The sequence below is a fragment of the Acinetobacter sp. A22 genome (assembly GCF_030913345.1).
In the GTDB taxonomy this organism is placed as follows: domain Bacteria; phylum Pseudomonadota; class Gammaproteobacteria; order Pseudomonadales; family Moraxellaceae; genus Acinetobacter; species Acinetobacter junii.
This window is the reverse complement of the sequence record NZ_CP133162.1, coordinates 922,388-979,393: the sequence shown is the minus strand read 5'-3', so window position 1 is coordinate 979,393 and position 57,006 is coordinate 922,388. Positions and strand designations below refer to the sequence as shown.

Annotated in this window: 64 protein-coding genes (2 of these 64 only partly in view); 25 read left to right on the top strand and 39 right to left on the bottom strand. The window is 36.5% G+C overall.

All coding sequences use genetic code 11. The features are described 5' to 3' along the window. Nucleotides 1-696, bottom strand: partial view of a DUF6776 family protein gene (locus Q9Q86_RS04955; RefSeq protein WP_004911333.1) — the 5' portion only. Its footprint begins 54 nt before the window's first position; the window shows 696 of its 750 coding nt (coding positions 1-696); it begins with the start codon at nt 694-696; the stop codon falls past the left edge of the window. A gap of 81 nt (nt 697-777) precedes the next feature. Further along, complete coding sequence (argC, locus tag Q9Q86_RS04950; RefSeq protein ID WP_171133436.1) at nt 778-1,833, bottom strand: N-acetyl-gamma-glutamyl-phosphate reductase; 1,056 nt, start codon at nt 1,831-1,833, stop codon at nt 778-780. 297 nt (nt 1,834-2,130) lie between these two features. Here argC and Q9Q86_RS04945 point away from each other — a divergent pair, with 297 nt between their 5' ends. Continuing rightward, nucleotides 2,131-3,648, top strand: a complete 1,518-nt coding sequence (locus Q9Q86_RS04945) for a hypothetical protein (RefSeq protein WP_112986398.1) — start codon at nt 2,131-2,133, stop codon at nt 3,646-3,648. Here the strand turns inward: Q9Q86_RS04945 and Q9Q86_RS04940 are convergent. Next, nucleotides 3,641-4,333, bottom strand: coding sequence for a M48 family metallopeptidase (locus Q9Q86_RS04940; RefSeq protein ID WP_112986399.1), 693 nt, complete (start codon nt 4,331-4,333; stop codon nt 3,641-3,643). The two genes, Q9Q86_RS04945 and Q9Q86_RS04940, sit on opposite strands and share 8 nt — an antisense overlap. A 2-nt stretch (nt 4,334-4,335) precedes the next feature. Next, a complete protein-coding gene (rpiA, locus tag Q9Q86_RS04935; RefSeq protein WP_112986400.1) occupies nt 4,336-5,007 on the bottom strand; it encodes a ribose-5-phosphate isomerase RpiA in 672 nt (223 codons plus the stop codon). 98 nt (nt 5,008-5,105) lie between these two features. On the opposite strand from rpiA, the gene ilvA reads away from it, so the two are divergent. The 3 genes from ilvA (at nt 5,106) to Q9Q86_RS04920 (ending at nt 8,801) form a co-directional block, all read left to right on the top strand. Continuing rightward, entirely contained in the window at nt 5,106-6,650 is a 1,545-nt protein-coding gene (gene ilvA / locus Q9Q86_RS04930; protein ID WP_171265899.1) for a threonine ammonia-lyase, biosynthetic, read from the top strand. 162 nt (nt 6,651-6,812) lie between these two features. Beyond that, complete coding sequence (locus Q9Q86_RS04925) at nt 6,813-7,463, top strand: TrkA family potassium uptake protein (protein WP_004911349.1); 651 nt, start codon at nt 6,813-6,815, stop codon at nt 7,461-7,463. After that, entirely contained in the window at nt 7,464-8,801 is a 1,338-nt protein-coding gene (locus tag Q9Q86_RS04920; protein ID WP_075696535.1) for a TrkH family potassium uptake protein, read from the top strand. On the opposite strand, the gene Q9Q86_RS04915 is transcribed toward Q9Q86_RS04920, so the two are convergent. The 3 genes from Q9Q86_RS04915 to Q9Q86_RS04905 are packed head-to-tail and all read right to left on the bottom strand — an operon-like array spanning nt 8,789 to nt 13,440. Beyond that, nucleotides 8,789-9,316 (bottom strand): cysteine peptidase family C39 domain-containing protein, encoded by a 528-nt coding sequence (locus tag Q9Q86_RS04915; RefSeq protein ID WP_112986401.1) that lies wholly within the window; start codon nt 9,314-9,316, stop codon nt 8,789-8,791. The two genes, Q9Q86_RS04920 and Q9Q86_RS04915, sit on opposite strands and share 13 nt — an antisense overlap. After that, nucleotides 9,317-10,480: a phospholipase A gene (locus Q9Q86_RS04910; protein ID WP_112986402.1), complete on the bottom strand. Its 1,164-nt coding sequence runs from the start codon at nt 10,478-10,480 to the stop codon at nt 9,317-9,319. A 20-nt stretch (nt 10,481-10,500) separates the two neighbouring features. Beyond that, nucleotides 10,501-13,440 (bottom strand): insulinase family protein, encoded by a 2,940-nt coding sequence (locus Q9Q86_RS04905; protein WP_112986403.1) that lies wholly within the window; start codon nt 13,438-13,440, stop codon nt 10,501-10,503. Between the two features lie 278 nt (nt 13,441-13,718). Between Q9Q86_RS04905 and Q9Q86_RS04900 the strand changes: the two genes are divergently transcribed. The 8 genes from Q9Q86_RS04900 (at nt 13,719) to Q9Q86_RS04865 (ending at nt 19,558) form a co-directional block, all read left to right on the top strand. Continuing rightward, complete coding sequence (locus Q9Q86_RS04900; protein WP_112986404.1) at nt 13,719-14,732, top strand: adenosine kinase; 1,014 nt, start codon at nt 13,719-13,721, stop codon at nt 14,730-14,732. Nucleotides 14,733-14,748: 16 nt separating this feature from the next. Beyond that, nucleotides 14,749-15,054, top strand: coding sequence for a Rieske (2Fe-2S) protein (locus Q9Q86_RS04895; protein ID WP_017397586.1), 306 nt, complete (start codon nt 14,749-14,751; stop codon nt 15,052-15,054). 20 nt (nt 15,055-15,074) lie between these two features. Next, nucleotides 15,075-15,686, top strand: coding sequence for an OB-fold-containig protein (locus tag Q9Q86_RS04890; protein WP_112986405.1), 612 nt, complete (start codon nt 15,075-15,077; stop codon nt 15,684-15,686). A gap of 544 nt (nt 15,687-16,230) precedes the next feature. After that, a complete protein-coding gene (gene cydP, locus Q9Q86_RS04885) occupies nt 16,231-16,422 on the top strand; it encodes a cytochrome oxidase putative small subunit CydP (protein ID WP_004911375.1) in 192 nt (63 codons plus the stop codon). Then, nucleotides 16,422-17,999 carry a cytochrome ubiquinol oxidase subunit I gene (locus Q9Q86_RS04880; RefSeq protein ID WP_004962109.1) on the top strand — a complete coding sequence of 526 codons (1,578 nt, stop codon included), beginning with the start codon at nt 16,422-16,424 and terminating at the stop codon, nt 17,997-17,999. The genes cydP and Q9Q86_RS04880 overlap by 1 nt, the downstream gene beginning before the upstream one ends. Next, complete coding sequence (cydB, locus tag Q9Q86_RS04875; RefSeq protein ID WP_075696540.1) at nt 17,996-19,141, top strand: cytochrome d ubiquinol oxidase subunit II; 1,146 nt, start codon at nt 17,996-17,998, stop codon at nt 19,139-19,141. The genes Q9Q86_RS04880 and cydB overlap by 4 nt, the downstream gene beginning before the upstream one ends. Before the next feature lie 14 nt (nt 19,142-19,155). After that, nucleotides 19,156-19,257, top strand: a complete 102-nt coding sequence (gene cydX, locus Q9Q86_RS04870; RefSeq protein ID WP_004653762.1) for a cytochrome bd-I oxidase subunit CydX — start codon at nt 19,156-19,158, stop codon at nt 19,255-19,257. A gap of 4 nt (nt 19,258-19,261) precedes the next feature. Continuing rightward, entirely contained in the window at nt 19,262-19,558 is a 297-nt protein-coding gene (locus Q9Q86_RS04865; RefSeq protein WP_004911382.1) for a cyd operon YbgE family protein, read from the top strand. An 87-nt stretch (nt 19,559-19,645) separates the two neighbouring features. Here Q9Q86_RS04865 and Q9Q86_RS04860 read toward each other — a convergent pair whose 3' ends face one another. From Q9Q86_RS04860 to Q9Q86_RS04835, 6 genes are all read right to left on the bottom strand, one after another. Further along, nucleotides 19,646-20,176: a GNAT family N-acetyltransferase gene (locus Q9Q86_RS04860; RefSeq protein ID WP_112986406.1), complete on the bottom strand. Its 531-nt coding sequence runs from the start codon at nt 20,174-20,176 to the stop codon at nt 19,646-19,648. Nucleotides 20,177-20,229: 53 nt separating this feature from the next. Further along, complete coding sequence (locus Q9Q86_RS04855; protein WP_112986407.1) at nt 20,230-20,907, bottom strand: DUF2057 family protein; 678 nt, start codon at nt 20,905-20,907, stop codon at nt 20,230-20,232. A 219-nt stretch (nt 20,908-21,126) separates the two neighbouring features. Continuing rightward, nucleotides 21,127-21,723 carry a nitroreductase family protein gene (locus Q9Q86_RS04850; protein ID WP_112986408.1) on the bottom strand — a complete coding sequence of 199 codons (597 nt, stop codon included), beginning with the start codon at nt 21,721-21,723 and terminating at the stop codon, nt 21,127-21,129. A 246-nt stretch (nt 21,724-21,969) separates the two neighbouring features. Then, the gene (gene ftsY, locus Q9Q86_RS04845) at nt 21,970-23,109 is read right to left on the bottom strand and encodes a signal recognition particle-docking protein FtsY (RefSeq protein WP_004954150.1); all 1,140 of its coding nucleotides are present in this window, start codon (nt 23,107-23,109) and stop codon (nt 21,970-21,972) included. A 118-nt stretch (nt 23,110-23,227) separates the two neighbouring features. Further along, nucleotides 23,228-23,557 (bottom strand): hypothetical protein, encoded by a 330-nt coding sequence (locus Q9Q86_RS04840; RefSeq protein WP_112986409.1) that lies wholly within the window; start codon nt 23,555-23,557, stop codon nt 23,228-23,230. A 106-nt stretch (nt 23,558-23,663) separates the two neighbouring features. Then, on the bottom strand, nt 23,664-24,023 hold the full coding sequence (locus Q9Q86_RS04835; protein ID WP_004954146.1) for a hypothetical protein: 360 nt from the start codon (nt 24,021-24,023) through the stop codon (nt 23,664-23,666). 226 nt (nt 24,024-24,249) lie between these two features. On the opposite strand from Q9Q86_RS04835, the gene Q9Q86_RS04830 reads away from it, so the two are divergent. The 3 genes from Q9Q86_RS04830 to Q9Q86_RS04820 all read left to right on the top strand — a co-directional run bounded on the left by Q9Q86_RS04830 (nt 24,250) and on the right by Q9Q86_RS04820 (nt 25,686). Further along, entirely contained in the window at nt 24,250-24,483 is a 234-nt protein-coding gene (locus tag Q9Q86_RS04830) for a hypothetical protein (protein ID WP_004911406.1), read from the top strand. A gap of 257 nt (nt 24,484-24,740) precedes the next feature. After that, entirely contained in the window at nt 24,741-25,121 is a 381-nt protein-coding gene (locus Q9Q86_RS04825; RefSeq protein WP_004911409.1) for a DUF2750 domain-containing protein, read from the top strand. 133 nt (nt 25,122-25,254) lie between these two features. Further along, entirely contained in the window at nt 25,255-25,686 is a 432-nt protein-coding gene (locus Q9Q86_RS04820) for a CBS domain-containing protein (RefSeq protein ID WP_004911413.1), read from the top strand. A gap of 53 nt (nt 25,687-25,739) precedes the next feature. Here the strand turns inward: Q9Q86_RS04820 and Q9Q86_RS04815 are convergent, their stop codons facing one another. Beyond that, nucleotides 25,740-26,954, bottom strand: a complete 1,215-nt coding sequence (locus Q9Q86_RS04815; RefSeq protein WP_005402559.1) for an aspartate aminotransferase family protein — start codon at nt 26,952-26,954, stop codon at nt 25,740-25,742. A gap of 163 nt (nt 26,955-27,117) precedes the next feature. Here Q9Q86_RS04815 and grxD point away from each other — a divergent pair, with 163 nt between their 5' ends. Then, nucleotides 27,118-27,459: a Grx4 family monothiol glutaredoxin gene (gene grxD / locus Q9Q86_RS04810; protein WP_004772459.1), complete on the top strand. Its 342-nt coding sequence runs from the start codon at nt 27,118-27,120 to the stop codon at nt 27,457-27,459. A 34-nt stretch (nt 27,460-27,493) separates the two neighbouring features. On the opposite strand, the gene Q9Q86_RS04805 is transcribed toward grxD, so the two are convergent. Continuing rightward, nucleotides 27,494-27,817, bottom strand: a complete 324-nt coding sequence (locus tag Q9Q86_RS04805) for a hypothetical protein (protein WP_004954140.1) — start codon at nt 27,815-27,817, stop codon at nt 27,494-27,496. 79 nt (nt 27,818-27,896) lie between these two features. Here Q9Q86_RS04805 and Q9Q86_RS04800 point away from each other — a divergent pair, with 79 nt between their 5' ends. Both Q9Q86_RS04800 and Q9Q86_RS04795 read left to right on the top strand, forming a co-directional pair. After that, complete coding sequence (locus Q9Q86_RS04800; protein WP_112986410.1) at nt 27,897-28,322, top strand: HD domain-containing protein; 426 nt, start codon at nt 27,897-27,899, stop codon at nt 28,320-28,322. Nucleotides 28,323-28,374: 52 nt separating this feature from the next. Next, nucleotides 28,375-29,298, top strand: a complete 924-nt coding sequence (locus Q9Q86_RS04795) for a LysR family transcriptional regulator (protein WP_112986411.1) — start codon at nt 28,375-28,377, stop codon at nt 29,296-29,298. 25 nt (nt 29,299-29,323) lie between these two features. Here Q9Q86_RS04795 and map read toward each other — a convergent pair whose 3' ends face one another. After that, entirely contained in the window at nt 29,324-30,118 is a 795-nt protein-coding gene (gene map / locus Q9Q86_RS04790) for a type I methionyl aminopeptidase (protein ID WP_004911430.1), read from the bottom strand. 343 nt (nt 30,119-30,461) lie between these two features. Here map and brnQ point away from each other — a divergent pair, with 343 nt between their 5' ends. Together brnQ and Q9Q86_RS04780 are read left to right on the top strand one after the other, a co-directional pair. After that, nucleotides 30,462-31,763, top strand: a complete 1,302-nt coding sequence (gene brnQ, locus Q9Q86_RS04785; protein ID WP_112986412.1) for a branched-chain amino acid transport system II carrier protein — start codon at nt 30,462-30,464, stop codon at nt 31,761-31,763. Between the two features lie 359 nt (nt 31,764-32,122). Continuing rightward, nucleotides 32,123-32,362 (top strand): hypothetical protein, encoded by a 240-nt coding sequence (locus Q9Q86_RS04780; protein WP_112986413.1) that lies wholly within the window; start codon nt 32,123-32,125, stop codon nt 32,360-32,362. Between the two features lie 32 nt (nt 32,363-32,394). Here Q9Q86_RS04780 and Q9Q86_RS04775 read toward each other — a convergent pair whose 3' ends face one another. Further along, the gene (locus Q9Q86_RS04775) at nt 32,395-32,856 is read right to left on the bottom strand and encodes a hypothetical protein (protein WP_112986414.1); all 462 of its coding nucleotides are present in this window, start codon (nt 32,854-32,856) and stop codon (nt 32,395-32,397) included. A gap of 119 nt (nt 32,857-32,975) precedes the next feature. On the opposite strand from Q9Q86_RS04775, the gene Q9Q86_RS04770 reads away from it, so the two are divergent. Next, a complete protein-coding gene (locus tag Q9Q86_RS04770; RefSeq protein ID WP_112986415.1) occupies nt 32,976-33,833 on the top strand; it encodes an alpha/beta fold hydrolase in 858 nt (285 codons plus the stop codon). Between the two features lie 655 nt (nt 33,834-34,488). Continuing rightward, nucleotides 34,489-34,953 carry a MarR family winged helix-turn-helix transcriptional regulator gene (locus Q9Q86_RS04765; RefSeq protein ID WP_004911447.1) on the top strand — a complete coding sequence of 155 codons (465 nt, stop codon included), beginning with the start codon at nt 34,489-34,491 and terminating at the stop codon, nt 34,951-34,953. A gap of 93 nt (nt 34,954-35,046) precedes the next feature. Here the strand turns inward: Q9Q86_RS04765 and Q9Q86_RS04760 are convergent, their stop codons facing one another. From Q9Q86_RS04760 to Q9Q86_RS04745, 4 genes are all read right to left on the bottom strand, one after another. Next, nucleotides 35,047-35,715, bottom strand: coding sequence for an SOS response-associated peptidase (locus Q9Q86_RS04760; protein ID WP_112986416.1), 669 nt, complete (start codon nt 35,713-35,715; stop codon nt 35,047-35,049). 57 nt (nt 35,716-35,772) lie between these two features. Continuing rightward, entirely contained in the window at nt 35,773-37,935 is a 2,163-nt protein-coding gene (locus Q9Q86_RS04755; protein WP_004954110.1) for a malate synthase G, read from the bottom strand. A gap of 293 nt (nt 37,936-38,228) precedes the next feature. After that, the gene (zapE, locus tag Q9Q86_RS04750; protein WP_112986417.1) at nt 38,229-39,374 is read right to left on the bottom strand and encodes a cell division protein ZapE; all 1,146 of its coding nucleotides are present in this window, start codon (nt 39,372-39,374) and stop codon (nt 38,229-38,231) included. Between the two features lie 118 nt (nt 39,375-39,492). Further along, nucleotides 39,493-40,512 carry an AraC family transcriptional regulator gene (locus Q9Q86_RS04745; protein WP_112986418.1) on the bottom strand — a complete coding sequence of 340 codons (1,020 nt, stop codon included), beginning with the start codon at nt 40,510-40,512 and terminating at the stop codon, nt 39,493-39,495. Nucleotides 40,513-40,667: 155 nt separating this feature from the next. Here Q9Q86_RS04745 and Q9Q86_RS04740 point away from each other — a divergent pair, with 155 nt between their 5' ends. Both Q9Q86_RS04740 and Q9Q86_RS04735 read left to right on the top strand, forming a co-directional pair. Next, complete coding sequence (locus Q9Q86_RS04740) at nt 40,668-42,182, top strand: NAD(P)/FAD-dependent oxidoreductase (RefSeq protein ID WP_004954105.1); 1,515 nt, start codon at nt 40,668-40,670, stop codon at nt 42,180-42,182. Between the two features lie 47 nt (nt 42,183-42,229). After that, a complete protein-coding gene (locus Q9Q86_RS04735) occupies nt 42,230-43,147 on the top strand; it encodes a lysine exporter LysO family protein (protein WP_112986419.1) in 918 nt (305 codons plus the stop codon). Nucleotides 43,148-43,156: 9 nt separating this feature from the next. Here Q9Q86_RS04735 and pyrF read toward each other — a convergent pair whose 3' ends face one another. Further along, nucleotides 43,157-43,852 (bottom strand): orotidine-5'-phosphate decarboxylase, encoded by a 696-nt coding sequence (pyrF, locus tag Q9Q86_RS04730; protein WP_099948600.1) that lies wholly within the window; start codon nt 43,850-43,852, stop codon nt 43,157-43,159. 296 nt (nt 43,853-44,148) lie between these two features. Between pyrF and Q9Q86_RS04725 the strand changes: the two genes are divergently transcribed. After that, nucleotides 44,149-44,619 carry a hypothetical protein gene (locus Q9Q86_RS04725; RefSeq protein ID WP_227540304.1) on the top strand — a complete coding sequence of 157 codons (471 nt, stop codon included), beginning with the start codon at nt 44,149-44,151 and terminating at the stop codon, nt 44,617-44,619. 141 nt (nt 44,620-44,760) lie between these two features. Here Q9Q86_RS04725 and Q9Q86_RS04720 read toward each other — a convergent pair whose 3' ends face one another. The 17 genes from Q9Q86_RS04720 to Q9Q86_RS04640 all read right to left on the bottom strand — a co-directional run. After that, on the bottom strand, nt 44,761-45,123 hold the full coding sequence (locus Q9Q86_RS04720) for a lipopolysaccharide assembly protein LapA domain-containing protein (protein ID WP_112986420.1): 363 nt from the start codon (nt 45,121-45,123) through the stop codon (nt 44,761-44,763). 30 nt (nt 45,124-45,153) lie between these two features. Then, on the bottom strand, nt 45,154-45,456 hold the full coding sequence (locus Q9Q86_RS04715) for an integration host factor subunit beta (RefSeq protein WP_004911476.1): 303 nt from the start codon (nt 45,454-45,456) through the stop codon (nt 45,154-45,156). Between the two features lie 157 nt (nt 45,457-45,613). Further along, a complete protein-coding gene (gene rpsA, locus Q9Q86_RS04710) occupies nt 45,614-47,296 on the bottom strand; it encodes a 30S ribosomal protein S1 (RefSeq protein WP_004954100.1) in 1,683 nt (560 codons plus the stop codon). A 114-nt stretch (nt 47,297-47,410) separates the two neighbouring features. Further along, nucleotides 47,411-48,091 (bottom strand): (d)CMP kinase, encoded by a 681-nt coding sequence (gene cmk, locus Q9Q86_RS04705; protein ID WP_099948597.1) that lies wholly within the window; start codon nt 48,089-48,091, stop codon nt 47,411-47,413. Nucleotides 48,092-48,101: 10 nt separating this feature from the next. Continuing rightward, on the bottom strand, nt 48,102-48,542 hold the full coding sequence (locus tag Q9Q86_RS04700; protein WP_075696895.1) for an SRPBCC family protein: 441 nt from the start codon (nt 48,540-48,542) through the stop codon (nt 48,102-48,104). A 66-nt stretch (nt 48,543-48,608) separates the two neighbouring features. Further along, entirely contained in the window at nt 48,609-49,112 is a 504-nt protein-coding gene (gene tadA, locus Q9Q86_RS04695; RefSeq protein WP_087539688.1) for a tRNA adenosine(34) deaminase TadA, read from the bottom strand. 6 nt (nt 49,113-49,118) lie between these two features. Next, complete coding sequence (locus Q9Q86_RS04690) at nt 49,119-50,243, bottom strand: enoyl-CoA hydratase/isomerase family protein (RefSeq protein ID WP_171293853.1); 1,125 nt, start codon at nt 50,241-50,243, stop codon at nt 49,119-49,121. Then, nucleotides 50,240-50,953 (bottom strand): uracil-DNA glycosylase, encoded by a 714-nt coding sequence (gene ung / locus Q9Q86_RS04685; protein ID WP_004911491.1) that lies wholly within the window; start codon nt 50,951-50,953, stop codon nt 50,240-50,242. The genes Q9Q86_RS04690 and ung overlap by 4 nt, the downstream gene beginning before the upstream one ends. Nucleotides 50,954-50,991: 38 nt before the next feature. Then, nucleotides 50,992-51,588 (bottom strand): 6-carboxytetrahydropterin synthase, encoded by a 597-nt coding sequence (locus tag Q9Q86_RS04680; RefSeq protein ID WP_004954093.1) that lies wholly within the window; start codon nt 51,586-51,588, stop codon nt 50,992-50,994. 106 nt (nt 51,589-51,694) lie between these two features. Beyond that, nucleotides 51,695-52,654 (bottom strand): type II secretion system minor pseudopilin GspK, encoded by a 960-nt coding sequence (gspK, locus tag Q9Q86_RS04675; protein WP_112986422.1) that lies wholly within the window; start codon nt 52,652-52,654, stop codon nt 51,695-51,697. Beyond that, nucleotides 52,651-53,379 (bottom strand): type II secretion system minor pseudopilin GspJ, encoded by a 729-nt coding sequence (gspJ, locus tag Q9Q86_RS04670; RefSeq protein ID WP_227540303.1) that lies wholly within the window; start codon nt 53,377-53,379, stop codon nt 52,651-52,653. The genes gspK and gspJ overlap by 4 nt, the downstream gene beginning before the upstream one ends. Continuing rightward, complete coding sequence (locus Q9Q86_RS04665; protein ID WP_051067837.1) at nt 53,376-53,729, bottom strand: type II secretion system protein; 354 nt, start codon at nt 53,727-53,729, stop codon at nt 53,376-53,378. Before Q9Q86_RS04665 ends, gspJ begins: the two co-directional genes overlap by 4 nt. Before the next feature lie 133 nt (nt 53,730-53,862). Further along, on the bottom strand, nt 53,863-54,411 hold the full coding sequence (locus Q9Q86_RS04660) for a prepilin-type N-terminal cleavage/methylation domain-containing protein (RefSeq protein ID WP_112986424.1): 549 nt from the start codon (nt 54,409-54,411) through the stop codon (nt 53,863-53,865). A 12-nt stretch (nt 54,412-54,423) separates the two neighbouring features. After that, entirely contained in the window at nt 54,424-55,032 is a 609-nt protein-coding gene (locus tag Q9Q86_RS04655) for a TetR/AcrR family transcriptional regulator (RefSeq protein WP_168153910.1), read from the bottom strand. Nucleotides 55,033-55,070: 38 nt separating this feature from the next. Next, nucleotides 55,071-55,844: a TatD family hydrolase gene (locus Q9Q86_RS04650; RefSeq protein ID WP_112986426.1), complete on the bottom strand. Its 774-nt coding sequence runs from the start codon at nt 55,842-55,844 to the stop codon at nt 55,071-55,073. A 22-nt stretch (nt 55,845-55,866) separates the two neighbouring features. Further along, complete coding sequence (locus Q9Q86_RS04645) at nt 55,867-56,211, bottom strand: PilZ domain-containing protein (protein WP_004911520.1); 345 nt, start codon at nt 56,209-56,211, stop codon at nt 55,867-55,869. A gap of 224 nt (nt 56,212-56,435) precedes the next feature. Beyond that, nucleotides 56,436-57,006, bottom strand: partial view of a DNA polymerase III subunit delta' gene (locus Q9Q86_RS04640; RefSeq protein WP_112986427.1) — the 3' portion only. 419 nt of this gene lie beyond the right edge of the window; 571 of the gene's 990 nt are visible here — the last part of the coding sequence; the start codon falls outside the window, past its right edge; its stop codon occupies nt 56,436-56,438.

Genomic DNA, 57,006 nt, shown 5'->3' with positions numbered 1-57,006 from the left:
ATCTACTGGTTGACCACGCTGCCAACTAAATCTCTTAATCACAGGTGTAGCACCACTTGATAATCTTACTTCAATAAACTGAGGGACAAAACCTTTTGGCATTGTCCAACGGCCAGTCAATCGTTCAAAATCATCAAAATTAAAGTTCTTGTCTTCTAATGGCACTACAAGTATTTCTGTATCTTTAATCAATCGCAACTCAACTGTACCTACAGCACGACGCTTGCTTGGACTTACTTGGATTAAATCAATTTGATATTCATAGGCATTTTCAGGAAGTGATTTAACTGCAAGATTCTGAATTGTTAAGCTAACGCCGCCACGCTGTCTCAATGTCTCACGATAAATTGCATTCATTGTTTCAAATTGAGTTTTATCAGCATTTGCTTGATTTATCGCTTTAAACAGCTCATCAGCATTTCCTACAGCCATATCTCTTTCTTGAACAGCTGCATTTAAACTTTTGCTAACTGAATCTAAAGCAGTTTTTTGCTTTTGTACAACTTCAACTAACTGCTCTGCATCTGCATCATAACCAACAACTGTTAATCCTTGACGATGACCTACGGTATAACCAAGCATAAAACTGCCACCGATTAATACTGTAGCAGCAATAACTAAAGGTAAATTCGTTTTGAGAAAGTTATTTTTGTTAGCGGAACTATCTGGTGAAATAGTCGGATCAACGTTATCCATCATCATCTCTATCGTTATGACTTACATCAAAACACACATTTAAATCGAAATTTAAATGTGTGTGAAGTATAAAACCGTTTTTTATGGTAATAAACCAATACCTTCTAAGCCAGCAGCTTCATCAAAATTAAACATTAAGTTCATATTTTGAATCGCTTGACCAGCGGCACCTTTAACCAAGTTATCTTGTGCGACAAGAATAATCAGCTTATTTTCTTGTAAACGATATAAAGCAATACGTAATTCGTTCGCCCCGCGCACGCTACGAGTTTCAGGCGAACTATTAGCAGGCATAACATCAACAAATCTTTCATTTTTATAAAAATCTTCATACAGAGCTTGGATATCCAACTTCTGACCTTGCGCTGTTAAATCTACATATATAGTGCTTAGCATGCCACGAATCATCGGCACTAAATGTGGCACAAATAAAATTTGATTGAATTGCCCTTTTTGCCCAGAAATATTTTCAAGCGCTTCAACTATCTCTGGATGATGTCGGTGACCTGCAACTCCATATGCTTTGAAGTTATCTGCATTTTCACTATAAATCATGCCAAGACTTGCTTTTCGTCCAGCACCCGATACACCTGATTTCGCATCAATAATGATATTTTGAGTATTGATAAGGGTTGTATCATTTTTTAGAAGCGGAGCCAAACCCAATTGAACTGTTGTCGGGTAGCATCCTGGATTACCAATTACTCTCGCATTTTTGATTTTTTCACGATTAAGCTCTGTCAAACCATAAACCGATTCAGTTAAAACAGTTGGACAGCTGTGTTGCATGCCATACCATTTTTCAAATTCAGCAAGATTTTGCAAACGAAAGTCAGCTGCTAGATCAATAACTTTAGTATCGGAATCAATCAATTCTTGAGCATGTTGCATTGCTACACCGTGTGGCGTTGCAAAAAAAACAACATCACATTGTTTGAGACGATCTAGATCAAGATCAGAAAACTCTAATTCAGTGTGTCCACGAAGACTTGGAAACATATCAGCTACACGTTTTCCTGCTTCTGTACGTGATGTTAAAACATCAACTCGGGCTTGCGGATGTCTTAATAAAAGACGTAATAATTCAACGCCTGTATATCCAGTTCCCCCAACAATACCAACAGAAATCACGTGCAGCACCTCAATACTTGAATTTGTTGGCTAGTATGGCAGTTTGACTCATATTTCTCAATCTATAAGTCTGCACCACGTATGAAGATTTCTATAAGAAAACTAAATTCAAGTATCATTAAATAATTGTCATGGGATGGCTTAATTGCACAGAACAAGTCAAACTTAAGCATCTAATTTATAAAAAATGATACCAAACGACCATTGATCATGAATTTCTATTGAATGAATAGGATATTCGCATAGAATAAAACCCAAGCGGAAATAATAATTTTCATGGATGCAGAATTTTGGAGAGCTGGAATGCCTTCTTTGAGAACAAAACAAAGATTAAATCAATTTTTATGTCTAGGTGTTAGCACTTTACTAATCAGTACAGCCTTGGTTGGTTGTGGTAGTGGTGAAAGTGAAGCAAAAAATGACCCAGTACCTATAGTGACTGTTCCTAAACCAAAGAATTTCGATATCAAAGTTCCGGTTGAGATGCGTGATGTAGTCGTTAAGTTATATGATAACTTTGACAACACACTCGTCTTAGAGCAACAAGCGAGCACGACATCTAATCTTACAGTTACACTACCTTCAGTTTTAAACACTAAACGTCTTTATAGAATTGAATTATCAACAAAACCTAGTTCTTTGGTTTTTGATTTTCTAAGTGGTCTATACAAACCGTTGAATATTACACAACATGCATTGATCGAAGTAGATACTAGCAATTTAACACAACCAATCTTCATCAATCCAAGTTCTGAGGCTATCTACCAGCGTGCGTTAATCCGGTCTGGTCATTTACCAAATGAGACAGTAGATCCAACTCAAATTAGTGAGCTACATTTATCTTTAGCCACTCAAGATGTAAACACAGCACTTCTAAGAGCATTTCACCGCAATGACTTTCCTAATTTAAATACTTCTAACCAACTTAATGTGTTCATACAACAGGATATTGTTTCTCGACTTGCACTATATATAAACACTTACTTTAGTTTTGGTTATATTCAACAATGGGCAAATGTATATCCAACAAATTCATATGATGAATTTACCAAGAACATTGCACTGGATTTAAAAGATGGTTATTTGGATTCAAAACTTATTCGCGGGGACAATAGTGTCTTAAAAACATTAGTGGTAACCCCACCCGATAATGTTGATCCTGCAAAAAACAATCTTATTGATATTGCCAAGAATCAAGAGAACACCAGAAATTTATTCGCATCTTCTTTAAAACAAGCGGTTTTGAAACTTGCAAACAATTACCAACAAGCGACTGTTAATCCTGATGGCTATCGTCAATTAGAGGATAAATTGTATGCTGGTGAGGAACCTAGATTTAACTCCTCACAAGTATTCAGAGTGTCTGGTGCTGGAGACTATCGCCGAGCTGTTGGTTTCATAGATAGTACTGAGACTTGTAATGGGTCATTATTTGCCTGCAAACAAGGAATAACTGGCGTTAACAATCTAAACCCCAACTTGCCATCTATTGAATATTTAATTGGTAGTTATAAAGACAATACGAATAACTGCACACTCAATATACGTGCTAATGGTGCGGTTGAACTTATCAAAGGAACTCAAATTTATCGTTCAGTACTTGATGCAGACAGTACAGATAATCTTTTACAAGTCAACAAAACGACAAGAGAATATATTCTAAATAGTAGCTCAACTGAACCAAATAATGTTTCATTAGAATATGCTTTCCTTCAAGTAAAAATTAAGGAAAATCAAGTTCAAAGTGCTAGTTATGGTTTAGATGTGCGAAAGGCACCTGATCAATTATCAAAAACACAACTTGAATGTAAGTTTATTTAACATACCACCACGCAGGTAATTGATTATTTTTCAGTTGCCTGCGATTCTCCAAATAATTTGGGTCATGTTTTTCAACTTCAGCCCAAAAAACTGCACTATGGTCAAAGTGAACCGTATGAACCAATTCATGTATACATACAGATCGAACTAAATATTCAGGCATAAGTACTAGACCCGCATTTAGCATGATGTCATGCTGCGAACTACAACTACCCCATCGTGTTTTTGGTTTTCGAATTGAACAGTCCCTAAAACTCAACCCAATTTCTCTACTCATCTCATTTAGGAATATGGGTAAAAATTCTTTACTGTAAGATAAAACAGCAGATTGTAGTGCTCTTTCAATCTGATCATTTTTAACATGCAATATGTTATTTTCCCAATCAAATTTAAAAATCATACGTTGAGATTGTTGAATTACAGAAAATGGTTTTGAATGATAAAACAATTGTAAGTGTTCAGGAAATTCTGAATACTTGGGATTTTGCTTTTGTTGTTTTTCCCATATCTCAATCAACCATTGTTCTGATTGATTGAGAAACATCTGAATTTGTCGCTGTGAACAAAATAAAGGCACGGTCAGACGAATTCCAGTTGGATCCACACGCAGGCGTAAATTCTTAGCTCTTGCGTGTCGAACCATTTTAATTTCTGGTAGTTTCTCGTCTGATTTTACAGATTGCATTATTATTGTGCAGTACGTTCTTCGATACCATTATTGGTAGCTACGATTGCAATAGAAGCTGCATTTAAAGCAAAAATTCCATTTGTAACAACACCAGGAATATTATTGAGTGCTTTCTCTAACTCAATCGCATTTAAAATATTTAAGTTATAAACATCCAAAATTACGTTTCCGTTATCTGTCACAACACTTTCACGATAAACAGGATCACCGCCTAAAGCTACAATTTTACGTGCAACAGCTGATCGCGCCATCGGAATGACTTCAACAGGTAAAGGAAAATCACGACCTAATTGCTCAACCCACTTTGAGTCATCAACAATACATACAAATTTTTTCGCAATTGAAGCAACAATTTTCTCACGAGTTAAAGCAGCACCGCCACCTTTGATCATGTGCATATGACGATCAATTTCATCTGCACCATCAACATAAGCATCTAGACCACCTACTGAATTCATATCTACAACTTCGATGCCAAGTTTTTTTAAGCGCTCTGCTGTCGCATTTGAACTCGCAACTGCAGCTTCTAATTGCAATTCAGGTAATAAATCAATTAAAAAATTAACGGTACTTCCTGTTCCTACGCCCAAAATGCCGCCTTTAGGCAAATGCTTTAAAGCTGCTTTTGCCGCAGCTTGTTTTTTTTCATCTTGGGTTGCATATAGACTCATGACTTCACTCAACTATTTTGACATTTGCTGCAAGAAAACAGCGCAAATGCACAGGGGTTTGCTACAATGACTGACTATTTTAAACTGTTATAGGGAAGATGAACATGCTGTCTCGTGTGGTACGACAAATTTTACAAGCAACGGTTTATGATGTTGCGATTGAAACACCGCTTGAAGCAGCTCCACGAATTAGTCAAAAAATTAATAATAATATTCGATTTAAACGTGAAGATTTACAGCCTGTATTCTCTTTCAAATTACGCGGTGCTTATAACAGAATTAGTCAATTACCAAAAGATCAATTGGATCGTGGTGTTATCTGCGCATCTGCGGGTAATCATGCTCAAGGTGTTGCTCTGTCAGGAAAAAAACTAGGAATTCATGCGATCATTGTTATGCCTAGTACAACACCTGATATTAAAGTTCAGGCTGTAAAAAATCTTGGTGGTCAGGTCGTTTTACACGGCGATAGCTTTGATGTCGCGAACAAATATGCCAAACAACGCGCAGAAGATGAAGGTTTAGTTTTCATTCCACCTTACGATGATGAATTGGTCATTGCAGGTCAAGGAACCATAGCAAATGAAATATTGCGTCAATGGCGTGATGTTGAATATGTTTTTGTTGCTGTTGGTGGTGGTGGCTTGATTGCTGGAGTTGCAGCATATTTAGGTGAAGTTGCACCACATGTTAAAGTTGTTGGTGTTGAATACGAAGAATCAGCTTGTTTAAAAGCAGCACTAGAATCAAATGAACGTGTAATTCTACCTCATGTTGGTTTATTTGCGGATGGTACAGCAGTAGCACAAATAGGCGAATTACCTTTCGAAATGGTTCGTCTACGCAAATCTGATAATTCAGGACCTATCGTAGAACCTGATATCGTGACAGTAAATACAGATGAAATTTGCGCTGCCATTAAAGATACTTTTGATGAAAACCGTAGTATTGTTGAACCATCTGGTGCAATGGCATTAGCAGGTATCAAAAAATATGTAGCTGAACACCAATTAAACAATAAGAACATGGTTTCAATTGTGTGTGGCGCGAACATGAACTTTGATCGCTTACGCTATATTGCTGAGCGCACCGAACTCGGTGAACGTCGTGAAGCAATTTACGCTGTTACGATTCCAGAACAGAAAGGTGCTTTTTTGAATTTCTGCCGTTCATTGCAAGGACGCAACATTACTGAGTTCAACTATCGTGCAAGTGATAGCAATCAAGCTCAAGTGTTTGTCGGAATTAGCTTGAAAGGTGGTGAAACTGAACGCCATGAAATTCATGAAATGCTCAAACAGCAATATGAAGTAGATGATTTATCTGATGATGAAGTAGCTAAACTTCACATCCGTTATTTGATCGGTGGACACGCTAACATTGAAAATGAACGTCTATTCCGCGTTGAATTCCCTGAGCGACCTGGAGCACTATTAACCTTCCTTGAGCGTCTCGGCCCAACCCACAACATCACTTTATTCCATTATCGTAATCATGGTGCAGCTGAAGGTCGTGTTTTGGTTGGTTTAGAGGCAACTGATGCGAAGCAAAATCCAGATGGTCTGATTGAAACTTTAGAGCAAATCACATATCCATATGCTGAAATTAGCGATAATATTGGATATAAACGTTTCCTCAAATAAGTAAATCTGATCTGATTTAAAACCGACAAATATGTCGGTTTTATTTTGAATATTGTCTTTTTATAAGTTGATTTTCTTTGCACACAAATGATTACACACGCTCAAATTATTCCGTCTTAAAATAGTTAAAAAGATATTTTTTTCATTTAGTTAAGGATTGTTATGGCACAGTTTGCAGTCATTGGTTTAGGAAGTTTTGGGGCGACTGTTGCATTAGAACTCACTAAACTGAATCATGATGTTATTGGAATTGATACGATCAAACGCAATGTGGAAAATTTGGCTGATCAAATCACTCATGCCGTTATTGCTGACGCTACAGATGAGCACGTACTAGAAGAATTGAATATTCAAAATTGTGATGCCGTTGTTGTTGCAATTGGTGAAGATATTGAAGCAAGTATTTTGTGTGTATTAAACCTCAAAAATTTGGGTGTAGAAAAAATCTTAGTAAAAGCTAAAACCAAAGCTCATCACACAATTCTTTCTCACTTAAATATCACTAAAATTATTCATCCTGAAGAAGACATGGGGGTTCGAGTTGCGCAAGCGCTTAACTATCCTATGGTTAGCCGCTACATGGCACTCGATCATGATCATTACATCATTAAAGTGCCTGTGCATGAGAAACTAAACAAGGTAAATCTATCAGGCATTCTCAAACAAGAACCTCATATCAAACTTTTACTACTTAAACGTGATGAACAAATTATTTATGAAATCGACTCTAGTTTTACCTTACAAACAGGTGACGTACTCATATTAGAAGGATTACTCACCCATCTAAAAAAATTATCGGGATGCTTCCTCTAAATGACCATAAAAATAAATTCGCAAAAGATATTTAATCTTAGCCCACCGACATTGCTCGCGATTGGGTTCTTAAGCTTTATCATTATTGGAACATTACTGCTTAAACTTCCGATTGCAAACAAAGGAAACTTAAGCTGGATGGATGCTTTGTTTACTGCAACTTCAGCGGTCACGATTACTGGTCTATCTGTGGTGAATTTAAATGAATCATTTAACCATCTCGGACAAGTTATAATTTTATTATTGATTCAATCTGGTGGTTTAGGTTTTATGACCTTCGCGATTTTGGCTGCTCTTAGTTTGGCACCCAAATTAGGTCTTAAACAACAAATGATGGCTCAAGACAGTCTAGGGCAAACAAGCTTATCTAAAGTTACATTCGTAGCAAAAGGCGTTGTACTTTATACCTTATTATTTGAATTAATTGGTGTAATCATCCTGAGTACATCATTTATTCCAATGTATGGTGTAGGGCGAGGATTGTATTATTCGATTTTCTACAGTATTTCCGCTTTCAACAATGCAGGCTTTTCTTTATTTGACAATAGTTTAATCAACTTTCAAAGTCACTATTTGATCTGTTTAACCATTAGTATGCTTTATACGCTGGGTGGTATCGGCTTTCTAGTGCTGATTGATGTAAAACAGAATAAAAGATGGAGTAAATTAACACCGAATAGCAAACTTATACTCAGTACTATTCTTGTTTTAAATCTTATCGCTTTTATTCTTATTTGGCTTTTAGAATCAAATAACCCATTAACACTTGGTCCAATGACATTAGGTGAACAAGCAATGAACTCATGGTTTCAGGCTACAGTTCCTCGTTCATCAGGTTTTAATACCATCGATACCAGTGCAATGGAGCATAGTACCGCGCTACTTACTATGCTATTGATGTTTATTGGTGGTGGTTCTTTAAGTACGGCAGGCGGTATAAAAGTTGGAACATTTGTGATCTTATTACTTACTGTTGTTTCATTTTTACGACGTAACGAAGAAATTCGTATTTTTAATCACTCTGTTTCTCATGAAACGACCTATAAAGCTTTAGCCGTAGCTGCAATTACAGGCATGTTAGTATTTATCGGGTGTTTTACGCTTTTTCTGCTTGAACCAAAATTAGATGTTTTAGATTTGATGTTTGAAGTCGTCTCAGCTGCTTGTACGGTTGGACTTTCTCGTGGTGTGACAGGCGAATTACATGATGGTAGTTTATTTGTATTAAGCTTGCTTATGTATACGGGACGACTAGGTCCACTCACCCTTGCATATCTCATAGCAACGCCTAAAAAGAGCCGCTTGAAACATGCAAATGCAAATATTCAGATTGGATAAAAGTTTAAAGGCTGCTCGATCACGATAGCTTGCTGACAGATTTCATCAGCTTGGTATTGTTGCTCGAATACAGCCTTTGACATAACCTCAAAATGATCACAAAAACTAATTTCTTGCACATCAATAGAGTAGATCAACGACTGGTTTCCTGCGCCATCTAATGTGTCATAAAACACAATAACAAATTTGCCATCTTCATAGGCTTGCTGAATCATCTCATACGTCAAAGCAGGTCTAATTGGGATCTGAAGTTGCTTCGCCTCTAAGTAAATTTGCTTTTCAATTTCATCAATATCAGGGTCAGGAGCGGTATAGAATGAGACTTCAAATCCTAGCTTCTTCAATGCTACTGCCAAAGCAATTGTAAAGGTTCCTTCGTTATAATCATGCCGACATAATTGAGTAAGCTCAGCAATATCAATATTTGATTGATATTGCTTTAGAATCAACCAGACAGCAAAAACCCCACAATTTGCCTCAAGCTGCAATAATGGATCAGGAATGTCTAAACTCATTTAGTACCAGTTCATCAAAGAAACACCAAGTCCAACATAAGTTGCTCGATGATTATAATCGATCAAACTCTCACCATAGCCATCAAACAGTTGTAGATGACCACGTAACTTACCTTTGATTGGAAATGCCCAATCAAACTGCACAGCCCCATGTGACTTATCACCACCTTTCAGTGAATGGCGCAACATAAGTGAAAAATCATTTTCCTTGTGTCGGTAGAAAGCTGTCAAATCTCCGCGCCCAATATAATCTTTAATATCAGGGTTGTTATCATCTTTCACATCTTCTTCAATTCGATACCAAGGACGCAGCATCAAAGCAAAATTATCTTTCTCAAAACCAAGATTGAAGATAACTCGATTCCAACTTCTTGATAATGGATCTGAACGACCATTTGATTGGTGATTCAGCGTCACACCTAATAAGCGTGCATTTAACCCTAGAAGTTCATAATTTGTTCTAAACATTAAACTCGCTTCTGGCTCATAGTTGGTTTCTCGAAATGGACGAGACTCCTCTGAGTTATAAACTTGCCAGCGTGATGATTGCGTATAACCCAACCATAGATCACCATTATTTCCGAAAATATTTTCCCAAGCTTTGGTTTTTAAGGAAATCTGGAATTTAGCTTCAGAAGAAGTCAAATTTTGCTTATCTGTTACTGTGTTATTTGGATTCGGACTCTCTGGATATTCGTTTTTATCACTTGTCCAAAAAACTGGCAGTAAATAAACAGGCTGATACGCACGAATATTCCAAACACCCAGTTTACTCTCTTCAGACAACTCCCAACGTCGATCTAGTAAAGATACATTTGGATCAAATTTCGGAGCAGCGCCAATCAGATTCAAATCGCTGACCTTTTGAACCACTTTATCTTTTAAACTTTCAGGCGGGCTTTTTTCTAACTCTTTTGATTTAACGGGAGGTGCAGCCGCTACCATTGGTTCTGCAACCTGTGGCTCAATGACGGTTGGAGCTTTAAACATGCTGTCATAGCAAGCCAAGCGGTCTGCACTTGAGCTTAATGCAACACATGCTTCGACAGTAGCTGGAGTGGCAGGTTCTGCGACTTGTGCAAAGGTGTTCGATGCAGCAAAAGAACTAAGTATAGCGAGTATACTTAGTTCCAATTGAGCACGTTCAATTTTTTTGAACGTCATAGCGGTCTCCAATTTTTCTTTTAATTGACTTGCTGAATTTCAAAACCTAAGTTTTGTAACTCCTCACGTTTAGCAAATGGAGCCACTACTGCTCTCACAGGTTTTTGCTCCAATAGATATTCTTTTGCAACTCTTTGTAAATCAGCTAAAGTAACATTCAATAATCGTTCACGTAGAAGTTTACGGAACTTTGGTGTGCGTGCATGTAGTAATGCATAACATGCCGTTATTGCCTCTCCAGCAGGTGACCCAGGCTTATCCATACCAGACACCAATCCAAGAATTGCTTCTTCAAGTTGATGTTCTTTTTGTTCAGCATTTAATAGCCACTGGATACTCGCTTCAAAATCATTAAAGGTTTCTGCTAAACGAGGATCACGATAGCTATAGAAACGGAAAGCACAGGCATTACCATCATAGCTTGCTCCACCACCATACGCCCCACCTTTTTCACGAATAGCACTATGCAAATAACCATTACGCAAATATGCCGCTAATACCATAAGTGGAGCCGCATCAACATGTGCAACATCTACAGCTTGATAAGCGGATGCACAGAACTGAACATTTGACTGAATTAACCAAGCTTCATCATAATTTGTATCTACGTGGTCCAGAGAGGTTAATGTTACGGGTTCTTTGCTGACATCTAACTTATCCCAGACATTTTGGATTTCTTCCACTAAACGATCTGAATGATGTTCTTCACAAACCAATAAAAACTGTTTTGGTGCTTGTAAAAGCTTTCGGTGAATCGCCTTAAGCTCATCAATTAATGCCTGATAAGCTGCTTCATCATTATCGATTTTAGCCACTAAATCACTTAACCAGTTTAATGCACCTAAACCCGTATTATGATAATCACGACGTGCCAATGCGCTCATTTGACGTGAAGCAGTCTGCATAGCATAACTATGGCCAGATCCTGATAAACGAGACTGCCAGCGAGTTTTACGTTGTTGTAACAGCTCTATGATTCGATCTTTTTCATCAAATCTTAGTTTCTCAAATGCTAACTTCAACAATTGAATCGCATCTAATTTTTGAGTAAGTGATTTGGTCGTTAAAGTTAACCATGCGCTGATACGATCTTTATCATCAACTTTGCTTCGTAATGAAGCTCCCATACCCAAACCTCCACTGACGGCTGTTTGAATTTGTTGAAGTTCTAAATAATCATATTCTCCTGCACCAACCTCGCCCATCAAAATTGAAAGCAAATTAAAATATGGCGATTGCACAATTTCATTTGGGATTTGGATTAAAACTTGTTGATAGTAAATACCATTGGTTCCAGCGTGATAGAGATTCAATGGAGTGTCTAATCCATTTGAAATGATCTCACGTAATTGACCTTGTACAATTTGCAACTCTGCTGGAATATCTTCCAAACCAACTTTTGGTAATAAATCTAAATCATCAGGTGTATCCTGACGCTGCTTTAAAGCTTCAGTTTGCTTTTGTATCTCAATCTTCTGTTCATCATTTAGATTTGCAGTGATTTCAGCTAAACGCGCTTGTTCAGCTTGTTGTTCTTTGATTGATTTAGTGGCATCTGGTACCAGCGTCATTTGAACACGATGTGGATTATCTAACAAATGCGTTTGAATTAAATTAGATAACCACATTGGATCTTTGAGTTCTTCTTTGACTTGTTCTATCGCAGAATCAACATCCCAAACGTGAACAGGATCATTATGATGAATAACACTACCTAAACCATTTAAGATCAAGCTAAGTCCGTATGGTGTTCCATCGCCATTAATTTCACGTTGATGCAATTCGATTTGATGCAATATCGCGTCGACTAAATCCGTATCAACTGGTTTAGCAGCAACATCATTCAAAACTTTTAACACACCATCACGGAATTCATTTGCGTGCTCTGGATTTGAGCCTTGAACCCCACAATAGAAAGTCATTTCAAAGTTACTATCATCAACGCCCATCAACGGACCAGTTGATTGTGCATATCCGCAAGTTTCCAAATAGTGACGTAATGGTGAAGCAGAATTTTCAAGAAGAATACCTTCAACCAAACGCATACCTAAACGTAATTTAATGTCACTTGTTTCAGGCAATAACCAAGATAAAACATGATAAGTTTTATCTTTCAAATCTTCACTATCAACCGCGTAATTCTCAATCACTTCAAGAGGAGCTGTGAGTCGCTTTTCTGGTTTTGAATATAAAGTTGTACCTTTAGAAAACTTATGAAGCGCTAAAGTTTCAAATTGCTCTTGTAAATCATAAGCACTTTGATTACCAAAGGTCATAAATACAGCATTACTTGGGTGATAATGAGTTTTGTAGAAATCAACCAACTGATCATACGTCAGATCAGGAATATCCTTTGGATCACCACCAGAGTTGTAATGATAGGTAGTTTCAGGGAATAAATGATGAGCTAGTTGATGGTAAAGTTGATCTGTAGGTGAGCTCATTGCACCTTTCATTTCATTAAAGACTACACCTTTGTAAACTGCCTGATCATTTTCCAACTCAATACGAATACCCTCTTGCGCAAAATCTAAAGGATTTAAATTTGCAGCAAATGTAGCATCCAAATAAACAGACAATAAGTTTTGGAAATCCTTTTTATTCTGAGTGGCAAATGGATATGCTGTCCAATCTGCGGCTGTAAATGCATTCATAAATGTATTTAATGAGCGACGGATCATTAAAAAGAATGGGTCACGTACAGGAAACTTTTCTGAACCACATAATGCAGTATGTTCAAGAATATGTGCAGCACCTTTGGAATCCATTGGCTGAGTTCTAAACGCAACTAAAAAGACATTTTCGTCGTGAGAAGTCGCCAAATGGTAATGAATTGCGCCTGTCACTTTGTGTTTATATTCAGATACTTGAATATCAAGTGCTTCTACATGGTGTTGACGTAATAGCTGAAACGCAGGATGAATAGTTTGATTAATGCTTTCAGAAACATCGACAGTCATGAGTTCTCCAATTATCTAATAAAATGATTACAATTTATGATACTGAGTCTACCGAACAATCCCTACAGATATCCATGTAAATTACTATGTTTTTGTAGAAAAATGCAGCGAGTGACACAAAATTGATGTCAGATATTTTTTAATTCCAGTCCTTGAACATTAAAAATAATAAGCATGGAAAGCTCACCGTAAATGAAGTGAATTTTCTTCAACAAACTACTGTAATCTTGAGCATTCGTGTAAACTTCATGTTTTGATTTTTAACTGTGATGACAAACATGGCAACTGTTGATCTTTTTTCAATTGGTAATGCGCTCATTGACCAAGAATTTAAAGTTTCGTATGAGTTTTTAACAGAACATGCTTTGCAAAAAGGTACGATGCAGTTGACCAATGGTGAAACACAAACAGCTCTTTTTCAACAGCTACAAAAAACGCAAACTTATAAAGGTCAGGCAAGTGGTGGTTCTGCAGCAAATACAACTGTAGCCTTCAGTGCATTAGGTGGTTCAGCTTTTTATGGCTGCCGTGTAGGTAACGATGAATTAGGTTCTATTTATTTGAATGGACTAAATGAAGCTGGGATTAGCACAACGAGCAAATCAATCAGCAATGGTGTTACAGGTACCTGTATGGTACTGATTAGCCCTGATTCTGAACGTACAATGCACACTTTTCTCGGCATCACAGCAGAATTGACTGCTGAGCAAATAGATTTCGAACCATTAAAAACTGCTAAATGGCTATATATCGAAGGTTATTTATCTACGAGCGACACAGCAAGAGCTGCTGTCAAACAAGCTCGTGCTCTTGCTAAAGAACATGGTGTTAAAATCGCCCTTTCTCTTTCAGATCCTGCGATGGTGCAATATGCACGCCAAGGTCTCGAAGAGTTAATGGATGATGGTGTAGATTTATTATTCTGTAATGAACAAGAAGCACTTATGTTCACGAATACTGAAACGCTCGATGCAGCAATTGAGGTTTTAAAATCTAACAACCAACATATCGTAATTACTCAAGGGGCAAATGGCGCAGTCATTATTGATCCTGCAAATCAATTTCATGTTGCAGGTCGGCATGTGAATGCTGTAGACACAAATGGTGCTGGTGATGCCTTTGCGGGTGCGTTTTTATATGCAATTAACGCTGGACTTTCACTGGATGCAGCAGCACAGCTCGCAATCTTGATATCAAGTGAAGTTGTCGCTCAATTTGGCCCTCGTTTAAGTGTAGAAAACTACGCTAAACTTTTTGAACAATTTAAAAATGCTCAACAGGAATGTGCTTAAGATGGAAAAAATTTGCATGACTGAGGAAGTCCCAGAACGTGAGTCACGTGCATTTGACACCATGAAGGGAACAACCATTTTTATTACACAAAAAGATGGAAGTTTTTATGCATATCAAAACATTTGTCCTCACTTACAAACTGAACTGGAATACTTAGAAAATCAATTCTTGGATCAAGATCGTGAATACATTCAATGCTCAACCCATGGAGCTTTATTTTCAGTTGAAACTGGCGAATGTATTTCAGGTCCATGCCTAGGTGAACATCTTCAGAAGGTAAATTTGGAAGTCCACTCTGATGGTGGTATTTATATTGATTAATACGCAATAAGACTTCTGCTATGACTGAGTTTTTTCTAAATTATTATCTGATGCCATTTCACATGAGTGTTGTGGCTTTGATTTTTCTCAGCATAGCGGAAACTATTGGGATTTTTGTAGGTTTACGTCCAAGTTCTTTAGTTAAAAAACTAACACCAGAATGGTTACTGAACTCACCTCTTTTAAATGTTAAATTCTCAAAATATTTAATCGTCGTGTTCTTACTGATTAACTTTAGTTTTGCCGGCTACTTTCTTGAACTATCCTTTTTTGCACTTCAACACTATTTTATTTCACCTTACTATTTATTCATTCCAGCTTTAGTCATCGACATATTCTTTACCGTTTTTATGATTCACTGTCTGGATCAGGTCATTAAACCCAAGGTTACCCACACTCATTCAAATCTTGTTGGTCGCTTAGCAACCATTTCAACAGGGAACGCGCGTCCTGGTTTTTCAGCACAAGCGCGTGTAAGAGATGAATTTGGACAACTTTATTATGTTCAGGTTGAGCCAGAATACGGTGAACTGGAGTTACAGTCTCAGGTTCTACTCATTAGCCGAAGATCCAACTCTCATTATTTGGCAAAAAAAATATCTATTTCGAACAAACTTTTTACGCCTGATTAATTTTTCATTCTTATCAAAAGCAAAACGCTCACCAAACGATCAAAAATTACAAACAGTTACAAAAAGAGTAACAATATTTGTCATTTAGATCAGCCCTCCTATCACTCTACTTTAGCTAAAAGCGCATATAGCGAATTGCATCACAATTTCAACAATAAACTCTACAATTACACTAGGTTTTAGTACTGTTTAATCATTAATTTTATTTATTTATGTAAGTGACTTTATAAGCATATGTAAATACTAGATATTTTATTATCATACTGTTTTACTTGGTTTTAGATTAAATTAATTAACATTAAATCAAACCTTTTTAATCGGAATAATATTATTAAATCACAACTGTTTTAATCAAGTTTAAAATAATAAAAACCAATTAATTTAGTTGGATAATAATTAGAATTAAAATTAATCAACAATACACATAAATAGTTGTTTTTGATAATTTTTATTGTTTATTTTTATTTAAACTATCCTAAAGGTTTATTTTTAATAAATTTTATTTAATAATGTTTTATATCTTTTAAATATGAGGCTAAGTTCTATGAACACGAGTTCTCAAGATCCTAATCGGAAATTAATCCGTGAAATCACAATCATTCTTATTATTAAAGTTGTGATTTTGCTTGTGATTAAAAACATCTGGTTTGATGCCCCAACAATTCCCAAAGATTTTAACAATGAAGTCGCTGAGCGTATTGCTGGCGACATGTCCAACAATCAGGAGACACGTTGATGATTTCTGAAAGCGTGGTCGATCTTTCGCGGTTCCAATTCGCAATGACCGCAATGTATCACTTTCTTTTCGTCCCTCTAACTTTAGGTCTTGCGTTTATTCTTGCCATTATGGAAACCACATATGTGATTTCAGGCAAAGAGATTTATAAAGATATGACCAAATTCTGGGGAAAACTCTTCGGGATTAACTTTGCCTTAGGTGTTACCACTGGTTTAACAATGGAGTTTCAGTTTGGTACAAACTGGGCATATTACTCTCACTATGTAGGTGACATCTTTGGTGCACCACTTGCCATCGAAGGCTTAATGGCTTTCTTCCTCGAATCCACTTTTATCGGTCTGTTTTTCTTTGGATGGGATCGTTTATCTAAAGTCCAGCATTTAGGTGTAACTTGGTTAGTGGCAATCGGTTCGAATATGTCTGCGCTATGGATTCTGATCGCAAACGGTTGGATGCAAAACCCTGTTGGTGCAGCGTTTAACTACGAAACCATGCGTATGGAGTTGGTTGATTTCGGCGCTTTGATTTTCAACCCAGTTGCTCAAGTAAAATTTGTACATACTGTTTCTGCTGGTTATGTCACTGGCGCAATCTTTGTATTGGCAATCTCAAGCTATTACCTGTTAAAGAAACGTGATTTACCATTTGCACGTCGTTCATTCGCTATTGCTGCGATCTTCGGTCTAGCATCTACACTTTCAGTCATCTTACTTGGTGATGAGTCAGGCTATGAGTTAGGTGACGTCCAAAAAACTAAACTCGCTGCGATTGAGGCTGAATGGCATACAGAACCTGCACCTGCTGCTTTCACTCTATTTGGTATCCCGAACCAAGCAGAGATGCGTACAGACTATGCGATTAAAATCCCTTATGTGATGGGTATCATCGCTACTCGTTCTACGGATAAACAGGTTACAGGCTTACATGATCTCATGAAAGAACATGAAGTCCGTATCCGTAATGGTATGATTGCTTACAGCGAGTTGGAAAAGTTACGAGCTGGTGATCGCTCTCCAGAATTGCTAGCATCTTTTGAGCAAAATCAAAAAGATCTTGGCTACGGTTTATTATTGAAAAAATATACACCAAACGTTGTTGATGCAACTGAAGCTCATATTCAGGCTGCAACAAAAGACACTATTCCAAACGTAGCAGCACTGTTCTTCTCATTCCGTGCAATGGTTGCTTCAGGCTTCCTAATGCTCTTGCTCTTCATTCTTGCAACTTGGGCTGTGGCTAAACGTAATGCAGAGAATAAACCTTGGTTACTTAAGTTTGCCTTGTTTGCTTTACCTCTACCATGGATTGCAGCACAAACGGGTTGGTATGTCGCAGAAGGTGGTCGTCAACCGTGGTCAATTGGTGAAATCTTACCTACACATCTTTCTGCTTCTAGTGTGAGTGCTGGTGATGTATGGGGTTCAATTATCGCCCTAGCTGCTTTCTATACTGTATTGCTCATTATCGAGATGTACTTAATGATCAAATTTGCACGTTTAGGTCCAAGTTCTTTGCATACTGGTAAATATCACTTTGAGAAACTAGCTGCAAACACTAAGGAGGCTCAATCATGATCGAATATGAACTCCTAAAAATTATTTGGTGGGTTTTGGTTGGTGTACTACTCATTGGCTTTGCCCTCACCGATGGTTTCGATATGGGCTCTATGGCATTAATGCCATTTGTAGGAAAAACTGATTCAGAACGTCGTGCTGCGATCAATACGATTGCGCCACACTGGGATGGCAATCAGGTTTGGTTTATTACCGCAGGTGGTGCGCTCTTTGCTGCATGGCCGATGGTATATGCAGTTGCATTCTCAGGAATGTATTGGGCTCTATTATTGGTACTTTTTGCCTTGTTCCTTAGACCAGTTGGATTTGATTATCGCTCTAAGCTAGAAAATACCCAATGGCGTAACTCTTGGGATTGGGGACTTTGTATTGGTGGCGCTGTTCCTGCTCTAGTATTTGGCGTTGCATTTGGTAATTTATTCTTAGGTGTACCATTCACACTAGATGAAACTCTACGTTCTCAATATACAGGTAGTTTCTTTGCATTATTGAATCCATTTGCACTTATTTGTGGTTTGGTGAGTTTAAGTATGCTGTCTGCACATGGTGGCGCATGGTTAATGTTGCGCACAGATGGTGATCTCCATAATCGCTCAGCCAAAGCAACTCAAATCATGGCAATTGTATTCCTAGTATGCTTTTTGGCTGCAGGTGCATGGTTATTCTTTGGAAATATCTCAGGCTATAGTTATGCAGTGGCAGTAGATACAAATGCGGCATTAAACCCACTTGCAAAAGATGTGGTAACAAATGCCAATCATGGTTGGTTAAATAATTATTCAACTTACCCAATCACGATGGCAGCACCTATTGCAGCAATTCTTGGAGCCTTACTGGTCATTATTAGTGCAGCAAAACATAAAGCAGCAGCTAGTTTTACAGGTACAAGCCTCATGATTGTTGGTGCAATTTTAACAGCAGGTTTTTCATTGTTCCCATTCTTATTACCGTCAAGTATTGATCCAACATCAAGCTTAACCATGTGGGATGCTGTTTCTAGTCATAAAACATTAGGTGTAATGACAGTAGCTGCTTGTATTTTCGTACCTATCATTTTGATCTATACCTCTTGGTCTTACTACAAAATGTGGGGTGTCATCACCAACAAACATATTGAAGAAAACTCTCATAGTTTGTATTAATCAGGAGATGTGAAATGTGGTATTTTGCATGGATTCTAGGCGTTTTGATGGCATGTTTTGCTGGGGTACTTAGTGCACTCTATATTGAACATCACCAAGACTTAGATGAGGAATAATAAAATGGCTCAAGTCATGTCAACACCAAAGAATAGTAAAGCGCAAATTGTTGCAATGACCGTTTCCTTTTTGTTGGCATTGCCTCTTGCTGCAATTTTATTAGTTCATCCTGCACTCATGCTAGATGAAAATGGTCACTATAATCACAGCATACTCATGTTAGTCATGATTGGGATTTCAGGTGGTTTTATTCATGGTGTAGGATTTGTACCTAGATTTTGGTTGTGGAAATGGTTATTTAGCCCTTTTATCGCATGGCCTTTAATGCTTTTGGGATATTTTATTTGGTTAGGTAATTAATGTATCAATATTAAAAGAGGAAGTTCATACTTCCTCTTTTTTCACATAACGTAATTACAATTAAATTACTTCACACACACAAACCAATCACCTAATTCTTTTAGTCATTTCAACTAGACTTACTGGGATTAATGGTATTCCTACCTCCGCAGTTATTGGATAATCATCAACAACACCAGTGCGATTAAATCCTCTACGTTCATAATATTCAATAAGTTCTTTACGCACACTAAGTACATAAAGATTAATATTCAAAACATCAGCATAAGTGTCACGTATATATTTTTCAGCAAAACTCAACATTCGATGCCCTATGCCTAAATTTTGTAGATCGGGATCAATTGCAAATGTCCCTATTTCTACAAATTCACGCATGAGGGTCAGTCCAATGCAAGCAATTATTTTTTCTTCAAATTGGGCTGTATACAACTCATAATTTTTATTATTAAGATCAGAAATTAATTGCTGCTTAGATATACGTGCACCCTTTACGTAGTCTTTTTCTGTTGTCCAACTTCGACCAAATTGATTTCGATAAGCCGCATTAATGACTTCAACCAAACGATCTATATCTTCAATTCTTGCTTTTCTTATATCTAAGTACATTTTAATAATCATGAGCCAATAAAAAACCGATGATAACATCGGTTTTTTAAACAGATACTAAAAAGTTAATTAGTTTGACCTGCTAACCAAGCCATAAACTTTTGTCGTTCAGCTTTAGAGGCTTTCTGCCATAAATCAACCAATTGCTGATCTGTGGATTTGATCGAATTTGTACTCGCAACAGTTGCAATCGGTGCTTCGATAACTTGATTAGTTGCTGCTGCACCATAAACTGGTGCTGGTTGATTTACTGCATTATTTTTATTCTTACTAGTTAAATCTAGAGTACGACTAATTAAATTACTACCAGTGAACCATGGTTGAGCTTCATTATTCGCACCTGTTTGCTGCACAACTAATTTTTTGTTTTGATCATACAAAGCAACAGTTGGTTGTTCAGCGTATTTCTTTGCAGCTTCAAAACTTTTAGGCGCATTCACTAATCCAAGTACATAAGACTGGTTATCCTGAAGTTCTGTAGCTTGTAAAGTTACAACGCCAGATTTAACGATGTCATGCTCACCATTTAAATGCTCAAAATATTCACGATAGCGTACATTGACCGTCAAATTACCAGGATCAACTTGATAGTTATTCTTTTTTGATGCGAGAAGACCATTATTTACTTCTTGACCGTTTACAGCAAGAATGACAATTTCTTCTGGTGCAGTGATTGTAACTGCTGAAAAAACTGAACCACTTAAAAATAAACCTAAAGCAGCAACACCAACTCTTAAAGACATTAGACTCTTCTCGATATAAACTATTTACGAAACCGTATGCACTATGCTACGAGATTGTGACTATTTTATGACAATAAACCAAACCGACCGTGCTTACAATTCGGCTTTTATTAGATATACATCTTTTTTAGTGATATAAAAAATAGAACTTTAGACGAACCCATTACTTCAAAACAAAAAAGAGCACTTGAAAGTGCCCTTTTTAATAATCTTGAAAACTTAGTTAAAAGTTTTGAAACGTGCAGCGTCATCCATAAATGGTTTATCGCCTGCTGGTGCTTCAATTGAACCAAATACTAACTGAGCACGTAATTTCCAATTTGCAGGAATATTATAAGTCTCAGCAACTTCCGCATCTACAATCGGATTATAGTGCTGTAATGATGCACCGATACCAATTTCAGAAAGCGCCGTCCAAGTTGCAAACTGAGCAATCGCACTTGAATGTTCAGACCATACTGGGAAATTATCAGCATATAAAGCAAACTGTTCTTGTAAACCTTTTACAACATCTTGATCTTCATAAAATAATGCAGTACCGAAACCTGCTGCGAAGCTATCAATTTTTTGATTTGTGCCTTCAAATGCTTCAGCTGGTACGATTTTACGTAAAGTCTCACGAACGATGTTCCAGAAATTTGTATGTGATTCACCATAAAGCGTCACAACTCGAGATGTTTGTGAGTTAAATGCTGAAGGGCTTTGTTTTACTGCTTCGCGAATCGTTTCTTCAATTTTCGCTTGATCTACTGTCACGTTTTTGCCAATAGCATAAATCGTACGGCGAGCTTTGATGCTGTTTAAAAAGTTACTCATGTTGTTATTCCTCTTTTACCCTTTGGGTGTTATCTTGGATTGAATGTAGTGTATAACGGCTTATTTTTTATTAGTAGACCAAAAAATATAACAGATCGTTTTATTTTTGAAACGACCATAAATGGTTGCATATTTTTAGATCACAATAAAGCTGTAGATTTACCTTAATTTCCTTTCATTGCTTTGAATATAAAAAAAGAGGCTCTAAGAACCTCTTTTTAAAAGAATAAGCTAAAAAATTAAAAATTATTTCTCAGTCTCGAACAAAGCAGCAACAAATGATTTAGCAGAGAAAGGACGCAAATCGTCAATCTTTTCCCCAACACCGATATAACGAATCGGCACATGAGTACGACTTGCGATATTGAATAAGACACCACCTTTAGCAGTACCATCTAACTTAGTAATTGTAATACCAGTCAAGCCAACAGCCTCATCAAAAAGCTGTACTTGATTGATCGCATTCTGCCCTGTACCAGCATCCACAATAAGCATAATTTCATGTGGTGCAGTCGCATCTATCTTTTGCATTACGCGCTTAACTTTTTTTAACTCTTCCATTAAGTTAGATTTGTTTTGCAAACGCCCTGCCGTGTCAGCAATGAGAACATCGATGCCTTTTGCACGGGCACTTTCGAATGCATCAAAAATCACAGAAGCACTGTCTGCACCATGACCCTGTGCAACAACTGGGATATCGTTACGCTCGCCCCAGATCTGCAGTTGTTCAGTCGCTGCGGCACGGAAAGTATCACCAGCGGCAAGCATGACCTTCTTTCCTTCACCCTGTAAACGTTTTGCAAGCTTACCAATGGTTGTTGTCTTACCAACACCATTTACACCTACCATTAAAATGACATAAGGAGACTTGTTAGGATCAATATGTAGTGGCTTCACACGAGGAGCCAATAATGCTACCAACTCTTCTTGCAATGCTTTATACAAAGCATGTGAATAGATCAAATCTCCACGTGCTGTACGCTCTGTCAGATTTGCGATAATTGTTTTTGTTGCCTCAACACCGATATCTGCAACCAAAAGTTGTTCTTCAACTTCTTCTAATAGCTCATCATCGATTTCTTTACCACCGATCAAAATATTGACCATACCATCGGTAAAACTACGACGAGTTTTGGTTAATCCATCCTTCATACGTCCAAAGAAACCTGTTGATTTGGTTTCTTCTTCCTCTTCTGAAGATACTGATTGATGTTGCTCAGTTATTTCGACGTTAGTAGCTGGTGCAGGTGTTGTCTCAACTGTTGTTTTTACAGCTGGCTCAATAATGGGAACATCGACAGCAGGTAAACTCGGTAATGTGACATCATCATCGCCGATATCAGCATCTATCAAGAATTTATTTTGCATATTCGATTGCTGTTGCATGTCAATTCCTTGAGAATAAAGCAGCTTTTTAAAAAGATGGTCAGTCTAGCATAAATAGATTTTATTTTCCCGACTGCTACAAATCCCTCATTTATAATTAAATTACTTTGATTAAAACTCATTCATCATCGAGCGAAAGTGCAGGATATTCTTGGATACGTGTAGATTCAAATTGAAACGCATTTAATAGTTTTAAATATTCGACCCGACGAATTTTTTGAGCTTGTAAAACATTCAAAGCCATAGCCTGCGTTTTAGGATGGCTAGCTTGTTCAGCCAATTGCATAACCTTCAGATATTGATCCTGAGTCACTGGTCGTAGCAGAGCATTAAATGAAAGAATAAAAATGGCTATTAGAATAAATATCACTAAATAGACATTAAACTGATCTAATTTATGCCCTAATTTTAGCTCTAAGATTTTATGTTTTAAATGTTTAGACAGCATGACTAACCTCAATATTAGAAGTAGTGTATGTGCCTACGTAACTCAGTACAAGACTCACGTTCAATAAGCCGCCAAAATGTCGTTTATTGAACGTGATGGTTATAGGTCAACTTACTAATGTACGTACAAAGGCGAAGTAAAGGATAAATGCAATAATCACTAAACTAACAAATACAGCAAACATTCCCACTCCACTTTCTGCATCTGCTGGATGTAAATCATCATCATCTGCTATACGGCGCAGCTCTCCGTTATAAATTTCATAAAAACGATCTTTTTGCTCTGGGCTAAGCGTACTCGCAAAATCATAAACCCTTTTACGCTGAGCTAAACAATAATCACCCAAATGAATTTCTTGATGGAAAATAGCCTCATCAAGTAATTTTCGATGATGATGTGCCAATTCAATAATTTGATTTTCAGATGGTGGAACATCAAAGGTTAAACCATCGATTACGTTTGACATGTTATTCTCCTTTTCTATTATTTTCACTTTGATTTTACTTAAAATTATTTGCTAGAAATGTTTAATCGTGTAAGCTTTTATTTACAGAAAGACACTCGATATATTTGACAATTCCATTATTTTTGTCATAATAATTTAACAATTCAAAGTTAAATTAGCTTATATTCAAAGTAAAGTGTCTTTGGATAGAATTTGCGGTAATCATAATTAAAATAAGGAGTTATATATGATTCAACATTTCACACAACACGAACTAGAGCATGTGTATGCAAATGCGGTTAATACCATTCAATCGCAAAAAAACTTTCAAGATGCAGTGAAAGAACTTGAAGAAGTAGCAAAAGCAGGTCATGGTAAAGCAGCATTATTTCTAGCAGAATTGTATTATCAAGGTTTCCGAGTAGAGCGTGATTCACTTAAAGCTCAATACTGGCAAAAGATGGCAACCTTACAAGCATAAAGAGACGTCACCTAGGTGGCGTTTTTTTATGCCTGCAACAAAGATAAAAAGTTATCTTTATCTGAGTTAAAAAATGTAATTTCTTTAGCATCTAAAATTTAATTAGAGCTTACTTTTTTCAATAAATGTGATGCAGATTACGATTTATTGAAATAATTAGAATATTTGCTTACGATTTTGATGAATTGATTAAACATAAATGCAAAGTATATTTCTTATAATAAAACATGAGTTTATAACTATATAAGTTTAAGAATATGTATCGGTTTAACCATTTTCAACCTGTTTCTCGTGAGTTGATGATTAAAATTTCAATCCTAAAAACAATGATGTATTGCGGTGTACTTTGGGGTCTTTATCATCAAGGTTGGGCAATCAAATCTGATCAAGATGGTCACGTATTCCCTTTTTGGCTAAATGGCGTCCAAGCACACCGTTATGCAAAATCACATTGGAAACATTACCAACCACGTAAAATCACACCTAAAGACTTTCACGAATCGTTGCTACCTACTTTGACCCGATTACAAGTTGAACCTGCTTTATTTAATTCTTCGCACAGAAAATTCAAACTTTCTACTCAACAAATGCAGCACTTTTTCTTTATGCCAAAAGACACTGTAATGCCAGCAGTATAAAGCGTCTAATCAATGACGACTTTTTAAGCACTTACATTAAAAAGTCGTCATCGAAGATAAATTAGGGCTTTGCATTTAAAAAAAATACCGTTAAGTTAAATGAAAATGACAATACAACACAGGTGGATAAATAATGACAATCGTTGCTCAAGTCATCAAGAATAAAGCTGTACAATCTATTTTTACGATTTCACCAAATGCGACTGTACTTGAAGCAATTAAAATCATGGCAGATAAAGGTGTTGGTGCTTTAGTCGTTGCAGAAGATGAAAAAGTGGTTGGAATTTTCTCTGAGCGTGACTATACACGTAAAATCGCCTTGATGGAGCGCTCTTCAAATAATACGCTTGTTTCGGACATTATGACTTCAAAAGTGATTTCTGTAAGCTTAAACAATACAGTTGAAGAATGCTTAAACTTAATGACAGATCGTCATTTACGCCATTTACCTGTCCTAGAGAATGAAAAATTAGTTGGTTTTATTTCAATTGGTGATTTAGTCAAAGCTGCTATGGAAGATCAGCGCGTTTTAATTGAACAGTTACAACAGTATATTTCTGGCTAATTGATTAATATAAAAAAAGGGCAATTTGATTGCCCTTTTTTTATTTACAAAAATCAATCTTTCAAGAAATTCTGAATGGCTGGTACAAGACGCTTAAGAAGATCGTCTGCTTGTTCTTGTGTCATGTTTAATGGAGGAAGTAAACGAACCACTGAACCTGCGGTTACGTTAACAATTAATTTGTATTCATCGCGAGCGATTGCAACAATTTCAGCACAATCTTTAGGTAATTGAATACCAATCATCATACCAAAACCACGAACTTGAACATTCAAATCATTTAAATGCACTTTGAGCTGTTCAACTATGTATGCACCCACTTTAGCCGCATTTTCTACAGCATTTTCATTTTGAAGTGTGTCAATCACTGTGTAAACAACACGTGAACCTAAAACAGTTCCACCATATGTCGAACCATGACTACCAGCACCCAATAGTCCAACTGCTTTACCTTGAGTCATGACCGCACCAACAGGAAAACCATTTCCTAAACCTTTTGCAGTTGTCATTACATCAGGAACTATATTGGTGTGTTGGTATGCAAAATATTTACCTGTACGACCATTACCAGTTTGGATTTCATCAAGCATCATCAACCAATTGTGCTGATTACATAGTGCACGAACTTCTTCTAAATAGCTGAAGCCTTGTGGAGCAGTATTGACACCACCTTCACCTTGAATTGGCTCAATCAAGATAGCAACAATGTCAGGATGATTGATCGCAGCTTCCTGGATTGCCTCAACATCACCAAATGGAACTCGAATAAATCCTTCAACTAATGGCGCAAAACCTTCTTGAACTTTTTTATTCCCTGTTGCAGACAAGGTTGCCAAAGTACGACCATGAAAAGATTGTTCAGCAACGATGATTTTAGGATTACTCACACCTTGCTGCGCACCAAATTTGCGAGCAATTTTAATTGCACCTTCATTTGACTCAGCACCGCTATTTGAAAAAAAGATTTCTTCCATTCCTGACACCTCAGCGAGTTTCTGCGCAGCAGCTGTCTGCCAAGGGATTTCAAATAAGTTGCTGGTGTGTACTAATGTTGCGGCTTGCTCTGCTATTGCTTCTGCAATCACAGGATGAGCATGACCTAAACCACATACAGCAATACCTGTCAAAGCATCTAAATATTCAGTACCATCTGCTGTATACAGATACGCCCCTCGTCCTCGAACAAAACTGATCGCTTGGCGACCATAAGTAGCCATAAGATGTGAAGGTTGATCAGGTTGCACAGGAGCAAGAGTGATATTAGTCATAACAAACTCAATCTATCGTTAGTTGTGTTGAAAAAGGTTATATAAGCAAAAACCTGTGTAGATTGAAAGCTTAAACTCACATTTATACAAGAAAAATCTTTAGCAATAGCCCGCAGCTAATTTTTCGGTATATAATTTGGAAAGATTAGTTGAGGATCTATCTATGACGGAACAAGCGCGTGATACAGTAGCGTTAATTCGTGATCAAATTGCGAAACACCCTGTTTTACTTTACATGAAAGGCACTCCACAATTCCCACAATGTGGTTTTTCAGCTCGTGCAGTTGAAGCACTTAGTCAAATTGGTCGTCCATTTGCCTATGTAAATATCTTAGAAAACCAAGATATCCGTGCAACATTACCTCAAATTGCAAACTGGCCTACTTTCCCACAGTTATGGGTAAATGGTGAGCTTATTGGTGGTAGCGATATCATGCTTGAGATGTTCCAAAATGGTGAATTAAAACCATTAGTTGAGCAATATAGCCCAGCACCTGAAGCATAAGTTTAAAAAGCCAATCTCTTGATTGGCTTTTTTATTACTTACAACTTAAACCGATATAACGAAACATCCCTTCGACGCCCAAATCTGATTTTAAAATAAGTACATCTTCATATGTTGACTTTGAAATACTAGAAAAGATATTCATATTGGCATCTTCATGAATTTCATCAACAGATTGTGACAAAGTTTCTTCAAAACGATCTGCTATATATTCAAATCCCAAGTCCATAGCGATAAATAACGTATGATCACATGGTTGGATATATTGCTCTTGTTCCCAATCTAGTACAGCTTGTTGACAATATGGGCAGACAATATTTTGAGTTGAATCGGCAATATTAATAAGTTGATAAGACATGATGATAAAGCTTAAGAAATTAAAAGCAGTTTAAAAGAATATCCTAATCAAAGCTATCCAGCTCAGGAGTATTTAGCACATGGTCTCTATAGAACAAGCTATCGCTTTTGCCGCTACAAAGCATATGGGACAAGTCGATAAGGCGAATGCCCCTTATATATTACATCCTTTACGCGTCATGATGAACGTCTCAACGATTCAGCAAAAAATTGTAGCCGTGTTGCATGATGTTCTCGAAGATACTAATACTACTGTAGATGAACTATATGAATTAGGATGTGATAACGATATTGTTGAAGCAATTCTAGCATTGACTAAACTAAAGGGTGAATCTCGAACTGAGGCTGCAAAACGCACCCTTCAAAACCCTATAGCACGTGTTGTGAAAATTGCAGATATCAATGACAATATGGACTTATCGAGGATTCATTCACCTACAAATAAAGATTTTAAACGAATTAAAGAATATCAACTGGTTCGCGATATTTTGACACAAAGTATTTAATCAATCGGTTTATACTAACCTAGAACTTATAAAAGCTGGAGTTTATGGCAGAATGCTAACGGATTTAGATGATTTTTACTGCTTTGCACTGGTTGTAGAACATGGTGGTTTTAGCGCAGCCGAACGTGCAACTGACATCCCAAAATCTAAGCTTAGCCGTAGGGTCTATAATTTAGAAGAACAATTAGGCGTTCGCCTCATTCAACGTAGTTCACGACATTTTGCTGTCACTGATATCGGTATGGATGTCTATAGATACGCACAAGTCATGATGAATGCCGCGCAAGCAGCACATGATGTGGTTAATCACTTAAGTAGCGAACCTCGTGGCGTGATCAAAGTGAGCGTTCCTGTCGACATCGCCCAAAACCAAATGGCCAAAATACTACCCGCTTTTTTGAAGAAATATCCCGAAGTACGCGTACAAATGATGGTCAGTAACCGTCGTGTTGATGTTATTAATGAAGGTATTGATCTAGCTTTAAGGGTTCGTTCTAAATTAGATGATGACCCCAATCTCGTATTAAGAGAGTTTGAAGCAATAGAACAACGTCTTTTTGCCAGTCAAGCATATCTTAATGAATTTGGACACCTAAATACACCTGAAGAACTGAGCAAACACCGTATTATTAGTATGTCAGAAGATCATCTCGATCAACAATTCTTATTAAGTGGCCCAAATAATCAACAACAAAAAATTAAAGTTAACCCAGTGATTATGGCTTCCAATCTTTTAATGTTGGCACAACTTGCAAGCCAAAATTGCGGTATCGCTTTATTACCAGATAGTATTGCTCAAGATTTTGTAAAATCAGGACAATTAGTAAAAGTATTACCAGAGTGGACTGCACCTCATGGTATTTTTCACGCTGTATATCCATCGAGAAGAGGTTTGCTACCTGCCGTACGTGTATTTATTGATTATCTGGTTGAACAACTAACGATGTGCTCTACAAGAAAAAGGCCTGATTTTTAATCAAGCCTTGATGATTCGAAACCCTTTAAATTGAAGGATAATGTCCAGTTCCATTTGGCCATGGCGTCAATAACTCAAAACCATCATCAGTCACAGCAACCATGTGTTCCCATTGCGCTGACCAAGATTTATCCTGAGTAACAACCGTCCAACCATCACTCAACTCTTTAACAAATGGTTTCCCAGCATTAACCATGGGTTCAATCGTAAATACCATGCCTTTCTTCAGCACCATACCCTGACCTTTTTGCCCGTAGTGCAAAATGTTTGGCTGTTCATGATATACGCGCCCAATTCCATGACCGCAATACTCTCGAACAATACTATAGCCTTCACGCTGTGCTACAGATTGAATTGCATGACCAATATCACCTAAAGTCGCACCGGGTCTTACAGTATGAATACCAGCAAGCATCGCTTCGTAGGTTGTTTCTACTAATTTTTTTGCTTCAGGAGTAGGTTCACCCACAAAGTACATTCTACTGGTATCACCAAAGTAACCATCTTTGATGACAGCTACATCAATATTTAAAATATCACCTTCTTTTAAAATCTTCTTTGCAGAAGGAATTGCATGACAAACCTCTTCATTGACGGAGATACACGTAGTCTTCGTAAAACCATGGTAGCCAACATTGGCAGGTATCACTTGCAGCGTATTTACAATGTAATCATTACAGATATCATCTAGGTATTCTGTACTTACGCCAGGCTTAATAAACTCGCCTATCATTTCTAAAACTTGTGCCGCTAAACGTCCTGAGATTCTTAACTTCTCAATATCTTGTTCCGTTTTGATGGTCACAGTAGAAGCTCTCATTCGAGATATTCCTTATTAAAAAAAATAAAATCAAAAAATAATGCATAGGCGTTGCATTCATCATTTCTATAGTTTTACGCCTTAGCTTTCAAATGTTCAATGCTTTTATGGACAAACACCAATTAATTGTACATTTAATTTAGATTTTTATCATAATATCATCATGTTTAACCCATTTTTTCACTTTTAAAATCATTTCAAACAATTATGTTTACCAATCCTAATTATATGATTTACAAGCTTTCTTTTTAGTCAAAAATCAATCAATTTTCACATAAAATTAGTTTCAAAAGAGAACATTTTTGGTCTAGAATTCGCACTTTTATTTTAAACCTCCCATTTTATGAATCATCTTCGTACAGGAGATATTATTGCCTTAGGTTTTATGACCTTCGCACTGTTTATTGGTGCAGGTAATATTATTTTCCCACCTATTGTCGCACAACAAGCAGGTGAACATGTTTGGCTTGCTGCTTTTGGTTTTTTAATCACTGCAGTTGGTTTACCAGTGCTTACCATTATGGCTTTATCGCGAATGCAAGGCTCAATCGAGATTATTAGTTCTCCTTTAGGTCGATTTGCTAGCCTTTTATTAACAATTGTTTGTTATCTCTCTGTTGGTCCATTATTCGCTACTCCACGGACTGCGACAGTTTCATATGAAATTGGTTTTGCTCCTTATTTTGGAACTTCGAGTAGTAGTTTATTTATATATAGTGTGATTTATTTTGCTCTAGTGACTGCTGTATCACTTTACCCAAATAAGCTGTTAGACACTGTAGGGCATGTTCTTGCGCCTTTAAAAATTATTGCACTTGCAATTTTAGGTATTGCAGCGATCGTTATTCCAACTGGTTATATCTCACCGCCGATCAACAATTATGTGAGTAGCCCAGTTTCTGAAGGCTTTGTTAATGGTTATCTCACCATGGACACGCTTGGTGCATTGGTCTTTGGTATCGTAATTATTCAAGCAATACAATCACGTGGTGTGACAGACTCAAAACTGATAACTAAATATGCAATTATTGCAAGTTTAATTGCAGGTGTTGGACTTACACTCGTATATATCAGCCTATTCAAACTTGGTTTGGGTAGTCATGAAGTTGCTGCAAATGCTGACAATGGTGCTATTATTTTGCATGCATATGTTCAACACGCATTTGGCGACTTAGGTTCTATCTTCCTGACTGGGTTAATTTTTTTAGCATGTATGGTGACTGCTATTGGGCTAACCTGTGCTTGTGCTGAATACTTTACTGAATTGACTGGTCTACCATATAAATTTCTTGTTTTTATCTTGATCGGTTTTTCATTGGTCATTTCGAATCTAGGCTTGACTAAACTTATTGCATTTTCAGTACCAGTGCTTAGTGCTATCTACCCACCAGCTATCGTGGTCATTATGTTGAGTTTTTTCTGGAAATTCTGGAATAAACCATCATTAGTTGTTGGATCAGTTACTACAGTTGCTTTCATTTTTGGAATTATCGAAGCGGTAAAAGCTGCGGGATTCAACGAATATTTACCAGTTTTCATTCAACATCTACCTTTGAATGAACAAAATTTGGCATGGCTACTTCCATCTCTTATCGTACTGGTGGTAACTACTGCTATTGATCGAATGCGTAAAGAAAAAATTTAAAATGATTTGTCGTTAAAATGATGTTTTACCCAGACATGATTTTAGCTATACAGAAAATGTTCTTTTATCCAACGTTCATTTTTTGTTTACGACAAATCTTTTTAACTGTTAAATTAATGATTTATGGTTTTATTATTTTCTATTTCTAAATGTAAAAAAACCAACAATATCATAATTAAAAATATCAACAATCACCAAATAAAATAATATTTTCATATATAAATCAATACATTCTAAAATTTATTTTCAAAATAGTCTTTTTACCTATTGAAATCCCTAAAAATAAGCAGTACAACTTTAAATTCAATTCTGACAAAAACGATTAGGTTTCTGTCATCACGACTCAAGGAGGGATGGAGATGTTATCATTACATTTCAACAAGCAAGTCTTCATTAACACTCTGAAGGCAAACGATTCGATCGTATATGCAATCACAACACTCGCACTTATGGCTACGTTGTTATTACAAGGCACAATTAAAGGTAATTTGAAACCTGAATATTTCGCCTATGCACTGATCGTTTCACTAGCCTTTTGTACGTGGGGTATTGTGGACCGAAAGTTTCGACAGTTGAGCGCTGAGCGTCAAAAAAATTAATTTACTAAAATGGATGAGTCATCATCCATTTTTTATTGGAAATAAATAATTGTTCCGTAAAGCAATACAGCTGTTGCACCCAGCTCAACCACTATCAAACTAAACATTATAAAACTCATACACCAAGTTGGTAGTGTCCAATGTCCCAATTGATGAGGTTGTTTAAATTGGTTGGTTGTGTCTTTTAAAAAGCCATGGATTATGTAAGTTAGGATCGACATCGAGAAAAAGAACAGATTCGCAACAACGCAAAATAATTTTGTAGTTTCACTTAACATACTGAAATAACTTAAACATGCCAAAATTAAACTGGCACTCGCATATAACAAACTACTACGATGCGCAATATCTACATAATAATGAGCTCTTGATTGTTGAGATCTTCGAATTTGATAATATTTCCAAACGCCTGTTAACATTCCTACCCAAAGAAAAATTCCACTAAAAATTATTGCTAATTCCATTGCTTGGTTAAATTCCACAACTATATCCATTTGATTTGTTTAATTAATAATCTTGATTCTACCTTTATTTGACTTTTTAGTCATTTTTTATATAAGTTTCTTTTTGGAACTTGTGTAAAGTAATTAGAGATAGTATTGAGTTCTCCGTTATGAATACCTATAAATCTTTTTGGATCAGCTGTAAAGATGGTTATCAACTTTCAGCTCGATACTACGCTTCTGAAAATAATACAAAACAGTTTCCAATTCTGGTTTGTCCAGCAACTGGCATTACTCAGAACTTTTACAATTCATTTGCACAATGGCTGAATCAACAAGGTTATCAAGTTCTCACCTTTGATTTCAGAGGAATTGGTGAGTCATTACATGGCAAATTAAAAGATTCTACAGCAAGTATTGATGATTGGGGTTTATTGGATATACCAGCTGCAATTGACTCACTAATCAACAAAACCCACGCACAACAGGTGATTATTATTGGTCACAGTGCTGGCGGGCAGTTGCTTGGTATCAACCCTTCTTATGAAAAAGTTGCCAAGGTATTAGCTATTGCGGGTTCTACAGGTCACATCAAAGGTCTAAAGGGAAAAACTAAGTTATTAGCTCCTGTTATGTTCAACATTATTTTCCCTGTTTCAAGTTTATTTAAAGGATACGGTGCGACACAATTCATCGGCATGGGTGAAAACCTACCGAAAAATGTTGCAAGACAATGGGCTGAGTTTTGTAGTAAACCTGGTTATGTAATGAATACGATTGGTAAAACTATTTTTAATGACTATCATCAGCAGATTAAGTGCCCTATCGTTTCGTTTTGGGCTACAGACGATGAAATCGCTACAGAAGCCAATGTCAAAGATTTATTACGACTGTATCCAAACGCTGAAACCAAATTAGTTCAACTTGATCCACAGAAACATGGTTTTAATGAGATTGGACATATGTCAATGTTTAAGAAGAGCCATAAGCAACTATGGTCAATCATTGAAAAAGAAATCAACGTCTAATAAATAAGTACCCTCTTCACTTTACGCATCTAAATATGTAATCCTGTTTAGATGCGTCTTTTTAATAACATCAAATTCCACCTTTCATCATTCCAAAATTAATTAATCAAACTAAATTAACCGCCAAATTTATTAAATTTTCTACATCTGTATATTTTATTGATCAAAAAACAAGCATAAAAATGTGATAAAGAATGTATTAATTCATCTTTTTAGATTATTTATTCTAGTTATTTTTTAACCATATGTTTAACCCAATTATCTGTATTTGATAGTATTTATTATATAAATATATTGATTTCTATATTTTATGACATTTGAGACAGAAGTTTTTGCCTTTAAAGTCACGTCAAATATTGTATTTATTTTCTACAATAGCAATGTTCTTGAGATAGACTGATTTATAGAAAAACTGTCTATCTGAAAGAGTGTGTAGAATAGATAAAACCATCATAAATAACATTTTTATATGTTTTTTCGATGATTTTTTATTCAAAATAAAGATAGCTGTAGAGCTTCTTTAAGGAAGATTTGTTATAAATGAAATGGTGGAAAATTCAATCAATCTTGGATTTTTCAGCAAGTCGTGAAGACACTTCATGGAATTCAAGAGTTGGTTAACCAATTCACAGTAACAAGCATAGGAAATAAGTAAATGCCTAAAAAATATGCGCGTTTTTTACCTACAGCCGAATCATTTAACTTAGAAGACTTTCCATATTACTGGATTTCTCAAGTAAATGCTCAGTACGTTCAAAACATCGACAACGTACTTAAAAAGTATGGTTTAGACAATTCTCGCCGTCGTATTTTACTTGCATTGAATGTAAAACCTCATGCCAGCGTATCAGAACTATCAGATATGGTCATTTCAAAGATGTCTACGACCACTAAAATCGTTTATCGCCTGAAAGATGAAGGCTATATCGAAACTTACTCTTGCAAAGAAGATGGTCGTATTACGCGAGTTTTTCTGACAGACAAAGGTAAAGAAATGATTGTTAAAATTAATGACCTGACTTCAGTCATTTTAGAACAATCTTTCGATGGTTTAACTCCATTGCAAATAGAAAAAACAATGGAAATCTTAAAACATATGTTTAAGAATTTATCACGTTGATTTAATCAAATTTAAAAAAGCTTCCTATAAAAGAATAGACGAAATTTGTCTAGGAGAGTGGTGGCAGTCCAAGAAGCTTTTTTATTTTCGAATCTAAAATAAATCAAACATATTGAGCTGGGGTGTGATTTTCTCAATTTTGAGTTTTGGTACATGTAAACATTCAAACTCCTCTACAGGAAAACCATTCATAAAATTAATTAATTGATATGGCTGTTTTAATGTTAACCACTCATCTAATTGTTCATGAGGAATAACTACAACTGATCTTTTAACATCACCAGGTTCATGGAAATCCTTCATCATCGGATGATCTATAGCGTCCATGGTTAACATCGCAGCTGAACGAATTATTTTGTCATTTAATTTTCTAATCTCATAAAGTGCAGCAATATAAAATGCCCGTCCATCTTTACGCTTTACAGCCCAGCGTTGTGGCTTGTTATCTATATATTTGCTTTCATAAAACTCAGTTACAGGGATTACGCCGAACTTACATTTGTTGGCAGATTCTTGAAAACTTGGTTTCTGAAAAATAGTTTCGTGACGTGCATTATAAGTATGTTTTGAAATATTAAGATCTTCTGCCCATTTAGGTACTAAACCAAACAGAACTTCCCTCCACTCCAAACCTTGTTCAGATTTAAACAATAATGGAGTTTTATAACTTGGATAAACCTCTTCTTCATAGGCAAAAGATACAAGCGGCAATTCAAGTTGCTTTACTTGCTCCAGTGTGATGGGTTTAAAGTTAGCACACATAAAAAATGATCTTCAAAATAATAAAAGCCTCCGAAGAGGCTTTTATTTTAGATGAAATTAATCACCTGTATAACCTTTAAGTTTTAAACGTGCAGCATGTAACAATGGCTCTGTATAACCAGATGGTTGCTCAGCGCCTTTGAAAATTAAATCAGAAGCTGCTTGGAAAGCGATACCATCAAAGTTTGGTGCCATTGGCGTATAAAGTGGATCATTCGCATTTTGTTGATCTACAATTACAGCCATACGTTTCAATACCTCTTCAACTTGTTCACGCGTTACGATACCGTGACGTAACCAGTTTGCAACGTGCTGAGAAGAAATACGTAATGTTGCACGATCTTCCATCAAACCAACGTTGTTGATATCTGGAACTTTAGAACATCCAACACCTAAATCAACCCAACGAACAACATAACCCAAGATACCTTGACAGTTATTTTCAAGTTCGTTGTTTAGTTCTTCTGCTGTCCAGTTAGTTTCAGGAGCAAAAGGAGGTGTTAACAAATCATCCAAAGTCAACATGTCTTGAGATGCTAATTCATCTTGACGAGCTTTTACATTGATTTGGTGATAATGCATTGCGTGAAGTACCGCACCTGTTGGTGATGGAACCCATGCACATGATGCACCCGCATTTGGATGTGCTGTCTTAGTCGCCAACATGTCTTTCATGCTGTCAGGTTTTGGCCACATACCTTTACCGATCTGTGCCTTACCTTGTAAACCACACTCTAAACCAATTGCAACGTTACGATTTTCGTAAGCAGCAATCCATTTTTGAGTTTTAACAGCTTCTTTACGAACAACTGGTGCAGCTTCCATAGAAGTATGGATTTCATCACCCGTACGATCCATGAAACCTGTGTTAATGAAAATTGTACGGTCTTTTGCAGCTGCGATACAGTTTTTCAAGTTTACAGATGTACGACGTTCTTCATCCATAATACCGATTTTAAGTGTTTTAGCAGGCAAACCAAGAGCTTGTTCAGCGCGTTCAAACAACTCAACCGCAAATGCAACTTCTTCTGGACCATGCATTTTTGGTTTAACGATATACATCGAACCTTTACGAGAGTTATGGTTTTCGTTTTCACCACGGATATCTACAATGCTTAGTAACGGAGTTACTAAAGCATCCATAATACCTTCAAAAACTTCTTCACCTTCAACAAGGATGGCTGGGTTTGTCATCAAGTGACCAACGTTACGAAGAAGCATCAATGAACGACCATGTAAAGTTGTCGTTCCACCGATCAAGTTTTTAACAGTACGATCTTTATTAAGAGCACGAGTAACTGTTTTACCGTTCTTCTCGATTGATTCTTGTAAATCACCCTTCATTAAGCCTAACCAGTTACGGTAGCCTTCTACTTTTTCTTCAGCATCTACAGCTGCTACAGAATCTTCCAAATCTTGAATAGTTGTAATTGCTGCTTCAAGTGTTAAATCTTTAACGCCTGCTGCATCAGTTTTACCAATCGGGCTATTCGCATCGATATCGATAATTACGTGCAAGCCATTGTTTAATAAAACAACTTCTGTAGGGTTTTCTGCTTCACCATTAAAGCCAACGAATTGTGACTCATGAGCTAAAGAAGTAGTAGAACCATCTTTCAAAGTAACAACTAAACGGTTATGTTCAATTGCGTATTTAGTCGCATCAGCATGTGAACCTTGTGCCAATGGGAAAGCTTGATTTAAGAAATCTTTAGCAAAAGCAATAACTTTGTCGCCGCGAACAGGGTTATAACCCTTGCCTTTTTCAGCGCCATTTTCTTCAGAAATTACATCAGTACCATAAAGTGCATCGTATAATGAACCCCAACGTGCATTTGCAGCATTTAAGCAATAACGTGCATTACGTACAGGTACAACAAGCTGTGGACCAGCTAATAATGCGATTTCTTCATCAACATTTTCAGTTGTAACTTTGAAGTCTTCAACTTCAGGAACAAGATAACCAATTTCAGTTAAGAATGCCTTATAAGCATTTAACTCAAATTTATTATTACGGTGCCATTCATCAATTTTAGCTTGTAGCTCTTCACGCTTCGCTAATAATGCTTTGTTCTTAGGACTAAGATCGACAACGACTTGCTCGAAATTTTTCCAGTAAGTTTCACTATCTAAACCAGAACCTGGTAAAGCTTCATTTTCGATGAAATCGTAAAGTTCTTTAGCAATCGCTAGCTTGCCTTTTTGAATACGTACAGTCATTGTCTTTCCTGATGGTGCTAACTTTTTATAACAAGAATCCTAGTATACTGATTTATACTAGCCTGAATAGTAATATCACATTCCTAAATAGTAAGCATTTTCTCAATTAGAAGTATTGACAACTACGAGTTTTAGTAAATCAAAACTTTAAATTAAAATTTTACTTATTCTATGAGGATGTAATGATCTCACAGTCTTAAAAACACATTTAGTTATAACAAAAATCAACCAAGAATAAAGCTTTCTCAGTATCAAAATATAAAAAAAAGCATTCCGAAGAATGCCTTTATAAGTTATGAAGTTTTAGCCATGTCAATTTGGCGATGTTCAGAGTGTAGATAAGCATCTGATTGCATTTCTAACAATCTTGACCGTGTACGTTCAATTTCAAATGCTAACTTAGATCCTTCATATAACTCAATAATCGAATCTTCTGAAGTAATCAGTAATTTAACACCTCTGTCATAGAATTCATCGACCAAATAAATAAAGCGACGAGTTCCTTCTGAAAGGAAATCTGTTAAATGTGGAACATTACTAACTAACACTGTGTTGTAGATATTTGCGATTTCAATAAAATCAGCGGGGCTTCTCGGTTTAAAACATAATTCTGAGAATTCACACCATAAAACATCTTCTGTATGCCCGAGTGTTTCAACTACACGATTATTAATCATAATCGGTGAATTTGACTTCACTTGAGTCTGAGTTAATGCATTGAAACGTTCTAACATCCATACTTGAGCATCAGCACTCAATGGATATTTAAACAATTGAGCTTGCTTCAATACACGTAGTCTGTAATCAATTCCTGCATCAACATTTAATACTGTGCAATTTTTTTGTACACATTCAATCGTTGGCATGAAACGGTCACGATGAATACCATTTTTATATAAGCCTTCAGGTGCAATGTTTGAAGTTGCAACCAGTGTGATACCACGTTCAAATAGTTTTTGAAACAAATCACTCAGGATCATGGCATCCGTAACATTCGATACAAAAAACTCATCAAAACAAATTACAACAGCATCTTTATAAATCTGATCTGCAACCATATCCAAAGGATTGCGCTGACCAGAAAGTTTATTTAACTCTTTATGCACGTGCTGCATAAAGTGATGAAAATGCAGACGTATCTTGCGGCGGAAAGGCACAGATTCAAAGAATTGATCCATCAACCATGTCTTACCACGACCAACACCTCCCCACATATAAACACCTTTTGGGTATGTTTGTCTGCGGAAACGTCGAAATGCTTTTTTTGAAGCTTTATAGCGAGTGAGTAACTCTTTCCATACTCGATCTAACTCTTGCACTGCCTGCGCTTGAGCTTCATCAGGCATAAATTGCCCTGACTCAAGAGCTTGAGCATAGCGCTCAGCAGGCGATGTTGGTGTATATGCAGTGCTATGTGAGTCTGGTTTAGAATTTAACATAAGGCGTTATTGCAATTTTAATTGGTGAAAATTATATCGAACATTGAGTTCAAAGACATTAGATTTTAGGCTTAATTATCATAGAGTTTAAACATCATAATGTACCATTTTTAAGCATTTAGTTTTTTCGATGATATTGTCGAGGACTTCGTCCAAACCAACGTTTAAATGCATGGTTAAAGGCTGCTGGCTCTGAATATCCCAACATTTCTGCAACCTGCTCGATCGAATAGGCACTATTTTCGATAAATTTAATGGCTTTTTGTTTAATTAAGCGCTCTCTAATTTCTTTATAACTGGTTTGTAGTTGTTGCAGTTGATGCCTTAATGTTCGTTCAGGAATATTGAGTGCGCATGCTGTTTCTGACATCGTGGGAATTACCCCATTTTGCATTTCAAGATACCCTTCTACGTACTCTACGATTGTTAAAATACCATCAGAGCTTTTTTCGAATTTCTCGATATCTTGTAAGCACTTTTCCTCATAAATTCGATAAGTTAATACATCTGCTGAAGGTACTTTTATGTCTAGAATTTCTACGCCATGCATGATAAATGCCGCTTGATGACATCCAAACTTAACATCATGTCCATAATAAGCTTGGTAAGCCTCAGTCCATCGCATATCTTTAGGATGTTCAAAAGGTAATTCGATCTGGATTTTAGGAATTTCTAATCCCATCATTTTAAAAATATCTTGCAGGAATTTATATGTACCAGAAATCTCACATTGCGCACGTAACTGCCCCAAATGTGTATTCAAATCTATTGGTGTATAAAACAAATAAATTTTATTATCGGTAATATTTAGCTGTAGCGAACCAAACAAATGTGTAAGTTTCTGAAAGCGTATACCGTTCAAAAGTGCTTTATGTAAGCTTTTACTAGTGACTAGTAACATCAAAAAAGGACCGTAACCAGCTAATGCATAGTGCTGACCTATTTCGAGACCTTGTTCTGGAGATATATCCTCGCTAATATGTTTTAAGATATCCCATTCGATTTCGTCTGGAATTATTGTACTTGGATCTAAAGCGTCAGCATGTATCCCCATATTTGCCAAACGTGCGTCTACATCTATCCCAACATGTCGCATGCCTTGAATTAAATACATCAATCCGAGGATAGATCGCTTCATAATCCCAATTACTATTCACTAAACTTTAATGTTTTACTCGAAATATACAAATAAGTGTATTGCCGAAATGATCAAGTTTTGCGTCTGTACAATCATATTTAATCTCACCAAAACCTTTAAACTTGCACAAAATTTAGATGTGTAGGGCGTGGACTATGCGTGATCAAACCAAAGATGCCATTCAAAAAACAAAAGTTGCAATTATCGGTGCAGGTTTTGGTGGTTTAGCAATGAGTATTCGACTATTACAAAGCCAAATCAATGATTTTGTAATATTAGAAAAAACCAACGATGTTGGTGGTACTTGGAGAGAGAACCAATATCCAGGGGCAGCTTGTGATGTTCAATCACACATGTATTCTCTATCGTTTGCGCCTAAAACAGATTGGTCAAAGCGTTATGCTGAGGCTGATGAGATTTTTGATTATATTCAAGAAATCACAACTCAATACAAGCTAAGAGACTATTGTAAGTTCAATCATGAAGTTACCAATGCTACATTTGATGAAAATCGTAATGTTTGGACTTTAAAATTTAAAGACCAACCTACACTTGAAGCTCAATTTGTAATTTTCGCATCTGGCCCATTACATGTTCCACAAATTCCACATTTAAAAGGAATTGAAAACTTCAAAGGTAAAGTTTTCCACTCTTCTCAGTGGGATCACAATTATGATTTGAATGGTAAATCTGTAGCTTCAATTGGTACTGGTGGAAGTGCGATTCAGTATATTCCTGAAATTGCAAAAGATGTTAAACAACTTTATGTGTTCCAACGTACAGCAGCTTGGGTGATTCCACGTGATGAACGTAAATACTCTCAACTAAGCAAATCTTTATTCAAAGCATCAAATATCTATCGTCAAATTCATCGTAGTCGTTTGTATTGGACAAATGAGTCACGAGTTGTGCCAATTGTACAACCACAAATCATGAAATATGGTCAAAAGCTTGCTGAAGCCTTTATCCGCTTCCAAGTAAAAGACAAAGAACTCGCTAAAAAACTTACTCCAGATTTCGTAATGGGCTGTAAGCGAATTCTAATCTCAAATAAATATTTCCCTACATTCAATCGTAAAAATGTTGAACTAGTCACTGATGGCGTTCAAGAAATTACAGCGAATGGAATCGTGACTAAAGATGGCAAAGAACGTCAAATCGACTGTCTGATTTATGGTACTGGATTTATTACTGATCCACGTATCTATCTCAAACACTTTGATTGCTTTGGTCGTAACGGTATTGAGCTGAAGCAAGCTTGGAAAGATGGCGCAGAAAGCTATTATGGTATTGCAACCAAGAATTTCCCTAATTTATTCCAATTATTAGGTCCGAATACAATCCTTGGTCACAACTCTGTAATTTTCATGATTGAGTCACAAGTAAATTATATTCTACAGTTAATTCAAACTGTTGATAGCACTAAAACTCAAGCTGTTGAAGTTAAGCATGCTGTTCAAGATCAATTTAACGATCGCGTACAAGAGCAGTTAAAAGGCACTGTTTGGCAAGCCGGCGGATGCAGTAGTTGGTATCAAGCTGCTGATGGAAAGAATTTCTCGTTATGGCCGACGTATACTTGGAAATATTGGTTAGAGACTCGCAAAGTAAATGTTGCTGACTATAATTTCCTTAATAACTCAGCGACTACTAAAACAAATGCAGCATAGTCAATAATTCTTCATAATAAGCAGGTTATTCGTAACCTGCTTTTTTTATGCAATCTGTCATTCTAATTTTTCAAATTTTTATTGCGATTAGCTTAGGCTATTTTATTGCACCAAGACTTTCTAAAAATTTGAACAATCTCATTTTTAAAATTCTTCCATATTTTTCATATGTGTTATTGGTAAGTGTTGCTTTTGAATTTACACAAGCACTCAACCAAATTGACAACCCGACCACAATCCTACCTCCTGCACTTTTAATAGCTTTTACCACCTCTATTTTCGCATTTGGTATTTGTTTAATTACATATAAGCTTATTGATCGGCAAAGCGTACAAGGCAAAATTTCATTTAATCTTTTTTTTAACGCTTTAAAAAATATAGCGAAAGCTTTTTTAGCATTAGGAATTGGTATTCTATTAGGGCTAATAATTAACCATAACAATATACCGTTTACATTTAATAGCTGGTATCTACTTTTAGTTTTTATCTTTTTAATCGGTATCGAACTCACACATACACAGTTTGATCGTAGTTGGTTAAGTTGGAAAATACTCTTAGTACCATTTGCTGCATTTGTAGGTTCATGCTTGGCGTCTATATTAAATTATTATCTTTTACCTAAAGCCTTTAAGTTAAATGAAGTTTTAGCTTTATCACAGGGTTATGGCTGGTATTCAATGTCTGGCATTCTATTTACTGAATTGCATTCTGCAAAGTATGGAGGGATTGCCTTACTCACTGATTTATTCCGTGAAATTTTTGCAATTTTATTAATGTATTGCTTAGGTTGGCGTTTTCCTCGTTCCGCGATATCGAGTGCAGGTGCAACATCTATGGATGTCACTTTGGCTATGGTCAAGCAATCATGCGGAACTCATTACGTACCGCATGCAATGATGAGCGGGCTAATATTATCTTTATTAGCTCCACTCTTGATCAGCTTATTTCTGAATCTAAAAATCTAATTTATTGAATTAGATGGAAGCTAAAATAGATTTTAACATTTCAGTTGGTTGAGCCGCCTTGGTAATTGGGCGGCCAATTACTAAATGAGTAGATCCATCAAGCATCGCTTGTTTAGGTGTTACGATTCGTTTTTGATCATCTGCATTTGTACCTTCAGGTCGAATACCAGGTGTAACTAAAGCAAAATCTTGACCCAGCATTTCACGAAGAATTTTAGCTTCTTGAGCTGAACAAACCACGCCATCCAAACCACTATCTTTAGTAAGCTTTGCTAGACGTTTCACATGATCAACAGGTTCGACATCTAAACCGATATCAAACAAATCTTCTCTTGCCATAGATGTAAGGACTGTCACAGCAATGAGTTGAGTTTTGTACTTACCTGCTTTAAGACGTTCTACACAAGTTTCCATCATCTTACGACCACCTGAAGCATGAACATTTACCATCCATACTCCTAGATCAGCAGCAGCACAAACAGCTTGCGCTGTCGTATTTGGAATATCGTGAAACTTAAGATCGAGAAAAACTTCAAAACCTGTATCTTGTAATTTTTTTACAATCGATGGACCTTCATGCGTGAAAAGCTCTTTGCCCACTTTTACTCGACAAAGTGTTGGATCAAGTTGTTCAACAATAGTCATAGCTTCGTATTGGCTTTTTGCATCTAATGCAACAATGATACTCAAGAGCTTTTCTTCCAAGTCAGTTAAAGGCGCTATTATAAATAGGTTTTTGCAGAAGTGTAAAATATGATTAGCAGGTCTTTGGTTGATGTATATGCATAACCGCTACAATTTAAAAATAAAACAAATGGTAAAATAAGTTATATTTTAATCCTAAAATAACGACAATAAGGAATAATAATGCAAGCTATCAAATCGACAATACAGCATAAAAAATACAGTTTAGCAATCATCACTTCTTTCATATTCTTAAAAATGAAAATCTGACAATTGATCAAAGGTTAAAGTTTTTACCAGATTTAGCTCATTTTATTATGAGTTTTTCAGATCTTAATAAAGATGTCTTACCTTATGCAAACCCAAAGAATAAATACGAAGAGGCAATAAACCTACATTGCAAGGAAGATGCAAACCATTGGCCTTGGTATCTATATGATCTAAAAAAACTAAATTTAGATCAGTCTCAATTATTGAGCGATACATTGAAATATTTATGGGGAGATAAAATGTCCCCTAGTAGAAAATTATCGTATGAGTTAGTTTCACTAACCTCAAATCAATGTCCTTTTATTCGATATGTTACTATTGAAGTGATGGAGGCTACAGGAAATGTTGTATTTAATGTTCTTAATGAGATAACTAAAGAGGCAAGTCTAAATCTAAAATTTTGTAGTGAAATACATTTAGCACATGAGACTGGGCATACTATTGGTGTTGGAACAGATGTTTTCGATGATTATCCAACATCTACAGATATAAAAATTAAAATCGATTATCGTGATTGAAAAAAGCTTTAATGCTTTTACCAAATTTATGGATCAGCTAGAAAATAAATTAAAAGAATAGGTCTTTGGTTGAAGATTTAAAATTAAAAGCGTCTAAAAATACAAAAAGGCTATTTCACTTATGAAATAGCCTTTCGAATATTAAAAAGTTGTCGTTTTATCATTGGCGTGAACATCTAAAACAGTTTTCTCATGCCGAACACTCGCAGCAGCTTCAGCTGCAGCTTGCTGAGCAAGTTGAATCTGTTCTTTTCTCAAATGATCAATATCTTTACGCAAGCGCTTAACTTCCCAACTATTTTGAAAAACTCGGAAAACTTGTACACCCAGTAATAATCCAACCACGACACCTAAAGCAAGTGTTAACAAAAGCAATAAACCTAATCGCATCGCTGGAACTTGAGTAAATAATAAATCTACTTGCAATTCAGCTGGATTCTGTAAAACTAATGCTAATGCGTAACCAAATATAGCAACAAGTAATGCAATTAATACATAGCGCATAATTCGCACCTCACTTATTTAATTTATTTTTTATTTAATTGACTCGTTTACTGCATCACGAAGAGCTTTACCTGGTTTGAAGTGTGGTACTGCTTTTGCTGCAACATCAACTGCCTTACCAGTTTTAGGATTACGGCCTAGACGTGGTTCACGATGATGTAATGCAAAGCTACCAAAACCACGAATCTCAATACGATCACCACTCGAGAGCGCTTCAATCATTTGATCAATCATGATCTTAACTGCATCCTCAACCAAAGGCTCAGCTAAATGTGGGTTTTTAAGTGCAATCCGTTCAATTAAATCAGATTTATTAAGTGCTTCAGTCGTCATTGATGACCTCTTTAATTATCGCTACTTTTCAATGTTTTTAATAATAACCTGTTTAAATACAAAACGGTAGCGCAGTACATGAATACTACGCTACCGTTTACAGTATTTTTGTATAAAAAAGTACATCTCTGTTACAAGAAATGTACTTTTTAACAAATTACTTCATTTGAGCTTTAATTAAGTCACCAATAGTCTTAGGACCATTGCTTTCTGCAGCTTGAGTTGCAGCAGCTTGGCGAGCGTTGTTTACAGCTTCTTTCTCTTCAGCTTCGTCTTTCGCTTTGATAGACAAGTTGATAGAACGAGACTTACGATCAACGTTGATGATCTTCGCTTCAACTTCTTGACCAACTTCTAAGAACTTAGTTGCATCTTCAACGCGGTCACGATTGATTTCAGAAGCTTTAAGAGTTGCTTCGATGTCATCAGCTAATTTAACTGTAGCACCTTTAGCATCAACAGCTGTAACAGTACCTTTAACTAAAGCACCACGTTCATTCGCAGCTAAGAAGTCATTGAATGGATCGCTGTTTAATTGCTTGATACCAAGGCTGATACGGTTACCTTCAGCATCTACAGATAAGATAACTGCTTCAACTGTGTCACCTTTCTTGTAACGACGGATAGCTTCTTCGCCTTGTTCGTTCCAAGAAATATCAGACAAGTGTACTAAACCATCGATACCACCAGATAAACCGATGAAGATACCGAAGTCAGTAATAGACTTGATCGTACCAGAAACTTTTTCGCCTTTCTCATGAGATTTAGCAAACTCTTCCCATGGGTTAGCACGAGTTTGTTTGATACCTAAAGAAATACGACGACGTTCTTCGTCAACTTCAAGAACCATAACATCAACTTCATCACCAATCTGAACTACTTTAGATGGGTGGATGTTTTTGTTTGTGTGGTCCATTTCAGAAACGTGTACTAAACCTTCAACACCTTCAGCGATTTCAGCAAAGCAACCGTAGTCAGTTAAGTTAGTAACGCGCGCTTTAACGATAGAACCTTTAGGGTAACGACTCATGATCGCTAACCATGGATCTTCGCCTAATTGCTTAAGACCTAAAGATACACGATTACGCTCGCGGTCAAATTTAAGTACTTTAACTGTAACTTCTTGACCAACTTCAACAACTTCTGAAGGGTGTTTGATGCGTTTCCAAGCCATATCCGTGATATGAAGAAGACCATCAATACCACCAAGATCAACGAATGCACCGTAGTCAGTAAGGTTCTTAATAGTACCAGTAACTGTTTGACCTTCTTCAAGTTGAGCAAGTAATGCTTCACGGTCAGCAGAAGATTCAGCTTCCATAACAGCACGACGAGATACAACAACGTTGTTACGTTTAGCATCAAGCTTGATTACTTTGAACTCTAACTCTTTACCTTCAAGATGAGTTGTGTCACGAATAGGACGAGTGTCAACTAAAGAACCTGGTAAGAATGCACGGACAGGACCGATGTCAACAGTGAAACCGCCTTTAACCTTACCAGAGATAACACCAGTAACGATTTCGCCGTCTTCAAAGATTTTCTCAAGTTTAGTCCAAGTTTCAGCACGTTTCGCTTTTTCACGTGACAAAACAGTTTGACCCATACCGTTGTCAAGCGCTTCAACAACTACGTCAACAGTATCGCCAACTTGAACTTCAAGTTCACGTTGTTCATTTAAAAATTCAGCACGATCAACAACGCCTTCAGATTTAAGGCCAGTGTCGACAGTAACCCAGTCAGAATCGATACTAACAACAGTACCTTGGATGACTGCACCCTTTTCAACGTTGAGGTTTAATTCACTTTCTTCAAAGAGGGCTGCAAAAGATTCGGTCATGATATACCTGATAAAGTCAGCGGTCTTGGATCAGACAAGGCCGGTTAAGTTAAGTTGTTACATTGTCCAAAAGATCTGATCAAGCAATGCTTCAACTGAAAGTTAATTCAATATCTATTTTATACGACTGTCGATATAGTCAACCATGAGCTTAAATACTTCATCGATACCTATCTCAGAGCTATCAACGATATAAGCATCTTCGGCTGGCTTGAGCGGAGCAACTGTACGCTCCATATCTCGCTTATCTCTAGCCTGTATGTTAGATAAAATGTCGCTTATTTTAGCATCAAGACCCATACCCTGCAACTGTTTTACACGTCGCTCCGCTCGTGATTGTGCAGATGCGGTGAGATAAATCTTTGCCTGAGCTTCAGGAAAAATAGAAGTTGCCATATCACGACCATCAGCAACCAATCCTGGAGACTGGATAAAAGCTCTTTGACGATCAAATAACGCTTTACGTAATGCTGGAATTGCTGCAACTTTAGAAGCATATTCCCCCACTTCCTCAGTGCGTATCACATTCGTCACATCAGCACCATCGAGTAGAATAATCGTGGAAGATTCTGTTGATTTAAATTCGATATTTAAATGAGTTGCAATTTCGACACATTCATCCAACTTAGTTTCAAGTTGCTCTAATAAGTTTTTTTGAGCCAAAGACAGTCCAAGTAAACGATATAACGCACCAGAATCTAATAAATTATATTGGTAATGTGCAGCAATCTTAGCAGCTAACGTACCTTTTCCAGATCCGCTTGGACCATCAATCGTAATAATATGAACTGTCATTCTCTTCTCTTTATGGAGCAACTGATTTCGCTAGTTTTGAGAAACCTAGTGTAATTGCTGCTTTGAGTTGTGCAAGAATTAATTTACTCACAAAAGGTGCTTTTGCTGTAAATTCAATCTTGTAAGTTACCAATGTTACGTAGGGTGTAATTTCTTTGAAATCAATTTGACCCAAATGATGCTTTACAAGTGGATTGTTAATCAACTTATACTCAATACGTTTATTTTCTTCCAATAATGTAATTTCTTCTTGCAATGGTTTTACAGGACCAAATCCCATTCGACGAACCGACCCAATTCCATCTGGACGTTTTGGATCAGCCGAATCTTTAACTCGTACCACTTGTAATGGAGCAAAAGCTTTATTATAAGTTGCGTGTTTTGACAATAAATCAAACACTTCTGAAAGAGGTGCATGAAACTCTTTTTTTACAGTGATTGCATTACGCATAGCTTTGCCTTTTTTAATTTGACCAAAATCATCGCGGCTTAGTTTGCCACAACTCAAAAGACATGTTTAATCATTTAAGGACGTTTTAGATAAATGGGCTTGCTTCTTTTCTTTTCTTCTTTGCTTAAAAAAATCACTTAGTTGAGCTGAACATTGTTGTTGTAAACAACCTTGTTCAAATACAAATTTATGGTTGTAGTAGCCATTATCTAACAATTGACGAGCGCTAACAACAGAACCAGCTTTAGGCTCAGTCGTTGCAAAAATCACTTTTTGAACTCTTGCATGAATCAATGCACCAACACACATGGTACAAGGTTCAAGCGTCACATATAAAACAGCATCATCTGGTAATCGATAATTTTCAATCGCTCGGCAAGCTGAGCGCAGCGCTTGAATCTCTGCATGTGCCGTAGGATCAGACAATTGGATAGGTGCATTGTAACCTGAGCCGATGATTTTACCTTGACTCACGATTACAGCGCCAACAGGTATTTCACCTTGTGATGCTGCGATTGCAGCCTGCTCGTAGGCAAACTGCATCCAATATTCATCTTTATTAACAGTCATATCTACTTAAGAAATTACACCATATTGTCTTAATAACGCATTCCAACTATCAAGTGTTGTAATTGGTGGACAATCAGACAATATATCTTTCAAAGTGATTTTTTCAGCAGACTTCCATTCAGGTGAAAGATCTTTATCAACCAAACGTGCTCGCACACCCTCAACGAAATCAGGATGACGAATCTTCCAATCAGAAATTTGTGACTCTAAAGCAAAAACCTCATCCCATGCATGACCTTGTTTACCCCATTGCCAAAGCAACCAAGTAATCGCAGCAGTGCTCGGAGAACCCTTCTGTAAATTCTCACTAGCTTGACGCAACCAGTCACTACTTGCATCACTTAAACCTATAATGGCTTGGTAATCATACTCAAAGCTTTGTCCACGACAAACACTATGGATAACATCAATAGAATTTTGTAATGGTCCAGAAGCAACTGGACGATGCAGGCTATTCAGGGTGTCATCGATTGCTCTAAATGCGCCAGCTGGATAATGATTCCAATCAACATTCAATACTTTTTGAAGCACATTATCACGCTGAGCCTCACAAATATGTGTCGCCCAACCAATACTGAATGCTCCAGCAGCTGTCATGATTGAACCCGTCAAACCAGTAAATAGACCAATTTGGCCACGATCAGCAAGGAAGCGACTACCACCAACATCAGGATACAATCCAATATTAATCTCAGGCATAGCCAAACGAGAATATGGTGTGACCAAACGAAATGGTGCAGCCATAAATAAGCCTAGTCCGCCACCCATGACATAACCTTCACCCCAAACCACAATAGGCTTAGCATAGTTATGCAGCAGTAAATCTAGTGCATATTCTTGCTCAAAGAATTTATTAGCCGTATCAACTTCATTGTTAATAACCAATTGGCGCAATTTACGAACATCACCACCCGCACAAAATGCTTTTGGTGTAGTCGAATCAAACCAAATCGCTTTTACACTTTCATCATCATGGAAATGTTCGAACACTTTGAGTAAAGCACTTACGATCGATTCATCCAATGCGTGTAATGATTTAGGTCGGTTCAAACGAACAATACGCCAACCATTTTTAGCGTGCTCGACAATCAAATCAGGATGATAGCTATTTAAATCGGGAGAATTCATTATGCGTCCAATTGCCAGTCTATAGGCTCAATGCCATGTTGTTTCAAATATTGATTTGTTTTAGAAAACACTTTACAGCCAAAAAAACCACCACGGTTTGCTGATAAAGGTGACGGGTGGGCTGCACTTAAAACTAAATGTTTGTTACGGTCTATGCGCTGTCCTTTACGTTGAGCATAAGCTCCCCATAATATAAATACGATACGTTCACGATGTTCATTCAACACATCAATCACATTATCAGTAAAATCTTCCCAACCTTGTTTCTGATGTGAGGTGGGTTGACCAGCTTCAACCGTCAGCACACTGTTCAGCAATAACACACCTTGCTCAGCCCATTTACTCAAATCACCATGTCGAGAAACAGGTATACCTAAATCAGTGTTCAATTCATGAAAAATATTACGTAAAGATGGAGGTAATGCAACCCCTCTTTGTACCGAAAAACTTAAACCATTCGCCTGATTCGGTCCATGATAAGGATCCTGACCAAGTATGACGACTTTCACATGGTTAAGTGGAGTGGTGTTAAATGCATTAAAAATTTGTTTGCTTGGCGGATAAATCGTTTTTTGGGCAAGTTTCTCTTGTTGCAAAAACTCGCGTAAATTATCCATTTTTTGCCCAAGTAAAAATTCAGAAAGTGAATATTTCCAAGATTCATCAATCTGAATTTTATTTAATTTATTGAGCTGTTGTTCCGTAAATTGCATCAACTTTCCTTAATTTGAGTTCACTTAATCAAGTAAACTCAAAGTGTAACTTGTAATTCTACTTCTGGATTTTCGAACTTAATTCCTTTTTTCAAGTTCTCATATATCTGTGGATCACTCCACTCTGATACGACTTGCTCTGAAAAAACTATTTGATCCAAGCTCAATATACCCATTTGCTCATTTTCAATGTCTTCCTGAAAACTTTGGGCGTACCCCGTATCAGTCTCATGAACAATCACAGAATATACTTGAACATCACCCTCACCATTTTGTGTTGTAGTTGAGCGAAGGACTTGTTGAGCTAAATAGAAAAAAATACGTGAAAATTGTTCGGCAGAAGGCGAAACAGGCAAAGAAATCCATCTTGCGCTAAATGTCTTACATGCATCAATATAAGCAGCATCATCTTTTTGCCAAAAACAAATGGCATGATCAAAACTGTCAAAAAGTTCTTTTATAACACCTTTGAGCAAACCAAAATCGTAAACCATCTGACCATGATCTAACTTTGACGCTTTGAGTAATAATTCAACTTTATAACTATGCCCATGAATCGAACGCTTACAGCGATCCGATGTACAATTGCGTACAATATGAGCATTTTCAAACTTAAATAATTTACGAATTAACATGCACCAAGCTAATCTTTATCTGCGAACGAGTTTTATTATAAAGCAAAAAAACAAGCATTGGGATTGATTTTAAACCTTGTCGATATTTGATAATTCAATTATCAAATCAATTGAAAGGTGCAAGACTTCGTGAGTAAACAATTACATGATTATCTTTTCTAGCCATAGAACTTGTGAATTGACGCTTACGCTCACTTAAAAGCACATCAATCTGTGCAGTAAAATAATTCGATTTCACATCCATTAAGCTACCTGCATCAGTTTTACTCTGCTCATCAATGCCAGAAAATGCATTCAATTTCCATAAGTCATCTAGATTATTAAAATAAGTCAAGTTTGCCTGTTTTGCTTTAATCTCCTGCTCTAACGCTTTCATATCCACCTTTGGATCCATGCTTGCTAACAATAAAGCATGTGCAGTATTTATATTTATTTTTGTCGGTTCAGGTAAGGCCGAAACATAGGGACGAATTAAGTCAAATTTTTTACCTTCAAATCCTCTAACCAACTTTAATTCTTCAACATTATGGAACTTTGTATTTGATGCCAAATATGCAGGTTCCATTCCTTGATAAATACTACTTTCAGCTCCCATTGCACCCGAAGTTTCATCATCCACATCTTGCCAATCAATGACAGCTTGACTCAACTCCGCTGGCAATCCAACTCTGACTAATAGTTTTTCAAACCACCGACGAGCCGAATCATCCACTTTTCCGTCTGGCTTAACTAAATTATTTAAATTAAATTTTCCCGAATCATCAACTAAACGTCCAGAAACTGCACCATCTTCAACTGGAAACGGAGGCATTGGTTTCGCCCAACTTTCCTGTAAATGATCAAGATTACCTGCATTTTTACTATCTTGAATCAATAATTCAGAAAAAAATGCCTCTGCACTTTTTGCATAAAGTAAAGACTGATTTTGGCGCATCAAATAGCCCGTATTTTCAGCAGTATTACTTTGACGTTTTGCAATTGTTGCAGCCAAAATAGTAGCCAATGCGACCATGATCAATATTGTAAGAAGCGCTATACCTTGTTCAGAAGATTTAATCTTGATCATGGTGGAGTTTCCTGATTGACCAATAACTGATTGGCATTTAATAAACTATAAATCCACTCATAATCTGAACCAGCAATCGTCAATTGAACTTTAAAACCTAATGGTAACTTCTTTAATTCATTTACATTATTTGGATCATTAATATTTTCAGGCCATTGGCTAATTTCTTGTGGATTTAAAATCAAAATTCTAAATTGATCTACATTTTCAAGTAAAGTGCTTGATACTGGTTGCACACGATTTGGAATATTTAAATTTGTATATTTCAAACGGTAAACTTTTTTTTGTTGTGCATCATATCTGTATTCTATTCGCTCATATGGTGAAAGACCTTGCTTCAATGGATCAGATACCCCAGCCTTACTAAAACTAAAACTTCGATCATTCAAAACCATAGCTGCTTGTAATTGTCGCCCATCATTTGCAGTCAATGGAATTATCTGCATGCTATCTTTTAAAAATTGCTGATAAGCATCCTGTAATTCAAATAAGTGTGTTTCATGTTCTGCATTTCTATCTTTCACTTTGATGAGATAATCAAAAACTTTCCACCCTAACATTGAAAGCACTGCAAAAATCGCAATCGCAACAAGCAACTCAACTAAAGTAAAACCTAAATTACTCTTAATTTTATTTGGTAAATAAGACTTAGTTGAACTTTGCTGACACTCTGAGACAACATTAAATCTGCAACCCAACCTCATTACAACATTCTTGATTTTCATGATGTTTTGACTTTAGCAGGATAATTAAAGAATACAAGATTGGTAATTCCTGCCTCAACTTTGCCTTGTTCAGTGTTATATAAACTTACTTGTAACTCGATACGTTGGATTTTTGGACTTAATGTTGATTGTGCTTTTTTATCGATTTGCCAAGTTTCTCCCTGCGCAGTCACTTGTTTAGATTGTGTGCCCTCAAGCCACTCTTGATTTATTTCCATGGTTGCAATTTCATTCATTGCCACAAATTGGGCTTTAGTACGTAAAATTGCATTTGAAGTTGATTGGGTATACTGCATAGCTATTTTAGTTAATGCGATTGCAGCGACCGCGAAAATAGCTAAAGCAACCATCACCTCTAACAGCGTAAAAGCTTTCTGTATTTTGAGAGAATCTAGTTTAACCTCAGCAATTGTTTGAAAATTAAGACTATCTGATTTTTTATCAAGCAAACTGAATTGTCGATTAGTCATCTGATTTGAGGTGTTAATTTTCATGTATTTTCCCCAAGTAATCTAATTCCAATTCATTACCAATCGGTTGCTGCTGATAATAAAATTGAATTCTCACAGGTTTAACTTCACCATTGCCAAACCAAACTAGTTGAGGAGATTTACCCCCCAGTAAATCCTCGTTATTTGCTTTAGAGTACCGCTCAGCATCAACAACTTGTAAGCTGAAGGACACGTTATCTGGTAATTGGCGAGGCTTAAATTCCTTATATGCCTGCCATGTTTTATCAGCTTGCTGAACGAGCTGTAGACTCTGGTCGTGATATTCATATAAATTATAGGTAAATGGAGAAACATCTGTTGCTTTTTGAAAATTTAATGCAAATACTTTTGATTGATCAGCAGATTCTTTATTTATTCTTTTCAGATCAAGTATAAATAGCTCTCTGGCTTGCATTGCTTTACGCTGATCTATACCACCAATATTCATAACAACAAGTGATGCCATGACCGTCATGATTACAATCACCACCATGATCTCAATTAGGGTAAAACCTTGCTGTAATCGAAGTGATGATTTCATGATCATAATCAACTATGTTAATGTGTGTTCAAGCTGTTTTGGCATCGCCAAAGCCTGTTCTATATAAGCTACACGTAGTGTATCTCTTGAGCCCAAGTAACGCTGATAGAAACTTGAATTTAGTATAACCGCAGCACCATAGGTTAAAGACCATATCGAGGCTAAATAATCTCGTGTCGTCATCTTACTATTGATATCAATCAGGTAACTTTCAGTCATACGAATAATAATGCGTAATCTTTGACGTCGAATTTTATATAATTCACTGAATAGTAGCTGTATTCCTTGTCCAGTTGTTGAAAGACGTTCTTCTATTTGATGAAATAATGCGGTACGTTCAGGATGATGTAAATGATGTAGCATAAAAAAAGCTAAATGCTCCGGAAATGACTTCTCAGTATCCTGAATCATTTCCAACAGCATTTTTTCATTGCGAATGATCAGCAACATATACAGCTCATCTTTGCTTTGAAAATGCTTATATAAAGTGCCTTTAGCTAAATCCAATTCTGCTGCAAGGGCATCAAGCGTCATGCCCGCTTCACCATTTTCTAATAAGAGTTGTTCAGCGATTTGAAAAATTAACGCTTCTCGTGCTCTAAACTGAGCTTGACGATCCATCTTCACGTGATAACTCTCTTTTCAAGTACTACAAACCGTTATTTAAAATTTAAGAGATTTTCAAAATTTTGCATGGTAATCATGCCAATCTCTTCAAGCGATTTATCATATACTTCACTAAGAGCTTTTGCTACATAGGGCACATATTTTGGTTCATTTGTTTTACCACGATATGGCACAGGTGCTAGATACGGACTATCTGTTTCAATTAATACACGATCAAGTGGTACTTGCTTAGCAACATCTCTAAGGGATTGAGCATTTTTGAAAGAAATGATTCCTGAAAAAGAAATATAGTAACCACAATCTAAGACCGCTTTCGCTGTTTCCCAATCTTCTGTGAAACAATGTAATATGCCGTGTGTTGATTGTTCAGCTCGAATAATATCTACAGTGTCATGTTTTGCCGAGCGCGTATGTACAACCACAGGTTTTTTTACAATTTTTGATGCTTGTATATGTCTAGCAAAGCATTGCTTTTGATCTTCAACAAAATCAGTACTATGATAATAATCTAAACCCGTTTCACCTAAAGCCCAAACTTTTTCTGATTGAGCTAACTCGACCAAATAATCTGTTGTAGCTCGGGCCATGACATGTTGATCTTCACATGGATGAACCCCTACTGTGTAACCAACATCATCGTGTCGTGATGCAATGTCTGCCAATTTTATATGATCTTCTAAATCCACAGATATCCCCATGAATTTAGTTACGCCTGCCTGACGTGCAGCATCGAGCGCTTGATCTAGATCTCCACCGTATGGCGTAAGATCTAACATGGTTAAATGGCAATGGGTATCAACAAACACGCTTTGTTCCTAAAAAATTTAATTACATAGTATAACTTGCACGATCAAGGCTTTTAGCGCCTGCTAAAATTCTTTCTGCCTCTGTTCGATAATAAACACCTTTATCACCTGCAAGCTGAATTGCAAAACCTTGTGGTTTAAAATGGGTTTGCTTATGCGAAATCCAAATCACCTTACCAGTTAAAGGAATTTTCTGTGATTGATCAGGCAGAGTCGCAAGGATAAAAACTTCTTGTCCCATTTTTACCGCTTGCTTAGTCGGAACAAATAAGCCACCACCTTGTACAAAAGGCATATAACTCGCTTGCAAGGTAGCCTTGTCAGGAATATTGACTTGTATAATCCCGCCCATCATTTGTGGTTGCATTACATTCCCCTGTTATTAATTTACTTAAAGTTTCTTATATGATGCTGATTAACCGTAATAAAGCATGAACGCTCATGGATTCAAAGACAAGTATGATAAACACCGTCAACCTACTTAGTTGAACCCAATCAAGTTTCATTTTTTTGAATTATAAGAAACATTAATAGAAACAACAAATAATGTTTCAAATAACTTACCTATTTATAAGTATTTAAGAAATATCGTCACTGATGGACATTCATTAGCTGAATAAATAGCTCATCCATAACTAATTGCGACTGAACATTTTGCTCTAACATTAGTTTTTTCTGCTGGAAATCCGAATAAATTGAGAACAGAGTTTCTAAGTTATATATTTGAGCTAAATCATCAAAAACTAAATCTTGATTTTTTAATTGCTGATTTAGCTTTAGACGAATAACATCCGCAAACAAGTATTCAAACATAACCGTAAAATCTGCAAAACTTAGCTCTTTCGACCATTTATTAGCATAATGCAAAGGCATACTCTTTTCAGAACAAAGCTTAGACCAATCTTTTAAAAATGATGCTCGTTTATCTAACCACTCACTGTTTTGTATTTCGATTGCAGTTAATGGCATTCCATTAGCAAGATTGAGTAGCAAAGACAGTTGTAGTGGTTTCAGGTCAGAAATTCTTTCTTTCAAAAAATTCTGAGCATCCTCATCTTTTAAGCGATCCAATGCAAAGTGTTGCAATCGACTCCGAATAGTTGCAGGTAATTTCAAATAATGATCTGCAACCAAGATCAAAACAACTTTCTCACCAGGTTCT

Bases quoted from the DNA above. Each gene is read 5' to 3' on its own strand.
- cydB (WP_075696540.1), top strand. From the start codon at position 17,996: ATGATCGAATATGAACTCCTAAAAATTATTTGGTGGGTTTTGGTTGGT.
- Q9Q86_RS04830 (WP_004911406.1), top strand. From the start codon at position 24,250: ATGATTCAACATTTCACACAACACGAACTAGAGCATGTGTATGCAAAT.
- Q9Q86_RS04860 (WP_112986406.1), bottom strand. From the start codon at position 20,176: ATGATTATTAAAATGTACTTAGATATAAGAAAAGCAAGAATTGAAGAT.
- Q9Q86_RS04680 (WP_004954093.1), bottom strand. From the start codon at position 51,588: ATGTTAATTCGTAAATTATTTAAGTTTGAAAATGCTCATATTGTACGC.
- Q9Q86_RS04920 (WP_075696535.1), top strand. From the start codon at position 7,464: ATGACCATAAAAATAAATTCGCAAAAGATATTTAATCTTAGCCCACCG.
- Q9Q86_RS04905 (WP_112986403.1), bottom strand. From the start codon at position 13,440: ATGACTGTCGATGTTTCTGAAAGCATTAATCAAACTATTCATCCTGCG.
- Q9Q86_RS04760 (WP_112986416.1), bottom strand. From the start codon at position 35,715: ATGTGTGCTAACTTTAAACCCATCACACTGGAGCAAGTAAAGCAACTT.
- rpsA (WP_004954100.1), bottom strand. From the start codon at position 47,296: ATGACCGAATCTTTTGCAGCCCTCTTTGAAGAAAGTGAATTAAACCTC.
- Q9Q86_RS04645 (WP_004911520.1), bottom strand. From the start codon at position 56,211: ATGCAACCACAAATGATGGGCGGGATTATACAAGTCAATATTCCTGAC.
- Q9Q86_RS04725 (WP_227540304.1), top strand. From the start codon at position 44,149: ATGAGTTTTTCAGATCTTAATAAAGATGTCTTACCTTATGCAAACCCA.
- Q9Q86_RS04715 (WP_004911476.1), bottom strand. From the start codon at position 45,456: ATGACGACTGAAGCACTTAATAAATCTGATTTAATTGAACGGATTGCA.
- Q9Q86_RS04735 (WP_112986419.1), top strand. From the start codon at position 42,230: ATGCAATCTGTCATTCTAATTTTTCAAATTTTTATTGCGATTAGCTTA.
- Q9Q86_RS04765 (WP_004911447.1), top strand. From the start codon at position 34,489: ATGCCTAAAAAATATGCGCGTTTTTTACCTACAGCCGAATCATTTAAC.
- Q9Q86_RS04865 (WP_004911382.1), top strand. From the start codon at position 19,262: ATGGCTCAAGTCATGTCAACACCAAAGAATAGTAAAGCGCAAATTGTT.
- ilvA (WP_171265899.1), top strand. From the start codon at position 5,106: ATGAACATGCTGTCTCGTGTGGTACGACAAATTTTACAAGCAACGGTT.
- Q9Q86_RS04910 (WP_112986402.1), bottom strand. From the start codon at position 10,480: ATGACGTTCAAAAAAATTGAACGTGCTCAATTGGAACTAAGTATACTC.
- Q9Q86_RS04915 (WP_112986401.1), bottom strand. From the start codon at position 9,316: ATGAGTTTAGACATTCCTGATCCATTATTGCAGCTTGAGGCAAATTGT.
- Q9Q86_RS04850 (WP_112986408.1), bottom strand. From the start codon at position 21,723: ATGAGTAACTTTTTAAACAGCATCAAAGCTCGCCGTACGATTTATGCT.
- gspJ (WP_227540303.1), bottom strand. From the start codon at position 53,379: ATGAAAATCAAGAATGTTGTAATGAGGTTGGGTTGCAGATTTAATGTT.
- Q9Q86_RS04775 (WP_112986414.1), bottom strand. From the start codon at position 32,856: ATGGATATAGTTGTGGAATTTAACCAAGCAATGGAATTAGCAATAATT.
- rpiA (WP_112986400.1), bottom strand. From the start codon at position 5,007: ATGAGTCTATATGCAACCCAAGATGAAAAAAAACAAGCTGCGGCAAAA.
- Q9Q86_RS04855 (WP_112986407.1), bottom strand. From the start codon at position 20,907: ATGTCTTTAAGAGTTGGTGTTGCTGCTTTAGGTTTATTTTTAAGTGGT.
- Q9Q86_RS04800 (WP_112986410.1), top strand. From the start codon at position 27,897: ATGGTCTCTATAGAACAAGCTATCGCTTTTGCCGCTACAAAGCATATG.
- Q9Q86_RS04720 (WP_112986420.1), bottom strand. From the start codon at position 45,123: ATGCGCTATGTATTAATTGCATTACTTGTTGCTATATTTGGTTACGCA.
- tadA (WP_087539688.1), bottom strand. From the start codon at position 49,112: ATGACTGTTAATAAAGATGAATATTGGATGCAGTTTGCCTACGAGCAG.
- Q9Q86_RS04795 (WP_112986411.1), top strand. From the start codon at position 28,375: ATGCTAACGGATTTAGATGATTTTTACTGCTTTGCACTGGTTGTAGAA.
- Q9Q86_RS04900 (WP_112986404.1), top strand. From the start codon at position 13,719: ATGGCAACTGTTGATCTTTTTTCAATTGGTAATGCGCTCATTGACCAA.
- ftsY (WP_004954150.1), bottom strand. From the start codon at position 23,109: ATGCAACAGCAATCGAATATGCAAAATAAATTCTTGATAGATGCTGAT.
- cydX (WP_004653762.1), top strand. From the start codon at position 19,156: ATGTGGTATTTTGCATGGATTCTAGGCGTTTTGATGGCATGTTTTGCT.
- cmk (WP_099948597.1), bottom strand. From the start codon at position 48,091: ATGACAGTTCATATTATTACGATTGATGGTCCAAGCGGATCTGGAAAA.
- brnQ (WP_112986412.1), top strand. From the start codon at position 30,462: ATGAATCATCTTCGTACAGGAGATATTATTGCCTTAGGTTTTATGACC.
- map (WP_004911430.1), bottom strand. From the start codon at position 30,118: ATGAGAGCTTCTACTGTGACCATCAAAACGGAACAAGATATTGAGAAG.
- gspK (WP_112986422.1), bottom strand. From the start codon at position 52,654: ATGATCAAGATTAAATCTTCTGAACAAGGTATAGCGCTTCTTACAATA.
- Q9Q86_RS04815 (WP_005402559.1), bottom strand. From the start codon at position 26,954: ATGACTAATATCACTCTTGCTCCTGTGCAACCTGATCAACCTTCACAT.
- Q9Q86_RS04895 (WP_017397586.1), top strand. From the start codon at position 14,749: ATGACTGAGGAAGTCCCAGAACGTGAGTCACGTGCATTTGACACCATG.
- Q9Q86_RS04840 (WP_112986409.1), bottom strand. From the start codon at position 23,557: ATGCTGTCTAAACATTTAAAACATAAAATCTTAGAGCTAAAATTAGGG.
- Q9Q86_RS04940 (WP_112986399.1), bottom strand. From the start codon at position 4,333: ATGCAATCTGTAAAATCAGACGAGAAACTACCAGAAATTAAAATGGTT.
- Q9Q86_RS04665 (WP_051067837.1), bottom strand. From the start codon at position 53,729: ATGGTTGCTTTAGCTATTTTCGCGGTCGCTGCAATCGCATTAACTAAA.
- Q9Q86_RS04700 (WP_075696895.1), bottom strand. From the start codon at position 48,542: ATGCGTAATGCAATCACTGTAAAAAAAGAGTTTCATGCACCTCTTTCA.
- Q9Q86_RS04770 (WP_112986415.1), top strand. From the start codon at position 32,976: ATGAATACCTATAAATCTTTTTGGATCAGCTGTAAAGATGGTTATCAA.
- Q9Q86_RS04805 (WP_004954140.1), bottom strand. From the start codon at position 27,817: ATGTCTTATCAACTTATTAATATTGCCGATTCAACTCAAAATATTGTC.
- Q9Q86_RS04780 (WP_112986413.1), top strand. From the start codon at position 32,123: ATGTTATCATTACATTTCAACAAGCAAGTCTTCATTAACACTCTGAAG.
- Q9Q86_RS04820 (WP_004911413.1), top strand. From the start codon at position 25,255: ATGACAATCGTTGCTCAAGTCATCAAGAATAAAGCTGTACAATCTATT.
- Q9Q86_RS04945 (WP_112986398.1), top strand. From the start codon at position 2,131: ATGCCTTCTTTGAGAACAAAACAAAGATTAAATCAATTTTTATGTCTA.
- Q9Q86_RS04655 (WP_168153910.1), bottom strand. From the start codon at position 55,032: ATGGATCGTCAAGCTCAGTTTAGAGCACGAGAAGCGTTAATTTTTCAA.
- Q9Q86_RS04745 (WP_112986418.1), bottom strand. From the start codon at position 40,512: ATGAAGCGATCTATCCTCGGATTGATGTATTTAATTCAAGGCATGCGA.
- cydP (WP_004911375.1), top strand. From the start codon at position 16,231: ATGAACACGAGTTCTCAAGATCCTAATCGGAAATTAATCCGTGAAATC.
- Q9Q86_RS04660 (WP_112986424.1), bottom strand. From the start codon at position 54,411: ATGAAATCATCACTTCGATTACAGCAAGGTTTTACCCTAATTGAGATC.
- Q9Q86_RS04740 (WP_004954105.1), top strand. From the start codon at position 40,668: ATGCGTGATCAAACCAAAGATGCCATTCAAAAAACAAAAGTTGCAATT.
- ung (WP_004911491.1), bottom strand. From the start codon at position 50,953: ATGCAATTTACGGAACAACAGCTCAATAAATTAAATAAAATTCAGATT.
- zapE (WP_112986417.1), bottom strand. From the start codon at position 39,374: ATGTTAAATTCTAAACCAGACTCACATAGCACTGCATATACACCAACA.
- grxD (WP_004772459.1), top strand. From the start codon at position 27,118: ATGACGGAACAAGCGCGTGATACAGTAGCGTTAATTCGTGATCAAATT.
- Q9Q86_RS04755 (WP_004954110.1), bottom strand. From the start codon at position 37,935: ATGACTGTACGTATTCAAAAAGGCAAGCTAGCGATTGCTAAAGAACTT.
- Q9Q86_RS04835 (WP_004954146.1), bottom strand. From the start codon at position 24,023: ATGTCAAACGTAATCGATGGTTTAACCTTTGATGTTCCACCATCTGAA.
- Q9Q86_RS04825 (WP_004911409.1), top strand. From the start codon at position 24,741: ATGTATCGGTTTAACCATTTTCAACCTGTTTCTCGTGAGTTGATGATT.
- Q9Q86_RS04880 (WP_004962109.1), top strand. From the start codon at position 16,422: ATGATTTCTGAAAGCGTGGTCGATCTTTCGCGGTTCCAATTCGCAATG.
- Q9Q86_RS04890 (WP_112986405.1), top strand. From the start codon at position 15,075: ATGACTGAGTTTTTTCTAAATTATTATCTGATGCCATTTCACATGAGT.
- Q9Q86_RS04925 (WP_004911349.1), top strand. From the start codon at position 6,813: ATGGCACAGTTTGCAGTCATTGGTTTAGGAAGTTTTGGGGCGACTGTT.